Annotated in this window: 73 protein-coding genes and 1 pseudogene (2 of these 74 cut by a window edge); 13 read left to right on the top strand and 61 right to left on the bottom strand. The window is 54.3% G+C overall.

Annotated features, from left to right (window positions below):
- The 19 genes from QU667_RS01175 to QU667_RS01085 form a co-directional block, all read right to left on the bottom strand.
- On the bottom strand, positions 1–591 hold the 5' portion of the coding sequence (locus QU667_RS01175) for a helix-turn-helix transcriptional regulator (RefSeq protein ID WP_304987525.1). Its footprint begins 339 nt before the window's first position; the window shows 591 of its 930 coding nt (coding positions 1–591); it begins with the start codon at positions 589–591; the stop codon falls past the left edge of the window.
- Between the two features lie 9 nt (positions 592–600).
- The gene (locus tag QU667_RS01170) at positions 601–786 is read right to left on the bottom strand and encodes an esterase (RefSeq protein WP_304987524.1); all 186 of its coding nucleotides are present in this window, start codon (positions 784–786) and stop codon (positions 601–603) included.
- Between the two features lie 165 nt (positions 787–951).
- Positions 952–2,163, bottom strand: coding sequence for an RtcB family protein (locus QU667_RS01165; RefSeq protein ID WP_304987523.1), 1,212 nt, complete (start codon positions 2,161–2,163; stop codon positions 952–954).
- Between the two features lie 321 nt (positions 2,164–2,484).
- Positions 2,485–3,051, bottom strand: coding sequence for a glycoprotease (locus tag QU667_RS01160; RefSeq protein WP_304988371.1), 567 nt, complete (start codon positions 3,049–3,051; stop codon positions 2,485–2,487).
- A 66-nt stretch (positions 3,052–3,117) separates the two neighbouring features.
- Positions 3,118–3,405 (bottom strand): hypothetical protein, encoded by a 288-nt coding sequence (locus tag QU667_RS01155; protein WP_304987522.1) that lies wholly within the window; start codon positions 3,403–3,405, stop codon positions 3,118–3,120.
- 45 nt (positions 3,406–3,450) lie between these two features.
- A complete protein-coding gene (locus QU667_RS01150; RefSeq protein WP_369427538.1) occupies positions 3,451–3,966 on the bottom strand; it encodes an N-acetylmuramoyl-L-alanine amidase in 516 nt (171 codons plus the stop codon).
- Positions 3,947–4,483: a phage holin family protein gene (locus QU667_RS01145; protein WP_304987521.1), complete on the bottom strand. Its 537-nt coding sequence runs from the start codon at positions 4,481–4,483 to the stop codon at positions 3,947–3,949. The genes QU667_RS01150 and QU667_RS01145 overlap by 20 nt, the downstream gene beginning before the upstream one ends.
- A 66-nt stretch (positions 4,484–4,549) precedes the next feature.
- Positions 4,550–4,714: a CD1375 family protein gene (locus QU667_RS01140; RefSeq protein WP_304987520.1), complete on the bottom strand. Its 165-nt coding sequence runs from the start codon at positions 4,712–4,714 to the stop codon at positions 4,550–4,552.
- A 1-nt stretch (position 4,715) separates the two neighbouring features.
- Positions 4,716–5,069 carry a hypothetical protein gene (locus QU667_RS01135; RefSeq protein ID WP_304987519.1) on the bottom strand — a complete coding sequence of 118 codons (354 nt, stop codon included), beginning with the start codon at positions 5,067–5,069 and terminating at the stop codon, positions 4,716–4,718.
- A gap of 12 nt (positions 5,070–5,081) precedes the next feature.
- Positions 5,082–6,974, bottom strand: a complete 1,893-nt coding sequence (locus QU667_RS01130; RefSeq protein ID WP_304987518.1) for a hypothetical protein — start codon at positions 6,972–6,974, stop codon at positions 5,082–5,084.
- Between the two features lies 1 nt (position 6,975).
- Positions 6,976–7,611 carry a putative phage tail protein gene (locus QU667_RS01125; protein ID WP_304987517.1) on the bottom strand — a complete coding sequence of 212 codons (636 nt, stop codon included), beginning with the start codon at positions 7,609–7,611 and terminating at the stop codon, positions 6,976–6,978.
- A complete protein-coding gene (locus QU667_RS01120) occupies positions 7,589–8,623 on the bottom strand; it encodes a baseplate J/gp47 family protein (RefSeq protein ID WP_304987516.1) in 1,035 nt (344 codons plus the stop codon). The genes QU667_RS01125 and QU667_RS01120 overlap by 23 nt, the downstream gene beginning before the upstream one ends.
- Positions 8,616–8,990, bottom strand: a complete 375-nt coding sequence (locus QU667_RS01115; protein ID WP_304987515.1) for a DUF2634 domain-containing protein — start codon at positions 8,988–8,990, stop codon at positions 8,616–8,618. Before QU667_RS01115 ends, QU667_RS01120 begins: the two co-directional genes overlap by 8 nt.
- A 50-nt stretch (positions 8,991–9,040) precedes the next feature.
- Positions 9,041–9,433 (bottom strand): DUF2577 family protein, encoded by a 393-nt coding sequence (locus QU667_RS01110; protein ID WP_304987514.1) that lies wholly within the window; start codon positions 9,431–9,433, stop codon positions 9,041–9,043.
- A complete protein-coding gene (locus QU667_RS01105; protein ID WP_304987513.1) occupies positions 9,372–10,421 on the bottom strand; it encodes an XkdQ/YqbQ family protein in 1,050 nt (349 codons plus the stop codon). The genes QU667_RS01110 and QU667_RS01105 overlap by 62 nt, the downstream gene beginning before the upstream one ends.
- Positions 10,422–10,429: 8 nt before the next feature.
- The gene (locus QU667_RS01100; protein WP_304987512.1) at positions 10,430–10,771 is read right to left on the bottom strand and encodes a hypothetical protein; all 342 of its coding nucleotides are present in this window, start codon (positions 10,769–10,771) and stop codon (positions 10,430–10,432) included.
- 15 nt (positions 10,772–10,786) lie between these two features.
- On the bottom strand, positions 10,787–11,479 hold the full coding sequence (locus tag QU667_RS01095) for a DUF4355 domain-containing protein (RefSeq protein WP_304987511.1): 693 nt from the start codon (positions 11,477–11,479) through the stop codon (positions 10,787–10,789).
- Positions 11,480–11,491: 12 nt separating this feature from the next.
- The gene (locus QU667_RS01090) at positions 11,492–11,803 is read right to left on the bottom strand and encodes a hypothetical protein (protein ID WP_304987510.1); all 312 of its coding nucleotides are present in this window, start codon (positions 11,801–11,803) and stop codon (positions 11,492–11,494) included.
- Between the two features lie 70 nt (positions 11,804–11,873).
- A complete protein-coding gene (locus QU667_RS01085; RefSeq protein WP_304987509.1) occupies positions 11,874–12,755 on the bottom strand; it encodes a Rha family transcriptional regulator in 882 nt (293 codons plus the stop codon).
- Between the two features lie 735 nt (positions 12,756–13,490).
- Between QU667_RS01085 and QU667_RS01080 the strand changes: the two genes are divergently transcribed.
- Positions 13,491–13,859 (top strand): DUF2513 domain-containing protein, encoded by a 369-nt coding sequence (locus QU667_RS01080; RefSeq protein WP_304987508.1) that lies wholly within the window; start codon positions 13,491–13,493, stop codon positions 13,857–13,859.
- On the opposite strand, the gene QU667_RS01075 is transcribed toward QU667_RS01080, so the two are convergent.
- From QU667_RS01075 to QU667_RS01055, 5 genes are all read right to left on the bottom strand, one after another.
- Entirely contained in the window at positions 13,837–14,040 is a 204-nt protein-coding gene (locus QU667_RS01075) for a hypothetical protein (RefSeq protein ID WP_304987507.1), read from the bottom strand. The genes QU667_RS01080 and QU667_RS01075 overlap by 23 nt on opposite strands.
- Positions 14,041–14,103: 63 nt before the next feature.
- The gene (locus QU667_RS01070; RefSeq protein WP_304987506.1) at positions 14,104–14,424 is read right to left on the bottom strand and encodes a YjcQ family protein; all 321 of its coding nucleotides are present in this window, start codon (positions 14,422–14,424) and stop codon (positions 14,104–14,106) included.
- Positions 14,425–14,502: 78 nt separating this feature from the next.
- A complete protein-coding gene (locus tag QU667_RS01065) occupies positions 14,503–15,750 on the bottom strand; it encodes a minor capsid protein (RefSeq protein ID WP_304987505.1) in 1,248 nt (415 codons plus the stop codon).
- Positions 15,666–16,850 (bottom strand): PBSX family phage terminase large subunit, encoded by a 1,185-nt coding sequence (locus QU667_RS01060; protein ID WP_304987504.1) that lies wholly within the window; start codon positions 16,848–16,850, stop codon positions 15,666–15,668. Before QU667_RS01060 ends, QU667_RS01065 begins: the two co-directional genes overlap by 85 nt.
- On the bottom strand, positions 16,828–17,277 hold the full coding sequence (locus QU667_RS01055; protein ID WP_304987503.1) for a hypothetical protein: 450 nt from the start codon (positions 17,275–17,277) through the stop codon (positions 16,828–16,830). The genes QU667_RS01060 and QU667_RS01055 overlap by 23 nt, the downstream gene beginning before the upstream one ends.
- Before the next feature lie 105 nt (positions 17,278–17,382).
- Between QU667_RS01055 and QU667_RS01050 the strand changes: the two genes are divergently transcribed.
- On the top strand, positions 17,383–17,568 hold the full coding sequence (locus tag QU667_RS01050; RefSeq protein WP_304987502.1) for a type II toxin-antitoxin system HicA family toxin: 186 nt from the start codon (positions 17,383–17,385) through the stop codon (positions 17,566–17,568).
- A 28-nt stretch (positions 17,569–17,596) separates the two neighbouring features.
- Positions 17,597–18,016 (top strand): type II toxin-antitoxin system HicB family antitoxin, encoded by a 420-nt coding sequence (locus tag QU667_RS01045; protein ID WP_304987501.1) that lies wholly within the window; start codon positions 17,597–17,599, stop codon positions 18,014–18,016.
- A 330-nt stretch (positions 18,017–18,346) separates the two neighbouring features.
- Here QU667_RS01045 and QU667_RS01040 read toward each other — a convergent pair whose 3' ends face one another.
- From QU667_RS01040 to QU667_RS00965, 16 genes are all read right to left on the bottom strand, one after another.
- Positions 18,347–19,438, bottom strand: coding sequence for a HigA family addiction module antitoxin (locus QU667_RS01040; RefSeq protein ID WP_304987500.1), 1,092 nt, complete (start codon positions 19,436–19,438; stop codon positions 18,347–18,349).
- Positions 19,419–19,769, bottom strand: coding sequence for a type II toxin-antitoxin system RelE/ParE family toxin (locus tag QU667_RS01035; protein WP_304987499.1), 351 nt, complete (start codon positions 19,767–19,769; stop codon positions 19,419–19,421). The genes QU667_RS01040 and QU667_RS01035 overlap by 20 nt, the downstream gene beginning before the upstream one ends.
- Before the next feature lie 73 nt (positions 19,770–19,842).
- Complete coding sequence (locus QU667_RS01030; RefSeq protein WP_304987498.1) at positions 19,843–20,331, bottom strand: RNA polymerase sigma factor; 489 nt, start codon at positions 20,329–20,331, stop codon at positions 19,843–19,845.
- Between the two features lie 315 nt (positions 20,332–20,646).
- Positions 20,647–21,039 (bottom strand): single-stranded DNA-binding protein, encoded by a 393-nt coding sequence (locus QU667_RS01025; protein WP_304987497.1) that lies wholly within the window; start codon positions 21,037–21,039, stop codon positions 20,647–20,649.
- Positions 21,036–21,482, bottom strand: coding sequence for a DNA N-6-adenine-methyltransferase (locus QU667_RS01020; protein WP_304986351.1), 447 nt, complete (start codon positions 21,480–21,482; stop codon positions 21,036–21,038). The genes QU667_RS01025 and QU667_RS01020 overlap by 4 nt, the downstream gene beginning before the upstream one ends.
- Positions 21,483–21,564: 82 nt before the next feature.
- Positions 21,565–21,921, bottom strand: coding sequence for a hypothetical protein (locus tag QU667_RS01015; protein WP_304987495.1), 357 nt, complete (start codon positions 21,919–21,921; stop codon positions 21,565–21,567).
- Positions 21,918–22,157, bottom strand: coding sequence for a hypothetical protein (locus QU667_RS01010; RefSeq protein WP_304987494.1), 240 nt, complete (start codon positions 22,155–22,157; stop codon positions 21,918–21,920). Before QU667_RS01010 ends, QU667_RS01015 begins: the two co-directional genes overlap by 4 nt.
- Complete coding sequence (locus QU667_RS01005) at positions 22,157–22,468, bottom strand: DUF1064 domain-containing protein (protein WP_304987493.1); 312 nt, start codon at positions 22,466–22,468, stop codon at positions 22,157–22,159. Before QU667_RS01005 ends, QU667_RS01010 begins: the two co-directional genes overlap by 1 nt.
- The gene (locus QU667_RS01000; RefSeq protein ID WP_304987492.1) at positions 22,449–22,757 is read right to left on the bottom strand and encodes a hypothetical protein; all 309 of its coding nucleotides are present in this window, start codon (positions 22,755–22,757) and stop codon (positions 22,449–22,451) included. Before QU667_RS01000 ends, QU667_RS01005 begins: the two co-directional genes overlap by 20 nt.
- A complete protein-coding gene (locus QU667_RS00995) occupies positions 22,754–22,924 on the bottom strand; it encodes a hypothetical protein (protein WP_304987491.1) in 171 nt (56 codons plus the stop codon). Before QU667_RS00995 ends, QU667_RS01000 begins: the two co-directional genes overlap by 4 nt.
- Complete coding sequence (locus QU667_RS00990) at positions 22,921–23,178, bottom strand: hypothetical protein (protein ID WP_304987490.1); 258 nt, start codon at positions 23,176–23,178, stop codon at positions 22,921–22,923. Before QU667_RS00990 ends, QU667_RS00995 begins: the two co-directional genes overlap by 4 nt.
- Positions 23,175–23,492, bottom strand: coding sequence for a LysM peptidoglycan-binding domain-containing protein (locus QU667_RS00985; protein ID WP_304987489.1), 318 nt, complete (start codon positions 23,490–23,492; stop codon positions 23,175–23,177). Before QU667_RS00985 ends, QU667_RS00990 begins: the two co-directional genes overlap by 4 nt.
- A complete protein-coding gene (locus QU667_RS00980) occupies positions 23,485–23,880 on the bottom strand; it encodes a hypothetical protein (RefSeq protein WP_304987488.1) in 396 nt (131 codons plus the stop codon). Before QU667_RS00980 ends, QU667_RS00985 begins: the two co-directional genes overlap by 8 nt.
- 137 nt (positions 23,881–24,017) lie before the next feature.
- Complete coding sequence (locus tag QU667_RS00975; RefSeq protein WP_304987487.1) at positions 24,018–24,284, bottom strand: hypothetical protein; 267 nt, start codon at positions 24,282–24,284, stop codon at positions 24,018–24,020.
- An 11-nt stretch (positions 24,285–24,295) separates the two neighbouring features.
- Positions 24,296–24,682, bottom strand: coding sequence for a hypothetical protein (locus QU667_RS00970; protein ID WP_304987486.1), 387 nt, complete (start codon positions 24,680–24,682; stop codon positions 24,296–24,298).
- Positions 24,683–24,820: 138 nt separating this feature from the next.
- On the bottom strand, positions 24,821–25,015 hold the full coding sequence (locus QU667_RS00965) for a helix-turn-helix transcriptional regulator (RefSeq protein ID WP_304987485.1): 195 nt from the start codon (positions 25,013–25,015) through the stop codon (positions 24,821–24,823).
- Positions 25,016–25,161: 146 nt separating this feature from the next.
- On the opposite strand from QU667_RS00965, the gene QU667_RS00960 reads away from it, so the two are divergent.
- The 6 genes and pseudogenes from QU667_RS00960 (at position 25,162) to QU667_RS00930 (ending at position 31,080) form a co-directional block, all read left to right on the top strand.
- Positions 25,162–25,596 carry a helix-turn-helix domain-containing protein gene (locus tag QU667_RS00960; RefSeq protein ID WP_304987484.1) on the top strand — a complete coding sequence of 145 codons (435 nt, stop codon included), beginning with the start codon at positions 25,162–25,164 and terminating at the stop codon, positions 25,594–25,596.
- A 6-nt stretch (positions 25,597–25,602) separates the two neighbouring features.
- Positions 25,603–26,049 carry an ImmA/IrrE family metallo-endopeptidase gene (locus QU667_RS00955; protein WP_304987483.1) on the top strand — a complete coding sequence of 149 codons (447 nt, stop codon included), beginning with the start codon at positions 25,603–25,605 and terminating at the stop codon, positions 26,047–26,049.
- A gap of 81 nt (positions 26,050–26,130) precedes the next feature.
- Positions 26,131–27,351 (top strand): restriction endonuclease, encoded by a 1,221-nt coding sequence (locus tag QU667_RS00950; RefSeq protein WP_304987482.1) that lies wholly within the window; start codon positions 26,131–26,133, stop codon positions 27,349–27,351.
- 742 nt (positions 27,352–28,093) lie between these two features.
- Positions 28,094–29,265: pseudogene (locus QU667_RS11645) on the top strand (tyrosine-type recombinase/integrase).
- Positions 29,266–29,418: 153 nt separating this feature from the next.
- The gene (locus QU667_RS00935) at positions 29,419–29,946 is read left to right on the top strand and encodes a methylated-DNA--[protein]-cysteine S-methyltransferase (RefSeq protein WP_304987480.1); all 528 of its coding nucleotides are present in this window, start codon (positions 29,419–29,421) and stop codon (positions 29,944–29,946) included.
- A gap of 33 nt (positions 29,947–29,979) precedes the next feature.
- Positions 29,980–31,080 carry a tyrosine-type recombinase/integrase gene (locus QU667_RS00930; protein ID WP_304987479.1) on the top strand — a complete coding sequence of 367 codons (1,101 nt, stop codon included), beginning with the start codon at positions 29,980–29,982 and terminating at the stop codon, positions 31,078–31,080.
- A 61-nt stretch (positions 31,081–31,141) separates the two neighbouring features.
- Here QU667_RS00930 and QU667_RS00925 read toward each other — a convergent pair whose 3' ends face one another.
- The 15 genes from QU667_RS00925 to QU667_RS00855 all read right to left on the bottom strand — a co-directional run bounded on the left by QU667_RS00925 (position 31,142) and on the right by QU667_RS00855 (position 45,973).
- Complete coding sequence (locus QU667_RS00925) at positions 31,142–32,044, bottom strand: VirK/YbjX family protein (RefSeq protein WP_304987478.1); 903 nt, start codon at positions 32,042–32,044, stop codon at positions 31,142–31,144.
- An 11-nt stretch (positions 32,045–32,055) separates the two neighbouring features.
- Positions 32,056–33,177 carry a hypothetical protein gene (locus QU667_RS00920; protein ID WP_304987477.1) on the bottom strand — a complete coding sequence of 374 codons (1,122 nt, stop codon included), beginning with the start codon at positions 33,175–33,177 and terminating at the stop codon, positions 32,056–32,058.
- Positions 33,174–34,376: an O-antigen ligase family protein gene (locus QU667_RS00915; RefSeq protein ID WP_304987476.1), complete on the bottom strand. Its 1,203-nt coding sequence runs from the start codon at positions 34,374–34,376 to the stop codon at positions 33,174–33,176. The genes QU667_RS00920 and QU667_RS00915 overlap by 4 nt, the downstream gene beginning before the upstream one ends.
- A 42-nt stretch (positions 34,377–34,418) precedes the next feature.
- Positions 34,419–35,165: a glycosyltransferase family 2 protein gene (locus QU667_RS00910; RefSeq protein ID WP_304987475.1), complete on the bottom strand. Its 747-nt coding sequence runs from the start codon at positions 35,163–35,165 to the stop codon at positions 34,419–34,421.
- A gap of 15 nt (positions 35,166–35,180) precedes the next feature.
- Positions 35,181–35,843 (bottom strand): hypothetical protein, encoded by a 663-nt coding sequence (locus tag QU667_RS00905; protein ID WP_304987474.1) that lies wholly within the window; start codon positions 35,841–35,843, stop codon positions 35,181–35,183.
- Positions 35,844–35,848: 5 nt separating this feature from the next.
- Entirely contained in the window at positions 35,849–37,120 is a 1,272-nt protein-coding gene (locus QU667_RS00900) for an AAA family ATPase (protein WP_304987473.1), read from the bottom strand.
- Positions 37,065–37,643 carry a D-glycero-alpha-D-manno-heptose-1,7-bisphosphate 7-phosphatase gene (locus tag QU667_RS00895; protein ID WP_304987472.1) on the bottom strand — a complete coding sequence of 193 codons (579 nt, stop codon included), beginning with the start codon at positions 37,641–37,643 and terminating at the stop codon, positions 37,065–37,067. Before QU667_RS00895 ends, QU667_RS00900 begins: the two co-directional genes overlap by 56 nt.
- Entirely contained in the window at positions 37,633–38,604 is a 972-nt protein-coding gene (rfaD, locus tag QU667_RS00890) for an ADP-glyceromanno-heptose 6-epimerase (RefSeq protein WP_304987471.1), read from the bottom strand. Before rfaD ends, QU667_RS00895 begins: the two co-directional genes overlap by 11 nt.
- Positions 38,601–39,599: a D-glycero-beta-D-manno-heptose-7-phosphate kinase gene (gene rfaE1, locus QU667_RS00885; protein WP_304987470.1), complete on the bottom strand. Its 999-nt coding sequence runs from the start codon at positions 39,597–39,599 to the stop codon at positions 38,601–38,603. Before rfaE1 ends, rfaD begins: the two co-directional genes overlap by 4 nt.
- A 39-nt stretch (positions 39,600–39,638) precedes the next feature.
- Positions 39,639–40,847, bottom strand: a complete 1,209-nt coding sequence (locus QU667_RS00880) for a glycosyltransferase family 9 protein (RefSeq protein WP_304987469.1) — start codon at positions 40,845–40,847, stop codon at positions 39,639–39,641.
- 3 nt (positions 40,848–40,850) lie between these two features.
- Complete coding sequence (locus tag QU667_RS00875) at positions 40,851–41,870, bottom strand: glycosyltransferase family 9 protein (protein WP_304987468.1); 1,020 nt, start codon at positions 41,868–41,870, stop codon at positions 40,851–40,853.
- A 17-nt stretch (positions 41,871–41,887) separates the two neighbouring features.
- Positions 41,888–42,919, bottom strand: coding sequence for a lipopolysaccharide heptosyltransferase II (gene waaF / locus QU667_RS00870; RefSeq protein WP_304987467.1), 1,032 nt, complete (start codon positions 42,917–42,919; stop codon positions 41,888–41,890).
- A gap of 78 nt (positions 42,920–42,997) precedes the next feature.
- Positions 42,998–43,462 carry a D-glycero-beta-D-manno-heptose 1-phosphate adenylyltransferase gene (gene rfaE2, locus QU667_RS00865; RefSeq protein WP_304987466.1) on the bottom strand — a complete coding sequence of 155 codons (465 nt, stop codon included), beginning with the start codon at positions 43,460–43,462 and terminating at the stop codon, positions 42,998–43,000.
- Between the two features lies 1 nt (position 43,463).
- A complete protein-coding gene (locus tag QU667_RS00860) occupies positions 43,464–44,453 on the bottom strand; it encodes a bifunctional heptose 7-phosphate kinase/heptose 1-phosphate adenyltransferase (RefSeq protein WP_304988368.1) in 990 nt (329 codons plus the stop codon).
- Positions 44,447–45,973: an LPS-assembly protein LptD gene (locus QU667_RS00855; protein WP_304987465.1), complete on the bottom strand. Its 1,527-nt coding sequence runs from the start codon at positions 45,971–45,973 to the stop codon at positions 44,447–44,449. Before QU667_RS00855 ends, QU667_RS00860 begins: the two co-directional genes overlap by 7 nt.
- A gap of 500 nt (positions 45,974–46,473) precedes the next feature.
- On the opposite strand from QU667_RS00855, the gene QU667_RS00850 reads away from it, so the two are divergent.
- The 4 genes from QU667_RS00850 to QU667_RS00835 all read left to right on the top strand — a co-directional run bounded on the left by QU667_RS00850 (position 46,474) and on the right by QU667_RS00835 (position 49,496).
- Positions 46,474–47,142, top strand: coding sequence for a Fic family protein (locus QU667_RS00850; protein ID WP_304987464.1), 669 nt, complete (start codon positions 46,474–46,476; stop codon positions 47,140–47,142).
- A gap of 279 nt (positions 47,143–47,421) precedes the next feature.
- Positions 47,422–47,829: a hypothetical protein gene (locus QU667_RS00845; protein ID WP_304987463.1), complete on the top strand. Its 408-nt coding sequence runs from the start codon at positions 47,422–47,424 to the stop codon at positions 47,827–47,829.
- A 13-nt stretch (positions 47,830–47,842) separates the two neighbouring features.
- The gene (locus QU667_RS00840; RefSeq protein ID WP_304987462.1) at positions 47,843–48,850 is read left to right on the top strand and encodes a hypothetical protein; all 1,008 of its coding nucleotides are present in this window, start codon (positions 47,843–47,845) and stop codon (positions 48,848–48,850) included.
- Positions 48,851–48,950: 100 nt separating this feature from the next.
- A complete protein-coding gene (locus QU667_RS00835; RefSeq protein ID WP_304987461.1) occupies positions 48,951–49,496 on the top strand; it encodes a YcxB family protein in 546 nt (181 codons plus the stop codon).
- A gap of 114 nt (positions 49,497–49,610) precedes the next feature.
- Here the strand turns inward: QU667_RS00835 and QU667_RS00830 are convergent, their stop codons facing one another.
- The 6 genes from QU667_RS00830 to QU667_RS00805 form a co-directional block, all read right to left on the bottom strand.
- Complete coding sequence (locus tag QU667_RS00830) at positions 49,611–50,753, bottom strand: SGNH/GDSL hydrolase family protein (protein ID WP_304987460.1); 1,143 nt, start codon at positions 50,751–50,753, stop codon at positions 49,611–49,613.
- A 42-nt stretch (positions 50,754–50,795) separates the two neighbouring features.
- Positions 50,796–52,139, bottom strand: a complete 1,344-nt coding sequence (locus tag QU667_RS00825; protein ID WP_304987459.1) for an MBOAT family O-acyltransferase — start codon at positions 52,137–52,139, stop codon at positions 50,796–50,798.
- 111 nt (positions 52,140–52,250) lie between these two features.
- Positions 52,251–52,499 (bottom strand): acyl carrier protein, encoded by a 249-nt coding sequence (locus QU667_RS00820; RefSeq protein WP_304987458.1) that lies wholly within the window; start codon positions 52,497–52,499, stop codon positions 52,251–52,253.
- A 28-nt stretch (positions 52,500–52,527) separates the two neighbouring features.
- The gene (locus QU667_RS00815) at positions 52,528–53,262 is read right to left on the bottom strand and encodes an SDR family NAD(P)-dependent oxidoreductase (RefSeq protein ID WP_304987457.1); all 735 of its coding nucleotides are present in this window, start codon (positions 53,260–53,262) and stop codon (positions 52,528–52,530) included.
- Complete coding sequence (locus tag QU667_RS00810) at positions 53,262–53,675, bottom strand: MaoC family dehydratase (protein WP_304987456.1); 414 nt, start codon at positions 53,673–53,675, stop codon at positions 53,262–53,264. The genes QU667_RS00815 and QU667_RS00810 overlap by 1 nt, the downstream gene beginning before the upstream one ends.
- Before the next feature lie 167 nt (positions 53,676–53,842).
- Positions 53,843–54,781 carry the 3' portion of an HAD-IIIC family phosphatase gene (locus QU667_RS00805; RefSeq protein ID WP_304987455.1) on the bottom strand. 861 nt of this gene lie beyond the right edge of the window, so the window shows 939 of its 1,800 coding nt (coding positions 862–1,800); the start codon falls outside the window, past its right edge — the gene reads right to left on this strand; it ends in the stop codon at positions 53,843–53,845.

Below are 54,781 nucleotides of genomic sequence, written 5' to 3'. Positions count from 1 at the left end.
CAGATAGGCGATGAGGTAGAAATAATACTCGGAGAACATGATGGCGACGGGGTTCACCTCATGCATGCGCTCCGTACCATCCTGACGGCAATAGGAAATGCGTATGGTGTGCTGTGCCGTCATGTGCTGCGAAAGTTCCCAGATCGCGGAGAGCAGTTTCTTCCCGTGGCGCAGCGGGACATAGTAATGCTGCTCACTGCGGATCAGCCTCCCGACCTGTGCGCGATCCTGCGGCGCAGTCTGCCGCAGCAGCTTCTTTAGGAGGTCGTCGAGTTCCTCCTTGCAGAACGCGCGGCTCTCCAGCAGGATCTTGCAGACGGCGAGCACGTCCTCGTTCGTCAGCCACTCGCTCGCCGCGCGCGTGAGCAGATAGCCGCCTCGTGCACGATCATAGACGATAGCAGCCTCCCCCTCATCGGTACGCGTCTCCGCGAGATAGGCACGCAGCTCCTCGATGTCGCGCTGGATGGTCTTGTCCGTCACGACAAATTTCTGCGCCAGATCCGCCTTGCGGACGACCTCGCCCCGACTCAGCCGCTCGTACAGATGCAGCAGACGAAAGCCCTTGTTCTCCTTGTAGTCAAGTTCCACGGTGGTCCCTCATTTCACTTTTTTCTTATATTGCTCCGCCGCCTCATCGCTCTTCATCTCCAGAAAAGCAATGAGCCAAAGGAAAAAGACAATCATCGCAAGGAATATCAACACACCGATGAAACCAAATGATTTATAAACTTCGCCGAGCAAGCAAAGAAGCGGAGGAACAACAAAAACAAATACGAAGGGCATCACCATCGCTCCATTCCATCAAGTAAGGTGCTGTACGAATACGGTCTGATCAATCACCATCATACTCTTTCACATGGACAAATAGAGGGTGCGTCATCCAAAAATGTTTCCTCATTTCGTTGCTTTGTCGGGATGTGCTCGCGTGGGGTATGCCCTCCACGCTGTTCACCCCGCTTTGAAGTTATAGATGGGCTTCAGCACCTCAACCACGTCCACGGAATCCCCGATCACGTCGATGATGTCCGAGAGTGCCTTGTACGCCATCGGTGCCTCGTCGAGCGTATTCTCGTTGACGGCTGTTGTATAGACACCTGCCATTGTTTTGCAAAACTCATCCATGGAGAGGTTTTCCTTTGCAGCCTTGCGTGACATGAGCCGCCCCGCCCCATGCGGAGCCGACCAGTTCCAGTCCGGATCGCCGCGCCCGACGGCGAGGATGCTGCCGTCGCGCATATTGATCGGGATGAGGACACGCTCGCCTGCGTGCGCCGCGATTGCGCCCTTGCGGAGAATCCGCTCCTCCACGTCGATGTAGTTGTGAATGGTGTGGAATGCGTCGCCCGCCGTGAGCCCCGTCCGTTCGAGGAGGACACGCGCGATGACCTCACGGCTCTTCCGCGCGAAGTTCTGGCAGATCTCGATGTCGTGCAGATAGTCTTCGAGGTAGCTGCCGTAGAGGAACGTGAGATCCGGGGGGATCTCCGCCGCCTTTGCCTGAAATGTGCGATTCAGCTCCTTGAGCGCCTCCTGCAGTTCGCTGCGCCTCCCCTCCGCCTTATAGCGTCGGATGAGTTCGTCGCGTGCGCGGAAGAGCTCGTCCTTGCCGTGCGAGAGGTCGATGGCAATGTTCTGGTAGTACTCCGCGACCTGCTTGCCGAGGTTGCGGCTGCCCGTGTGGATGACGAGGTAGTTCGTACCGTCCGCGCTGCGGTCGATCTCGATGAAGTGATTGCCGCCGCCGAGTGTGCCAAGGCTGCGTGCGATGCGCTTTGTATCCTTGAGGGCGCGGTAGCAGCGCAGCCCGAGGAGGTCAAATTGCTCCTGCCGCCCATCCCAGATATTTCGCCCCGACGGGATGAAGTGCGCCGCCTCATCAAAGCGTACGAGGTCGATCTCGCCCTTGCCGAGGCCGACGGTATACATGCCGCAGCCGATGTCCACGCCGACGAGGTTCGGGACGACCTTGTCCCGCACGGTCATCGTCGTACCGATCGTACAGCCCTTGCCCCAGTGTACATCGGGCATGATGCGGATGCTCGCGCCCTCCGTGAACTCGTAGTCGCACATACGGCGGATCTGCTCGACCGCCTCATCCTCAATCACCTTTGCGTATACAATCGCCGTACCGCAGCGTCCGCGTATCTCCATGCGATCCATGTTTTCCCTCCTATGCGCCGGAATCAGCATTTCTGTCAACGTCCTCTTGCCCGAACCGTTTGGTATCTTGCTTTCACTATATCATATTTTGACCGAAAACATCAAAATATGCAAGGAGGCGATACAGCAATTCAGAAAGTAAACCCATAACCCCAACAGCGACAAGGCTTCACGGAAATAACACCGTGGTTTTTACACAACGACGAAATAGCAATATAGAGGGCGAATCATGGTATTTTGTAGGCAATCTGTAGACAAGTGTAGACAAGAAAAATAGAGGGGACGGCGCACGAAACGCTGTCCCCTCTGTTCGTTTATTTGTCACCACTCCGCGATGTTATACATCACCGTCGCGCCCTTATATCGCCCGCCGTCGAAATGACCAAGTGCCTCAAATCGTCCTTGCTCGTAGCCGACGGTCATCAGAGCCTTGCCGTCAATGACGGACGCACCCGCCTTGATTCGGTGATCTTTTCGTAGGTTGATCTTATACACGTCAACTTTCTGCTGATCGGATGGCAACTGCTTGCCATCCTTATCTTGCGTGATTGGTGTCACAACAGTGCGGTCACTCTTCTCCCGCGCCGCCCGCGGCAGTGTCGGACTGTCCTCTCTGATCTGACGCTCAACGACCTGCGCCGCTTGTTCGACGGTCGGTGCGCTGACGTGGTATGTCACTGTAGGCGCACGCTGTCCCATCTGCACGTCCGCAAGCCGCCGCTGCAGAGCCTCAGCGTTGCTCTTGGAGATGTCGAGCTGCGCCCGTAGCCGCTCCGCATCCTGCGTCTGCTCCTGCGTCATGACGGCGGGTTTTTCCGTCGTCGTCTGCTCCGAGGCGGAACTCCGTCCGAGCGCATACGCAGCACCGAGGAGCACCACACACAGCATCACCAACAACGCCGCCCTGTATCTTATAACGACAGCCCGCGCCCGATATAGCATGACACCCACCCCCTACACATACACGCGCTCCACACCGTACGCGACCGCCGCCTCATGCTCGATACGACAACCGCGTGCCTCTGCATACCCCTGCACGAACACAGCAACATCCGCATCCGCGAGCAACATAAGACTCTTTCCAAGATATGCCAGCGCAACATTCTTAAAACCCGCCGTATGGAACTCATTGGGAAGAAAACTCTTGATCTCCTCTACACCCTCCCCATAAAAGTGCTCCGTAATCTGCGCCAAAATTGCATCACGTTCCGCACGAATCTCTTCATGCTTACGCCCACGCATCGGTTGCGAAATAAAAACCCTCTTCATAATTTTACCTCCAATCAATTACTGCGCCGCATAAAACGCCGCTTTCCCGACAATCGTATCCATCATCTCATAGAGATTCTTCCCCGGACACGCCGTCGCCATCAACTCCCTGCGTCCGACGATGCTGTCACGGTCGATCGTCAGCCCATAGTCGGTGCAGAGATTCGAGAGGAGCATTGCGAGCGATTCGATCTGTGCATCCGTCGGCTCTGCCTCCTCGAAGTTCCCGCACACATGAATCCCGATGGTGTGACTGTTGTGTCCGTAGGCGTGCGCTCCCACTGTCCAGTGCGGACGAGCGACCTCCACAGTTCCATCCTTGCGGATGACGTAGTGGTAGCCGATGCACGTCCACCCCCGCCCTTTGTGACTTGCGTCAATCTCTGCCGCCGAGAGGTCGTCATCCACCGCGTTGCCTGTGTGGTGGATGACGATCTGGTCGGTCACGCGCCGCGCGGTGAGCCGGTTTTGGTCGATCTCCAGATAGGTCTCTACGATTGGAATGCGCTCCATGTCATTTTTCTCCTTTCTCATTGGGGCTCTCGCCCCTACTCTTTCCAATGCCGCCTTTGCGGCGTGCCATTTCAACGAGTGCCCCCGCCTCGTCAATCCCCGCGTTCTGCATATTCTCAAGGATTGAAATGAACTCGGTGAGTGAGAGATACCCGATGACAAGTGTCGCGGCAAATGCGGGCGCGTGTGCCTTCACCAGAATAAAATCCAACGTCAACGCCGCCGCGACGACACCGATATAGGTGAGGATCTTCGGCACAAAACGTTTACGCATGATGTCGCTCTTGATATAGCCCGCGCGACGGGCTTTCTTTACGTTCCAAAACGCCTGCCAGAGAGAGGGCTGATCCGCTCCCGTATCAACGAGGTGCTTGCGCGAGAGCGAGAGCCACTTTGTCGCAAGGTCAAGACAGACCAGTGCAACGAATGCCGCGAAGATCTGAGCGTGATCCTCGTAAGCGATGGTGATGGCGATGGACAGCCCCACCTTTGCCCCCCATCCCTCGATGAGACGCTGAATCACCGACATAAAATCCATAGATTATCTCCTTTCCATGCACAGAAAAAGCCGCCATGCATTATGACGGCTTTTCTGCGCTCACATTCATCCTGCTGTGTGCGTGACAACCCATTCCGCGACTTTCTCGCGGTAGAGTTCGGGAACAACGAGCAGGTTCTTCGGGTTGTCCTCCGGCGCGAGAGCGTACTTCCCGCCATTCACGAGGATGCCGTATGCGACGACCATCCAGCTGTAGATCACTGCTGCCATGTTACTCACCTCCCTTCATTTTTGCTTCAAGTGCGGCGAGGCGTGTCTGCATATCGACCATGCCCTCCATAACGGCAAGCTCCGTTTCGGGGATGCGCTGCACGTCCTGCTCCTGCGGCTCGGTGTCCTCGGGCGGCGTTGGTTCCGGTTCGGGCTTCGGACGCGCGACCTGCTCCCATTTTCCGCCACGCCAGTAGAGGTCATAGCCCTCCTTTGCGGCGGGCGGCTGTGTCTCCGTCATGTTGCCGGGGATTTGCCACGCGCCGCTGATCGGGCTGTGGTCGGTGTCGTCAAGGGTGCGCTCGCCAATGTATGCACCATCAGCGTCGTATGCGTAGACGGTTTTTGTCTCCATGCTGCTCCTCCTCTAGTATTTGATGATCGGTATGAGCCGTATTGCGGCGGGCTGAACGCTGCTACTGCGTCCGTAGATGGGGTTGGATTTGGATGCATCAAGGACTGCATATCCTGAATCAATAGGTCTATATCCTCCTGCCGCGTTTTTTGCTGGTGAGTTTTCAGCTGAACCGCGAAAAGCCCCTGTGCAAAAGGCAGAATTAAACATAGAATCCGTACCTTGTCCAACTTGCCCCGTTATATTCGGCAATCCTGCTGCTAACGTACTGCCACCTTGCGCGGCGAACTGCATCATTCTATCTATCCAATTGGGTAAAACAAACGTACTGCTGCCGTTTCCGCGTCCGAACATACCTAAGTTATTCGCTGCGTCATTTGTCCATAGGTTGTGCTTGTCCGCAAGTGCAACAAGGCGCGGATAATCGGCACGCTGTACGGTTGCGCCGTTGGCTTTGATGTAGCCGTCAGGGAGATACAATGAGCCTGTAATAGAGCCGACGCGGTTACCGTCGCGCACATCGTCAATAATCCATTGAACGCCGCCGTCTTGGATGTACTGCCCTGCTTTTACGTTTTTTGAAAAGACGTTTGCATTGTTCCCCGTTGTTCCTGCTGTGACGCACTCCAAACGTGCCCATGAAGGCAAATTCTTATGATAGGTAATATCGCCGACGGTATATGCTTTATTTGAGTGCCAAACATTCAAAAATTCGTCAAGAATTTGTTGCAAACTCCAATTTTGTAATTTGTTGGCGTTTGTCACAGTTCCTTCAAAACCTGCATCTGCTCTTATTTTGCCTATTGTGCGCCAATCGCCAGAACGCAAATCCATGGTACCTGTGTATTTTTTTGTACAAGTGTTATAAAAACCAATCCCCCACCATGAAGCGATATTTACATTTGCACCGCCGTTGTTAGTGATAGCATCGCCTGTATCACGCTGATAATTGCCAAAGTATCCATGTTCTGTTTCAAATGCTGGCGCTATAAGATTACCCGTCATGGTATCGCCGCTTTTGCTTACTTTGACGTTTACACGACCGTCTACTTCGCCTTTGTTGTAACTTTCGCTTTTGTGATATGCGCCGATGTTGTTCGGCGTAATCGTCTGATACGTTCCGTCATTCCGCAGGAATCTGGTGTTGTCTGCGGGTTCGGGCGCGGGCAGTGTGTAGATGTTATCCGCGAGGTGCTTGCGTCTGACGGATTTATCGGGGTGATCGAGCTCGGCGGCGGTGCGGTGGGCGGCGATTTTCTCGTCCGTCTCTCCCTTTGAGTACGCGCCTACATCCTCCGCCGAAATCCCCCCTTTTTTGAGGTGTTTCTTTTCGATGGATGCCTGTGCGATTTTTGCCCCCGTCACAGCTTCGTCTCGGATCTTCGGCGTCGTCACGCTACCATCCGGATGGTCGAGTACCTCCTGTGTTTTATGCCCATCCATATCCAATTTTGTGACATACGCGCTGTTTTCAGCAACAATTGTCAGATTCGCCGCATTCCCAACGATGATATGTAGATTGATGATCTTGCTTGAGATCGGGCTTTCCTTGCCTGGAATATAATCTGCAAGATTGCCTGCGTTGGTATACGCAAAGAGCCGTTCCGTACCATCTCCGACCTTGGCAAACACACCGATCTCGCGGTTAAAGAATCCCTTAGACAGGTTGTTATTGTCAAGGACAAAGCGCAGTCGCGCCGTCCCGTCGCCGTTATTCACAAAGTTCTGTAACGGGAGGCTCATCACACTGTGTACAAGTGCTGTCATGTCGTCAACAGATTGTCCCTCGTCCAGAAGTCCATCACCGAGTTCGACCTTTGTAAAAACGACACTCTGCTTGTTTTGACCCGCGAGGATAATATTTTTACCCTGTTGAGTTGTTTGGATTTTTGCAAAATGTGCCATGCTATGAACTCCTTATATCAACAATTTCAAAATCATCCACGCGTCCGCCTACATACAAGGGCAGTCTATCGACCTGATAGGAGACTTCGGTGCTACAGGGTATGTCAACAATCTCATATTCTGTAACATATCCTGCGGCGTACACCATCGCCTCGCGCTCCATCAAATAGTCAAGGGTAAAGGTCAGATGCGCGGGCTTGTACTCCTCGATTGCCGCAAGTAGCCCCGCGTAATCCGCGCTAAGCGCATCGCAAATCACACGAAACGCATTTTGCTCGTTCCGCTCCTCAATTTCCACTTTAGTTCCATCGGGGAAGAAATACGATGCCAGCCGTTCCATAAAAACAACGGTCGAGGTCTGCCGGCTCTGTATCTTCAGCAGGATATTTTTGCGCCGATCCTCATAGCTCGCATCGAGACGAGGGGTAAGTCCGAGTTCGCACTCCCACGAGGTAAGCCCCCATGTCGCCTTCTCTACAAAAAATTGACGGGCGGTATCCTGTAACACAAGCCGAAGCAGTTCATGCTCGGTGCTACAGTTTTCGAGCGCATCCCGAAATGTGGGGTCTGTTTGAAGGAATTGCGGAAGGTATCGTGCAAGGTGCACCGGATTCTCACGGAGAAACTGGAAGTTCATGCAGTGTCACCTCTCCGATGGATAGAATTTCATCATTGCTTACGAGCACTTTACTCGCCCCATTGAGCAGCAAGTCCTCATAATCTGTTACCCCCTGCTGGTTCATCAGAATGTCGCCAACCTGCGCAACAGAGAGTGATTTTATAGCTAATTCACGCTTCATCAAATAGTCGTTCAGATCAGCAATAAATCGGGGCGCGTCACAGTGTCCGACTATGCTACCCGTAATCCGCACATTTTTCGGCGCAGGGCTTGTGACCGTCACTGTTGCGCCGATCGGACGTACGTCCTCGATATATGTACGCACCTTTTCGATCAGTTCTGACGGCGCAGTCTTTCGCTGCGCATCCAGAATGAGCACCTTTACCGTCCCTGCGCCCTGCCAGAGCGGGACAACCATACATGCGCCAACCCCGGGGACGCTCATTGCCCAGTTGTAATAGTGGTGCTTGTTTCCACTCGTAGACGGCGTACGGACGTAGAGGAGGTATCTCATCTTGAGTTCGTCGTCGCTTTCCTCGTCGTAGCCGCCGCGCATCTCTTCCTCGTTACTGACACCGGAGATGCCTGGAATACTCATGGGAATCTTGTTGATCGCTCGCTTCCCGACATTGCCCGCACTCCCTGTAGTAAGCGCTTCAACCTCAACAGTAGCGGATTTTACAACCTCAGTTGATTTGAGTGCCTGATAGCGGGCACCCGTCTCTGACTGGAAAATGCTGCCCGCGGGCACACGTCCGCTTCCTGTCACCGTCACAACACCGCGTGCCTTGGTTGCTGTTTTCCGAAGGACGCCATGCTCAGCAGCACGCATCGTGAGATATTCGCCCCAGCTACTTTCAGCAAAGACGGCTCGATACGCCTCCTCAAGCTCTACCTCCACCTTGCCAAACTCAATTGAATTGGATGCCAGCACATCATATTCGAACGTCCCCTCGATCTTGCTTGCAGGTGTCTTGCTGCGTTTCTGCAAATCACGCAGAATGTCCGCCTGTCCCCTTGCCTTATACATTGATCTCCACCTCCCCGTAGACCGTTGTCAGCGAAATGTATACCCGCACCAGCTCCCCGCTGTTTTCGGGCACAATCGCAAAGCGGTCAATGCTCTTGATGTACGGATTCACCATCAGACACTCCGTAATGACACGCCGCAGTTCTGAATAGCGTTCCTGTACGCCCATGACCTTGCCGATAAAAGGCTTCAGCTCGATGCCGTACCGCCATGAATACGCGAGATATTCAAAACGCTCCGTCTTGAGTGCCTTGTAAATCCACACCTCAAGCGCGGGATTCCCAGATAAAAGAATGTGCCGCCCATTCACGTCATAGAGAAAGCGGTCACGTGCAAAGTCCCATGCGTATTCCTGAAAAATAGGCATGTCAGCCGTCGCAGCATTACGCATCGCCCCGATAAAAGGAAATTCACTGCTCATAATTTCACCAACTTACTCTCGATGATAAAGAGCTGCCCGCCCTTCTGCGGATAGACACTCACGATGTCGCCGGGCTTCAGCGTATCCGTCCACGTCTCATCGTTGTCGATGGGATGATTGTGCGATTCGTACATGGCAAGACCGCCACCGCCCCCGCGAAAGCTCGTCTCGCCGACAATATGACGCGTATGCCCCGGCAGCCAATACTCATTTAGATAGAGCTTGTCGGGCGTGAGTATAATACCGTTCCATTCGACGGAAAGTGCGGGCGGCGGCGTCAGCACCCTGCCCGTGCTTGGGAGGAGAGGTATATGCTCCTCTGCAATATCATGCTGTATCGCCAGCATCTTGCTCACGGAGTTCTCCGCGCTTGGAATTACCTCTGCCACGGCGTTTCTTTCCTCCTTCCTGTTCTTTCTTTTCCTTCTCCTTTTCGGTCTCTTCTTCATTCATGACGTTTTCAAACTCAAGTTCAAGCTTCATCTCGTGTTTGCCGTCCACAAACGTATGCGTATCGGACTTTACCCAGAACTGCCCCTTGAAAAGACTGTCCCTCACGATGATGGAGTAGGACGACTTTACGCGGTAGTCGCCGAGCGCCGTGATATATCCTGACCGCTCCGGCTTTGTGAGCAGGGCTTTCGCCTCGGTCTGCGTGTCCTTGTTCGGGTCTGTTTTGTAGACCTCCTGAAACATGGAGTATTTCTTGATGTGCTCGTCATTCTTCACATAGTCGACACGGTTGCCCTCCTCATCCACCACAAGTACCTGATCGACGAGCTGTTCGATGCTCTCTTTGTAGGTACTCTCCTCCATATTACGCGCGGAATCTGCGGTGTAGCCCTCGATGAGCGTCCCCTTCTCCACGATGTCAAGTTTTGCGCCATTCATGACAGGGTGATACTTCTTGCCTGTCACCTTCGCCGCCTCGGTGTACGCGCCCATAATCGTCTGATAGCCCGTCTTGGCATTCGCGATAAATGACACTGGCACGCCCGTCTCCGCGATGTTACCAATGAGGACACCGAGTTCCGCGCAGAGCTGCCGTGTGATGTCCTCGGCGGTGATGTTCGTGAATTTGCGCGTGGTCTTACTCCGCGCATGGACGATGAGATGGTCAAATGCCGTGACACGCACCGTAGCCTTTGCACGGTCACGCTCAAGGGCGTAGATATTGCCCTCAAAAACGAGATTTCCCGTATCATCGTAACCATAGCAGGTGTAGCCGTTGTCCACGTCAATTATGGGGACATTCGGATCGCGGTCGTCCTGCACAAAGGAAAACTCAAGCTTACGCGCGACGTTCAGCCGGGATCCTGACCATGTGCACGAGGTAAGCAGATGGGTAATGTCCGTCTGCATGATCTTGACCTTCATACGCCCTCCTATTTCAGCTTGAGTTTACCGAGTGCACCGCGCAGCTCCTTCATCGCAAGATTCTTAATCCCGTTCGCGTTTGCCATACCGCGCCAGTGCTGATAATCGCCGTACGCCTTTTTGCTCGCATCGAGAAAGTCCTGCACGCGCTGAATGGCTTTCGGGCGCGGCGGCGTACGCTCCACGGGGCGATCTTTCAGTCCTGTCTTGTGCGTCTCCGACTTCATCTCACGCACCGTCGAGAGCCGCATGACCGACGAGCCGCGCACCACGTCTGCGATGATTTCCGATGCCGTCGGTGTCGGCACAAATCCCTGCAAATTCTCCTTCAGATAAAGCATATCTGCCATTTCTGTATCCTCCTCTTATCTCTTGACCTGATTCTTATAGATGGCGTCGAAGAACCCATTGCTGACGCCCGCACCGTCCGTATTCGTACGCGTACCGCCCGATGCGGGAGCTTTGCCCTTCAGGCGCTCATTCACGCCGTCCTCGACCGCCTTCTTGAACTCCTTCTCGAACGTCGTGATGCGAGCGAGCGTACTCTCACTGTCCGCGTCGATGAGGTAGTCCATGAACTGCACGGGAATTTTGCGATCCGCAAGCACCTTGACCATTTCGAGCTTAAGCTCCTTCTTCTTGAGCTCGGCTTCCTTCGCCTCAAGCTCCTTGCGGCTGTTTTCCAGCTCTGCTGCCTTGCGCTCATCATCGGAGAGCTTCGCCAGGCGCTCCGCCTCCTTCTTCTCCGCTGCGGCTTTCTTCTGGTATTCCTTTTCCCACTTCGCCTTAGCCTCAGCAAGGTGCGCGGCGACCGCCGCGTCAATCTTCGCCTGTGTGTCCTCAGGCTTACTCTCGGGCGGGTCACTCTTCGGCTTGTTGTCACCGCCCGCAGCGCCTTCTGCGCCCGCAGCGTCATTCCCTGCACTGCCATCACCGCCGTCGGCGAAACGCTGAAGGTCAAAAACAAACTTGTTTTCGTCCATATTGTTCATCCTCACTTTCAAAAATATTTGTTTCTCATTGGCACAGAGACGCGCCGGTGCGCGAATCCCATTCATATCCATTCCCCCTTATTTCTGCAAAAACGCAATCAGCGGCGGATTCGCCCGCACAAGATTCACAAATCCTGCCGCAAGCTCCGTGACAAGCTCCTCGTCTGCTGCCGCCTCAGTCATGCCCCGCTCAAAGAGAAGTGCGTGGACAATCTCGTGCATGAGCAGCTTTGCCGCGTTTCCCTCTCCGATGTTCCCGTCCTCAAGCATCTTGATCTGTGCCGTGTTGTACTCCACAACGGCGTTACATACACGCCCTTCAAGAATCAGTGGCGCTTTGACGCGCAGAATGGCATAGCGTACTGCGTCAATCATTACAGTCTCAGGCATAGCCCCACCTCCTAAAAATGGGTATCAAAAAACCCGCCCCATAGTTGAGCGGGTTCGATGTGAAATTGTTTTATACTGTCACGAGGTCGTATTTCTGACAGGTAAGGCGAACAACGTCCTCCCAGATGTCCTTGCCAACACTGCGCATAACCTCTTTCAGAGCTTCCTGCGTTTTGATAGGGTTCTTCTGCTCGTACTTATGCAAAAGCCCGTCGAGCACGTCCATGTAGCCGCGAATGTCCTTCACCCATGCGCCAATTTCCTTGTTGCTCTCGGGAGCGGCATAGGTGTTCAGAGGATTCGTCACCTGCACAGGCAACACATCCACAACGGGCGGATCGCCGAACACGGCGGGCATCGCACGCCGCAGGTAGGCACATATCTTGCGAAGCCCACTCTCAGCGATGAGGAGCACACTGCTCGCAAGAGATGAGATGCTCGGATTGTCATGTTTGAGTGCTACGAGGTCATCGCCCTGCACGAGAAAGTAGTCCCGTCCGTGCTTGCACCTTGCAAGCGGCTGTTGGAGTGCCTGCCTGACACTCTCGCTTGCCATGCCGAGGAGCGCGGCAACATCCGCCGAGGTGAGCACGGGACGCTTCTTGTAGTGCTTCATAGTGAGCACGTAGGGCGTGCCGCCGCGCCGCAGTTCCTCCTCCATCGCATTGAACGCCTGAATGTACTTGATCTTCCATTCAAGGGCTTTCTTGCCCGTGAACCCCATCACGAGGAGAGAAAAGCCGCCGCGGTTCATCAGGTATTCGGGATAGGTTTTGTTGTTCCCCTCTACTTTGTAGCTGTGTTCACAGAACATATTTCTGAGAGCCGAATTTTCGGCTTTCAGATTTTCAATAACACTCAGCACATGTTTATGCTGTTTGTCAAAATGCTCTGCAATCTGTCGAGTTGATACAACGATCTGACCATCTGCTACCTGAACTAGATTCCCCATCGGTATCATCCTTTCAAATTCCCCGAAAGAATGATATAATAGATTTATCAATCCTTCGGGGTTGTACTGCGGGTTTCGCAATTCCTTGTCCAGAGGGGAGCGAAACCCTATTTCTTTATGTTGGCATGAACCATTTGAATCCCCATAATTACTATATCGGTCTTTGTTTTCTGTAAGACTTCCGCGCACTCCTTGAGCGTATCAGCTTCATCTTGCGTCATTCGTATGCGCATCTGTATAGTTTTAGGGTTATCAATCTTCGGTCTGCCGGTGCGTGCCATATATTTCACCTCACTTTCAGGCTACACAATAATTATATACAGTGTATCCAGAAAGTCAAGAGTTTTTTTGAAAAATTTCTGCAAACAAAAAGACAGCATCACGCTGTCTTGTGTGGTATAATGCTTGTAGCGTTGCCGTACGGTAGGCGGTCAATCTGAGCCCCTAGATCGGGGTGATTGGCTATGAACGAAACAAATGTGACCTTGCTCCTTTTGATCGTTCTAGTGTTGCTTTTGACAAAAAAGTAATCCGCCTGCAGCTACCAACTTAGGCGGAAAACTTTTCCAACTATGAGGGGCTGACCGTGTATCACGGCAACGCCTTTTCTATGCCTATTATACATCTCTCCTCCTCAAATGGCAAGTAGGAGGTGAGGATATTGACACCACCTACAAGAAAAGCACTCTGCATTTCGCAAAGTGCTATAATATTCGGCATGGAAGGATGAATGTTATGAAACGCGACCTCGACCTTATCCGTTCCATCCTGCTCCGTATTGAAGAAGCAGACACTTACCAACGAAATTTGACAAACGAATCTTTTTATGACCTGTGCGATGACGAAAACCTGTTATCGCTTCACCTTGAACTATTGTCTGAAACCGGCTACATCGAAGTCACCGATGTAATGTATATCGGTGTTATCAAGGACTTTATGATTCGTCGCCTGACCGTAAACGGATATGATTATCTGGACTCCGTGCGCTCTGATAGAGTCTGGACAAACACAAAGAAGCATTTAGCCGATGTCGGCGGCGGTGCATCCTTAGAGATTGTCAAAGAACTTGCCATACACATAGCTAAAGGGCTGCTAGGGTTGTAGCCTCCACCTGAATCAGATCGTTAAACAAATCATACAATGCCTGATACCGTTCCATCAGGGGCGCATTCTCCTCCCACGAAAGCGCAGGGCGTACCTCCTCCATAAGCGCGGCTTTCCCTTTCACAAGGACGGCGATGCGCTTCTGCGCCGCCTCCCTGCGCATCTGCTTGACACGGGTCATAATATCAACTCCTTCCACATAAAAAGCACTGTGCGCATTTTCCACAGTGCTTTTCTGTTGCCATTACAGCCTCGGCGCAATCTCCTTGACGCCCTTCAAGAGCCGATAGGCTTTCTTCATCATCGTATTCTCCTCAAGGTATTCCAATCCTCGGAGAGTGATGTGCGGGCTTGTCAGCTTGAAATCATAGTCATTGCCACCTAGGTGAATCGGGGCAATGCCTTCGATGTAGCCCGCCTCATAGAGCATGAGCATGATGTGTGTGAACCGCTTCTCCGACACCTTGAAATGCTCTGCCGAGAGCTTCGAGAAATCCGGCTCCTCATCGTCAAGGTTCTTATCCAAGAGCGAGAGTATCTGATAGATCAGCTTGAAGTTTGCCATAGCACATCTCCTAAACTGTTGTATTTTCAGCAACAAAGGTATATAATAAATAAAAAGAAGAGGTTGAACCTCCGCCCTCTATTGGCGGGGGGGCTTCCTCTTATTTTTTATGTCATAGTGCAAAGCAGTGATGAACTTCCCCTTCGAAACAACGATGATATCAACCGAACTCTTTGCGCTACGCCTCAAACGTTGGCTAATTACCGAGGTCAGTGCCTTTAGGTCAAGATGCTCGCCGACAAAGTCCAAAAGCAGCCCGCCGGGATTTGCTTCTATCTGCTTTAATCCATGTCGGATAGCAGTATCTGCGGCTTTTTCCGTTGAAAGCGTTTTCAAATCCCAGAAGGCTTCGCCCCATAAAAGGTCAGGAGTCTTTTTCTTATCCTCGTTTACCTCCTGCAAAAGCATAATATCACCACCGAAAGTCTTATGTAACCATTCGGCAGCGTCTATTTCTGCTTTATGCTCAGTGCGTGAATAACCGTCCTCATAAGTGATTTCACCTTCTCTTGGTTTTGTCTGTTTGAGGTAGTCCTTTGTCACATTCACTGTCAACGATGCCAAACCATCGACATTTTTTTCTTTCCACTCCTCAAGCGTCAGCTTCTTGTCCACGTAGACGGCACGCCAGTCGTCGTATTTCATATAGGACGGCACAAAAACATTCTTCCCGTTCTCGTCTCGCGCGATACGCGTACCGCTCTGCGGCTTGTGCTCATCTCTCAGACACCCCGAAATAACAGAGCGGCAGTGCGGATGCAGGGGCGGCATGTTCTTCCCCGGCATCGCCTCCTCCACGGGGAACACGTCACCGTCATGGGACTGGCAGAGCGTTGAAGTGCGCTTGTCGAGCGTTGCGATAAAGCGGTAGTATTTCATCCCCGCGTCCTTGATGGAGTGGAGTGCCGCCTGATTCTGCACGTAGTTGAGTTCGGTGCGGACAAGGCGCACCACCTCTTTCGTGCCGACGCCCATTTTCTGACGAACGACGCGCGTCATTTCCTGCACGGATACGCCACGATGCGCGGCGGCGATGATGTTTTGTTGAATGACCTTCGCGAGCTTCGCGCCGTTTGTCCAAATCCGCTTGGAGTAGTTTTTGCCGCTCCACGGGACGCGCAGGATGCGCTCAAGCTTTTCTCCGTCCACGAGGGACACAGCCCCCTCAAGACCGCGCTTCTTGCCGATCTCGTAGAGCCCGTGATAGTAGAAGTCCTCATAGCCCGATTTCAGGAACTCTTTCATTGCCTTCTCGGACTTCTCAGAGAGAAGTGCCATTTCTGTACCTGCCCGCAGCGCGTCAAGGCGTGTGATCCGGCTGCGCATGGCGATGGTATAATGCGCCGAAAACGCTTCATCTTGCGCGTATTGTCGAGGCGCGAATGGCGGCTGCCGCCATTGTTCTTGCGCGTCGCGACCATATTGAACCCGCGTTTCTGGTAGTAGCGGATCGCTTTTGGTTCGGCTGAATCCGCCTTGATGCACTCGCGCGTCTCTACAAACTCCTCCAATGCGTCCGCCGTCTCATCGTCCGTCATGTTACGGCGGTAGTACTCCCAGTAGAGATAAAGCCACTTGTTTTCATGGTCGATTGCCATGCGAACGACGGCGTTGTATGAGGACTCAAAGCCGAAGTCCATGCCAACACGCAGATACTTGCGCGGGATTTCTGCAACAGCTTCCATAACCTCATCATGCGGCATCACCTCAAATTGCGGCAGGACAAGTCTGCCATTGACGCCGAACTGCCCGAGACGAGCAATACGGTAAAGATCAACGTCGTATTCCTGCATTTCATCCAGCTGCGCGATGTATTCTGCCGGCAGAAAGAAATTGTCGTCGGCAACCGAGTGATGATAGTACGTATTCCCCTCACGCATGACGCGCCGCGCGTAGAACTCCTTGTCATCCAGTCCCCGACTCTCAAAGAAGTGTCGGTACGTCCAATTCGATCGCGCTACGGGATTGGTCGTCAGGATGATATGCAGCGGCAAGGTTGGATGGCGCAGACGTCCGAGCAGCTCCTTGAAGCCCGCATACTTGAGTTCGCTGCACTCCTCCACCCAGATGAGGCTGATGTTGTTGATGGATTTCAGCTTTGCGGGCTTGTCCATCCCCTTGAACACGATCTTGCTCCCGTTGGGGAATCGCATCTGCATCGGTGAGGCATTGAAAGCGATCATGTCATCCAGCCCCATATCCTCCACGATCTCCCGAAACAGTGAAAAGCAGCTGTCGCGTATGGTGTCGTACACCTCGCGTACAACGAGTGCTGTCCTGCGCTCGCTGAGGAGCTTCAGAATGACTTTCAGTGCGACGTGATATGACTTCGACGATCCATATCCGCCGACGAGGAAGTAAATCTTGCTGTCCCAGTCGAGCAAAAACGGCTTGAAATGTGGGTTAATCTCCTTCGCCGTGTTCACCGTCCCGCGTCTCCTTCTCTATGATTGTCACGTTCAAGTCACTATCCACCTGCCCGCCGCCAATTGTTTTTTCCTTAAGCCGCACTTCACGCTCCCTCATACGCGCCTCCATGCTCTCGCCGATCGTGTCAAGAAGAAGCCGCACCATGGGCGCACTGCCTCCGCACGCAGAGAGAATTATCCCACCGATGACCGCATCCGCGACCGTTTTCGCATCGTCCGTGATGCCGACTGCCGACATGATTGCGGTGCGCATATCCTCCGGCAGCTCATTCAACCGCATGGAGACGGCTTCTTTCAGCGCAAGCCGCAGTGCCTTCTTACGGCGGCGGGATTTGCCGCTCGCGATGCCGCCTTTTTGGGTGATTTCTCGGAGTTCACTCGGAGTTCGTTCATGATTCGGTATCAGATTCTCCTCATTTGCCATGCTACACACTCACCACCTGCCTTTAATTTACAAAGAAAACATTTCCAAAAACCATTGTTTTTCATGCGTATAGTGTGTATGATACAATCAGAAGGAGGGCACGCGATGAGATTCAAGGAACTTGACAGACTGCTCAAAAAGAACGGATGGCAGCCCGTCCGCTCAAAGGGTTCACATCAACACTATCAAAAAGACGGTATTGCCAAAACCTTGACAGCTCCGAATCATCCCGGCGACATTAACCCCTTCATTGTGAAAAGTGTCTTGAAAGAGGCAGGAATCAAACTGTGATACCTGCCTCCGAAAGGAGGAATATCGAATGAACCTCGTATACCCTGCCGTGTTTTACCCTGACCCCGATTCCTTGGCTTTTGCCGTGACCGTGCCCGACCTCCCCGGCTGCGTTTCCGGCGGCGATTCTCTCGCAAGCGCCATCGCAATGGGCGAAGACGCCGCATCGGGGTGGATTCTCGGCGAACTTGAGGACGGTAACGAAATCCCGCCCGCAAGCAGCATCAAGGACATTCACCCTGACCCCGAAATCGGCGAGGGATTCGTTTCCCTGCTCTCGCTCGACATGGACGCATACGCCGCAAAGTACGGCAGCAAATCCGTTCGTAAGAATCTCACGATCCCCGCATGGCTCAACACCTTCGCCGAAGCCGAACAACTCAACATTTCCAAAGTCCTACAGGACGCACTTACCGCTCTTTACGAGAAAAAAACAGCTCTTGCATAAGACGCACTACCCGCCACACGGCGGGTTTTTCCATTTACAATCAAAAAGGACACCGCCACAGCTGTGTCCTAAAAAACCTATGCCCCTTCTCTTACTCCACGAGAAAAGCCGCCTCGAAGGGCGGCTGTCCGTGGAGCTATGGATGAAGGAGGTATGCGGGCGGCTCGTCCAAAACCGCCACACTAACAGTATAGCACGTTTTCCCGCGAAAAAAAGGAAGTAAAAGGGAACAAAAAGTCGGTTAAAAATACCGTTCGGAGAAAGCTCAAGTTATCCACAACTGTATACAAAAAGGAGCTGAGTTCATCAGTTTCCTATAATACATCTATTTTAGCTGCTCCATTGAAGTTTTCTTTTCAACGTATTCAAGCGGCTATATGGGATTTTTTTCTCATGCTGCAATCTCCCTACTACAATCCCCGGGGCTATATTTTGAGAGTCCGCAAATTCGCTCACTGCACTCTCTGTATAGTATGTCCCACAGACCTGAACAAAGTACGCATATGCGGCATTAGGAATGAGCTGCTCTGATGCAAACCGATCCGCTTCATCCTCCCGGTCCGCATCCTCTCCCTCATAGGCAAAATCATGCTTGCCATGCAAGAAAACATGTCCCGCCTCATGAAAGAAGCTGAACCAGAACTGATCGTCCGTACGATACCGCAAACTCAACTGGATAATCGCACGATCCGAACTTACCCATCTTGTAATTCCATGAACAGGAACTTTCGGCAGCTCCTTCGTGAAAACTACTGCGACACCGTTATTTGCACAGATTTCAACAATCTCATCAAGAACATCCTGTATGGGGGTTGTTGTCATCTCACGAATTTTTTTGACCCCAGCCAAAAAACCGTCACGATCGAAGGAAGCGATGTTCATCCCAGCCGCCGCAATCTCTCCCCGCCTCAGCCATACCGCTAGTGCCGGGAGGTCAACCGCATAGGTCTTCGATTTACGAAATGCGATTCTGCCTACAGGAAGACACCCCCACTTATTTTCCCATGCGGCAATTGAAGCAACCCCAAAGAACGATAAAAGTTGATGGACCTTCATTGCTACATCTTTACAGTCCATAATCCATCCATACTTTCTCATACGGGTAAGAGGAAATTTCTTCAACCACTCTTTTCCCGCAACAAGCTCTTCGGCGGCAGAGATACGTGCTAAATCGGCACGGTAATTCATCTCAAGATTATTCCAAAAGTGTGCCGGCACGTTCAATACACGTTCGAGCTGAATTGCCGTATCCGGTGTAATAGCACTCTTCCCCTTGATAATCTCGTTGATCGTCTTTTTTGGGCGTCCCATACGTTTAGCAAGCTCTGCCTGCGTCATCCCGATGTCCTCAAGAATCTCTAGCAGGGTATCTCCCGGAGGAATGGCAATATCCGGGCAGTATTTATCGTTTTTGTTTCCCATGATAATCCTCCACCTCCAAAATCATAATACTTGTTACCATGGAACGATCTACTCCTCCGTCTGTAAGCACAGGAAGCGGAGATTGATCCACTTTGAATATGAGGCGCGCCGGATGAACCAAATCGACCGCATATTCATCGTTTCTTTTTCCGATCAGCTCATAGAGACGCGGCGGCGGCAAATGACTAATGACCGATAAATCGTTCGCTGCACGAAGTTCATTCAGCCGTTGAACAATCTTTTTCGCCATTGGTTCGCCCCACATTTTCACTGCATCCTGATAACTATTGCAGTGTTTGGCTAATTTATTCGTTTTGAAGGAAATCTCCATGCAACAGCCCTCAACAAATTCACCCATAGTGTTAATTTATTATACACTATGGAAGACAGTTTGAAAACCCTTTTTACAAAATCAATTTCTCTTGCACAGGTCTCACCAACACCCCGAACAACATTAACGCCACATCCCGCAGCACCTTCCCGCCCTTCTCCTTCGCCCACTTCTCCGTATAGTTCAGCTGTTCCGCAACCTCCGCCCATGACCGCTCCTGCATATACCGCCCCCGTATCAGCTCTGCATCCCCATCATCCAGAGACGCAAGCGCACGGTCGATTTTCCGCACCATCCGCTCCATCTCATCCCTGCGCTCCCGCATCTCCGTGATCCGCCCCCGCATCCGTATCCTGCGTGCCGCTGCCGCCTCCGTCGCCGTCAGTTCCCCCGCGCCCCGTCCCACCTCGTCCCCATATCGCACGGTGGCGATGCCCTCATCCTGCAAAAGCCGCTCGATTGCCTCGATTTCCTCCGTGAGATTCATGACGGCGACCTTCATCTTGTTGTAGCTGCCGAGGATCCGCTTTGTCTCCCTGATATAGTCGCCATACGCCCTCACGCCGCCACCTCCCATCTCATCATTTTGTTGCCGCCGCCAATATGACCATACGCACCAAAAGAGCGGTGATTATTCCGCTCTTTTTCTTATCCCCCTATTCTGAACCGCACATTTAGTGCCCTGTCGACGATACGCAACTCCACTCCGATCCTCCAACAATGTCTTGCGTATTCTTCTAACGCCTCAAGGTCGTCACTCATAGCAATCTGATGCCAACGAAATTGATCCAGTGTAAAGGCTTTCAAGGTACTGCCGTTCTGATAATCCGTAGGAAGTTTTTGCTCTAAGGTGTATTCTTGCAAGTCGTTCCCCTCCTCAAAACGGAATATCCTCATCCGGCACAACCGCCCCGGGGTACTCATCCGCACGTCCCGCACTGCCGCCCGCCGCGTCCCTCTTGCTGTCGCAGAACTCCATGCTCTGAACGACGACCTCTGTCACATAATTCTTTCTCCCGTCCTTCTCGTAGCTGCGCGTCTGGATGCGCCCCTCCACGGCGATCTTCTGTCCCTTTGAAACATACTGACTGATGACCTCCGCCGTCTTTTCCCATGCCACGCACGAGATAAAATCCGCCTGATGATTCCCGTCCGCGCTTCTACGCCTATCAATCGCCAGCGTAAACGAGGCGTAAGCCTTCCCCCCGCTCTGCGTATACTTTACATTCGGGTCTCGCGTCAGCCGCCCGATTCCTACAAAGTGGTTCATTTGGATTCCTCCTGAATTGTCTTCCGTGAGAACACCACAACAGCACTCGGAAACGGCGCACTGTTTTTTGCGCCGCCAAATTTCAAGCGCCCTCGGATAAATCGAAGGTCATTTGATTTCAGACAATAGTCCTGAAACCATCGTGTGTCCGTTCGTGCCGGCAGGAGGCATACAACCGTCGCCCTTCCTGTACGCCCCGCATGATAGGCTTTCTCCACCCATCGTCCGATCTGTCGTCCATACGGCGGATTCATGAAGCAGACACCCTCCCACCTCATAGAAAGACCGTCGTCTTTCGGCGTATAGTACCGCTCGCATTTGGCGTTCTCAGGCAATGCACAAACATCCAGATCGAACCCAAATTCCATATTCAGCTCATCGAAAAAATCCTGCGGGGTTTCCCAAAGATCTGTGTTGCTCGACATCATTCCCGCATGTATCATTCCACACCTCCTGTTTCACAAATCCTCCGTGACGCAAAACACAATCACCGCCACAAGAAGAACCGCCGCCGGAAAATCCACGTCACACCCGCAGAAGCCCCCGCCGCAGCGCGCTGTACCGCCCGTAGCTCAGCCCCATTGCCCGCGCTTCACGTGCCATGTCCGCGATGTGCTGCGGATCGTGCGGCGGTTTCTGCTTCGGTACGGGAATATCTTCCTGTACCACTTTTTTCTCAACAACTCTTGCTCTTGGCGGTTTGTTTCTGTGGTAATCATCCTTTCTACAGGAAGAGCACAGGGTCGCTTGATGTTTCGCGGAAAACACCGCGCCGCAGCGGATGCAGCGCCACCGCTTCGCCGCACGGCACGCGGGACAGTTCTTTGCACGAGGGTCACGCGCCTCAAATTCCCCGCCGCACACAAAACATGCTTTCTTCATGTCCTTTTCTCCTTCCTCCGCATAAACTCCTCAATGCAGGAGAGCAGCCCCTCCCCGGTCACAGGAACGTCCCATTTGCCGTACATCACGTCGATCTCATCCTCAGAGGTGATGGCGAGTTCCGTCCCGCTACTCATTGGTACGTGCCTCACCCGCGCAAAATATTTGTGTCCTCCATGCTCAAAACGACACTCGAATCCACCCGTCGCATTGTTTCGCTCCACCTTGTACACCATCACCGCACCTCCCGAAAAACAATGTCCTTCTCTCGCATCATGTGCAGGAACAGCTTTTTCCGCAGCAGATAGTCCCGTGTACGTACGCCCTTCACCTCGATCACCTCTCTGCGTCCGTCGGCGTAGGTGACGAAAAAATCCGCCGTGTAGGTGATGGGACGCTGCTTCTTTCCCGTGTTGTCCACGAACCCCGCAAGGAGCGTATAGGACGGTTGGAAGCCGATGCGCACGATCTCCCCCGCCTGTTTCTGTGCGAGCAGTTCCAGATACACCTCCGCTTCCCGCTTGCTGTCAAAGGTGCGCCCGCACACCGTTGTTTTCCGCGCATGGTACTTGTTCGGCTTTTTCCGCTGCGTATGCAGGAGACGCATCCCACTTAGTGACCAAAAGAAGCATTGTGTAAAGCAAATAACGCACATACCGAGGGTTGTTACTGTTTCGCTTGGCGGCTTTTTCGATGATGTCTAATGCCGCGATAACGATGTCCTCGATCTCACCATGCGCCACCGTGCACATCCCTCCATCAACCTCCGCCGCATAGAGGAAAAACTTGCTCCCCTTAAATCCGACGGAGGCATTGATAAAATCCTCCTTCGTCATTTCATCTCCTCCATCTTCGCATTCCGCTCCCACGCCGCTTTAGCCGCATCGTCCCACGTATCGTAGAGCCGAATGTCCACCTCCTCCACGCCGTCCACTTCGCGGAACACACGCCACATCGGCAGATTCTTTGTCACCAGCTCGCGCCGCGTCTGCCACTTCTTCATTCCTGCGCCTCCTTTTTACGCTGCAATTCACTGAGCATCGCATTGTGCAACATACCGGATGCCAAAACGAGGTAGTCCATGGTATCGTCCGAGCGTTCTGCCTTATCAACAATGATCTGAATCGCTCCGGCAATAACGGTTTCTATCGGCCCTTTCACTGCTATGGCAAGCACGCCATCCACATGAGCCGCACAAAGAAACGCCTCCGTATCGTCAAACGCACTGATGGTTTTTTCAAAGCCTTCCCGCGTCATTCCTCTTCCCCCTTCACCCAGTACGTCACCTTGATCTCATCGCCGGGGTAAATCTCCCCGCGCCGCTCCACGAGCCACGGATTGTTTTCCTCCATCCCCGCCTTGTATTCGAGGATGTAACGCCGCGTCCCCGTGTTCTTCGCACAGAACTCCTCCGCGATGCCCCAGATCGTATCCCCGGGGCGCACCGTGTAGACCTCCTCGACGAGGACAGCGTTTCGCCCGTCGTCCCACGAATTCATCGCCCCTGCACAAAATACCGCCGCCGCGATGAATGCGCCGCTGATAACAAAGGGCTTTACAAGCTCACGCATGACCCTTCACCTCCTTTTTCTCCTTCACTTTGCCCACATAACGCGGGAGGCTGTGCATATACTCCACCACCCACGAATATAGGACTTTCCGCTGATTGCTGCTCGGATCGAGGAGCACATAAACCAGATCGCCCTTATCCATCCGTGTCTGTACCGTACGCGCGGAACATCCGAGCAGATCGGCGACCTCGCCGACACTGAGCAGCCGTTCAAGCGGATTCTCCGCAGGTTTCGGCGGCAGTGCCACCACCTTTGGAAGACGCTCGACAATCCGCTGCTCCAACGCATCAACCTTCTCCGTCAGCTTCTCATCCGCGATGCGGTCAAAGCCCACCATGAGCCCTGCGACGAAAGCATCCGCCGCCGCATCCGTCGCCGTCTTTCCCATGACCTCACCTCCCATCTATGAGGAAACGTCCCGCCATTCTTGCTATCTACCATGATTCGCCTCGTATCGGCGGGACGCGACCTGCCATCATCAGCGCAAGAGGATCTCCTGCGGACACCCCGTAGGGCATTTCGGTGTTAGAGATCATCGGGACGGCAAAGAATCGGCGGCTCTATCCGCTGCGTCTCCTTGCTCGTAATAACGAACGTGTGAACCACCTTGTCCGTCTGAGCATCCTGAATCTCAATCAGGATGCTCATATTCTTTTCCACATCCAGTATGCGCCTCATATTGAGACCTACACCGAGCGAAAAGACCTCCTCGATTGCACCATCCACAAGGATTGCAGCCGAACCTTTCATCTCGTTCCCCCCGTGGCTCTCCGATTGGAAAATCGTTTTCATGTTCTCACCTCCTATATATGCACTTCCAGTAAAATGACCCCGCAAATATACGCAAGCACAATGCAGAAAACAGTTCCGACAAATCCCCCTGCGCCACAGACAAGAAGTAACACCTTCCAATCCAACCGCCGATTCGCTTGCATCGTGTAGATTGTCCGTCGCAGAAATCGATCCTCATCCGTCCGCTCTGTTCTGTACACTTCGAGCAGATAACGGATCGCCCGCAAATCCTGTTCCGTGGACTGGGGATTTTCCTCTGCTTTTGGAGAAAAAAACTTCATGCGCAGAAAATCCTTCTCCTTGAAAATTCGTGTACCACACAGATCTTCTATCTCCAACCGATGCAGACGAATGCCGGGGCACTCATCTCTCCCGCAGTTGTAGGCTTTCTTCTTCACCCAACAATCACAGACCTCAACCAACTTACCGCTGCACCGTGAGCAGAAATTTCCACGTCGTACCACCGCTCCGCAATGTGGGCAGGTAACACTCTCCATCCCCTCACCTCCTCTCGCGGTCGTTGTTAAACTTAAAGTTTATACTGTAGGCAAAAAAATACAGTCTTTGTCAATCTTGTAGAGCTGGCACAATGCTGTGAAGTTACCCACATCAATGACCGTTTTCCCGTTCTCCCAGTTGACAATAGTCTGTTTGTTTTTACGTAAGAGTTTCGCAACCTCTTCCTGTGTCAGATTGGCATTTACACGGGCGGCTTTCAAGCTAATTTTCACTCCCCGTTCCTCCCTTCATTTTTTCTGCCCTTATTACAAATCAACTAAAAGTTTATGTCAACACTTTTAGTTGATTTATTTTTATTTTCGTATTGTGCTATTTTACTTTTAGTTATATAATGATTCATATAAACGAGGTGAGAAATATGCCCAACGAAAATACAATGAAAAAGACGTTTACTGATAACTTGAATCGTTTGTTACGAGTACGCGGCATCACGCAAGCAGAATTAGCGACTTATATGGAAGTAAGCAATACTACGGTAAATAATTGGGTAAAGGGCTACAAAGTTCCGCGCATGGATAAGGTGGATAAGTTATGCTCTTTTTTCAAGATAAAACGCAGTGAGCTATTGGAGCAATCCCCCGCCTCCGACGATCTGCCCACACTCACGCAGCGCGATTCCACCGCCCACTCCAAACGCGACCTGAACGACCTCGCAAAATTCCTCAACAAAACAGAAGTCATGTTTGATGGTGATACATACAACCTCAGTGAAGAAGATCAACAAAAGCTGCGTAATGCTCTTGAGTTCGTCTTTTGGGATGCGAAAAGGCAAAATAAGCGGAAAAAGGACTGATGCGTCATGTTCAACATCAAAGTCCGCGTCAAGAATCTCGTCAACAAATACCGCACGGGAAACCCATTTCAGCTCGCGAGTGACCTCGGCATAACGATTGTACGCCTTCCCCTGCCCGATGATATGCGTGGTTTTCTCGTTCACGTCCTGCGGCGCAAATACATCATTCTGAATGAAGATCTCTGCTATGCAGGGCAAAAGGTGACGGTCTGCCACGAACTCGGACACGCGCGCCTGCACGCAGGATACGGTTATTATCTTCACCCTGACCGCGCCTATTACGTTCGTAGCCGTCTGGAAGCGGAGGCAAACGAATACGCTGCGCATCTGCTCACCTACTCCACCGACATTGACAGCGACGAGGTAACACGTATCATCAATCAACGCCACCCCGACCCGCGCGAAGTCCATTTTTTACTTGGAAGATTTATTGATACACAGGTAGATTGGTAGATGGAGCTGTGTGCTCCTTGGTTTAAGTCATAGAACTGCGTAGAACACTATAATCCGTTATGAGTGTAGGGAGATCATTATATGGCAGAAATTTTCTTCATCCTATGTGTAGTGTTATTCATTATATTGGTTCAGGTTGTACGGCATTACAGAAAAGCGACAAGGTATATAACGGATGCCGACGACTATATGAATCGCACCAAAATGGCTGCCAACATATATTATAGCGATAAAGTAACCGCCGCAGAGGCAAAGGAAAAAACTGTAGCAGAAAAAGAATCTTTCGTCAATGACTTTTTATCTGCCAAAATAGATGAATTTCCTGTTGTTGCAACGGTTATTGCGGATTATGAAACAGCACGAAACGCTTACATTGCGGACATACTGGAATTAAAAAAACGACCATCGTTCAAAGGAGCAGACGAAGTACGAGCCATACGTGCGGAAAAGAACGCCCTCATACGGGAAAACAAAGCCTATAAATGGGAACTCGAATATATAAAGAGCTTGTTGCCGTGGCTTTCTGATCTGGAAGATGACCCGATAGAACCAACGAACTCCTACAAGAACCCAAACTATAAAGATTCAGATGTTGCGGGATATTGGTTGACTCCTGAAGAGTATCACCTGCTCTCTCCAACGGAACGGAATCAACTCGCATTAGATCGTTACAAAAAGCGCCACAAAACAAACGCCGAGATTGGGCGAGAGTATGAACGCTATATTGGCTATTTATACGAAGAGAAAGGTTATAGCGTCACATACTACGGAATCGAGCGAGGTCTAGAAGATTTCGGACGTGATTTGATCTGTAAAAAAGGCGGTAGAACTCTCGTCATTCAATGTAAATGTTGGTCAAATAAAAAGAAAAAAATCATACACGAAAAACATATCAACCAGCTCTACGGCACGACAATTGCTTATAAGATTTCTTTAGCTCTTGGAATAGACGCCGATAAGATTGATGATGCTCCTATCGAATACATCGATCATTTGGATATAGATTTCAATTCATACAACGTGCAACCAATCTTTTTCTCTACAGTTCCCTATTCAACCTCTGCTGTGCTATTCGCCGATTTATTGAAAATTAAACTTGTTACAAAACCGCTCGGGGATTATCCCATGATAAAATGTAACATAAGTTCACGCACAGGAGAAAGAATATATCACTTGCCATTCGATCAGCAATACGACAAATGCGTTATTACACCATCCGAAGGAGAGTTCTATGCGTCGACCGTACAAGAAGCGGAAAAGGCAGGTTTTCGACGGGCGATCCGTTGGCTCGGAAACAACTAACCTCCTAGCCTGCTGATTGTAGTAAGGGCATAAAAAGCCGCCATCGTAGGCGGAAACATATCACTTGCATATCATCGGGGACTTGTGCTATACTAGCTATGGCAAATGCGATAGCACTTAAGCACACGAAAAGCCCCCAAGTCGGTATCTTGGGGGCTTTTCTGTTCCCATATTGCAGGCAGGGACTAGCGCCTAGGCTCGTCGCCGTCGTCTCTCTCATCGAGCCATTTGCTGATGCAGTTGGCGATTACACCAGCCATGATGGAGAGAAGAAACGCGATAACACTCATATGCACACCCCCTCCCATTGCCATGTGTAGGGGCGGCAACGCAACCAGTATACCATAGTTCAGAGCATTCCGCTATACGTTCCAACCGCCTCGAATCTGACACGGTTAACCCCCTCGATTTCGACGGGTTTAGAAATGCAATTTGCAATGTGAGTTTTTTTCACGGTGGTACAACGTGTTTTACTTTCAAACATGGTGTTGAAAGTAAATTGACAGTTTCGCCAAAAAAATGAAAGTAAACGAACGATTTTCTCGAAAATTCGCAAGCAGCGTTTTAAACAGATACAAAAATCAACAAAAAATCAAGGCATCCGACGAACACCGTTATCCGATCACATAAAAAAACCGCCCTCCCTGCGCGAACAGAGAGAGCGGCAGACATGACGCGAATCATGCCCTATTGCACTTACATACTACCATGATTCGCCTCCTATTTCAAGGAGGTTTTATTTATGTCCAAGATACGCATACGAAAGCGCGGCAACAGCTATTCCTATAGCTTCGAGACCTCAAAAAATCCGCGCCGCATGAAGGAGAAAGGGGGCTTTGCCACCGAGGATGAAGCATTCGAGGCAGGTGTGAAAGCATACGCCGACTGGAAAAACGGCAACATCGGCATCACCTCGGAGCGCGTGAAGCTGCGGGACTATCTCACCGCACGGCTAGAGAATGTCGTGCGCCCAAACGTGAAGTGGATGACATTCAAAAACTATCACAATGCGGTCGTTTCGCGCATCGTCCCCCATCTCGGCGAAATCTATTTGCAGGAACTGCGCCCGCGTGATATTGATCTGTGGGTCAAGAATCTTGCACGAGCAGGGCTTTCGCAGGGGACAATACGGCAAACCAAGACAGTGCTGGCCACCGCGCTGAAGTACGCCATCTATCCCGCCGAACTCATCACCACGAATCCGACGGCAGGAATCAACATCCCGCGCAGTGCGCCGCGCAAAGTGGTTAAACGTACGGTCATCACGACAGAGCAGTTTGCCGCCATCGACGTAAACCATAAATACATCCGCTGCTCAAAATACTCTATCACACAGGGCTGAGAATCAGCGAGGCACTCGGGCTTACATGGGATGATGTTGACCTTGAGGCGGGGACGTTCTCCATCTCCCGCCAGAGAATACCGGCGGGCTATTTTGATACACCCAAAACGACAACAAGCACGCGGACATTTTATGCGGATGCGTTTTTCCTCTCCTATCTGCGTGCGCTCAAAAAAGAGCAGATGAAAGACGAGCTGCGCTTGGGACAGGCGTATCAAATCGCCTATGAGAGTAAGGACGCGGGTCGTGCGCTCATTCTCCTGCCAAAACGGCTGTCCCCCGCAGTCGAAGCGGAACGCCGCCCGCTGCTCTGCATTCATCCCACGGGTATCCCCTACAGACATGAGCGCGTGTGCGATATGCTCCATCGCCTGGGGCTGAACTCTCACAGCTTCCGGCATACCCACGCGACACGGCTCATCGAAGCCGGCGCGAAGCCCGTGGATGTCGCCGCCCGCCTCGGTCATGCGGACGCAACCATCACGCAAAACCTGTATGCACACGATACGGAGGATATGCAGCAGGAGACCGTACGCATCTTCGAGCGTTTTGTAGACAAGGGGTGTTTGTAGACAAGTTGTAGACAAAACCGCTTTCAACACGTCGAACCCTCTTGAAAATACAAGGGGTTCGGGGATAGTGCTATATTTGACCGAAACACACGGGGACTATCGCAGCGCAATGATTTCCTCTATAATAGAACTACACTGACAGGAGGGATACCGATGCTCTGCAAACAGCACTATACATCCCCGCTCGGCGGGATCACGCTCACGAGCGAGGGAGCGGCACTGACGGGGCTGTACTTCGATGGGGAGAGGGACTTCCCCGATCTTTCGACGGCGTACGAAAAGGATCTCCCCGTGTTCGGGGACGCCGTGCTGTGGCTTGATCTGTATTTCGACGGAAGCATCCCGAACTTCATCCCCGCACTCGCTCCTGCGGGCACAGCGTTCCAGCAGACGGTATGGGCGATCCTGCGGACGATCCCATACGGCGCGACGACGACCTACGGCGCGATTGCACGGCGCATCGAACAACAGGAGAAAAAGCGGATGTCGGCGCAGGCGGTCGGCGGTGCGGTCGGGCGCAATCCGATCTCCATCCTCATCCCGTGCCACCGTGTGATCGGTGCGGACGGCAGCCTCACGGGCTACGCGGGCGGTCTTGCACGCAAGGAGCGGCTGCTGCAGATCGAGCGGGGACAGCACGCCGCGTTCCCTGTTGCGAATGCCGCCCCCCGCGTGCTATAATCACCTCATCACAAGACGAAAGCGGGTGCTGTGTTGGCGACAAACGAAAACGACCGCAGCGGCGGCAGTGCTGCGATAGGCGTTCCTGCGCGGCGTACGGAAACGATACCGGGTACGGTGCGGCGCATGAACGCGCCCGCCATGAACGTGCGGCAGGATGCCATTACCCCCGAATACTTTATCGCACATTTCCACGAATACCTCCCGCGCTACATCGCAGGCGGCGCACCCACGGCGGATACACGCGACACGTACGAGCTCGCGATCCGCCTGTTCCTCCACTGGTGCGCGGAGCAGGGGCTGCATCCGCTGCGCGATGTGCATGACTACCAGATCCGCATCTACATGGAGGATATGCGCACGCGCGGCTACAGCGCGGCGACGCTGATGATCAAGGGGGCGGCGATCCGCGCGTTCTACAAGGTCGCGCAGCGGCTCTCCTTCATCGACGAGAACCCCTGCGCGGATTTGCAACTGCGCAACCCGCAGCATCTTGACGAGGACTATAAATACCTCACCGTCGATCAGATCCGAGAGATCTGCGAGGGGCTTGCAACGGACAAGAACACACTGCGTCGTCTGCGCAACCTCCTCATCGTCTACCTCATGGGGGTGGAGGGGCTGCGCGTCGTCGAGGTCATGCGCCTCTCAGACGAGGACATCGACTGGCAGCGCGGACGCATCGAGATCCGAGGAAAGGGACACGCAGGGATCATCTACCCGTGCGAGGAGACGTTTCAGCTGCTCAAGGCATACTTGGAGGTACGCGGGGCAATCCCGCCCGTCAGCCGCCTGACCCCCACCATCATCTCCTGCGCACCGAACAACGTGAAGGGACGCATCACGCGCGTCGGCATCCGCTACGTCATCAACAGGGCACTGACAGACGCAGGACTCAAGCAGCCCGGCTATGCGTGCCATCTCTTCCGCCACAGCTGCGGCACGAACCTCTATCAGGAGACGAAGGATCTGCGCGTCGTACAGGAGACCCTGCGTCAGCGCAGCCCGAAGGTCACCGCAAAATACGCCCACGTCCACGAGCGCATGGAACAACGCCTCACGCGCGGCATCACCCCGGGCCTAAAGGTGGAGTCGGTGCAGTATCAGCCGCCCTCCCCGTCGAAGAAAAAATAACGCGAAATACGAACGCCCGCTGTGGGAACAATCCTCCCACGGCGGGCGTTTTTCCGTTTCTTCATCGTAAAACGGCGCGGACGGACGCACTGACCTCCGCGTCGATCGCGTCCAACAGGGCGAACCTGCGCCGATAGACCGCTCTCTTGCGCGTCGGCACCTCCTCCATCGTCTTGCGCGGCTCGATGAGCGGCAGTTCCATGAACCGTGCGTCTGCGGTATCCGTTCCTCCCGCCTCGCGCCAGAACGCGCTGAAGTCCGTCTTGAGCTTTCGATCAACGCGCACGTGATTGTTCGCGTAGTAGCCCTCGTTCGTCACGGCGTAGATCCGCCCGATCCTCAGACTGCGTGCAACTGCCTGCGCGATGTAGAGTACGAGATTTTTCGTCCGATAGGTATGACACGCCTTGGTCGCCGCCTTGACCACGTCGCGTGCATTCTCCATGTTCGGTCCCTGCATCGCTCCGATCCACATGGCATCTGCGCCGTCCTCTGCCGGCGCAATCCAGAAGATGATCTGATAGAGGGATGCCGCGCCGAGCCGCAGAATGACGGACAGCAGTCCCTCCTTGCGCTGCCCGTAGTCAAAGAACAGCGCCGCCGTCATCTGCTCGTCCATGCACATGATCCCCTGCCACAGAGGTACGGAGACCCGCTGATAGAGCGGAAGGAGCACATCTGCACGCAGCTTCCCGCACAGAAAGAGCATATGCTGCTCAACGATGCGTGCGCGCTCATCGAATGTGGATTTGTTGTAGAAAAAAGCACGTGTCGGCTGCTCGTAGACAAAGGGATAGAGCTCCGCCAGCTGTGCCAAGATCGGGTCTTTTTGAAAGAATGCGTCGAGTTTCTGCATTTCCCCGCGATGCAGCCATGCACGCGCACAAAAGATCACGGCACGCCGCACCTCACGCGGATTGTTCATATCATAGATCTGTTTCGCCAGTTGATAAAAGGATTGCACCCATCCACCCCCTAGTTCAGCAGATGCCGAACAAAGTTCGCCCTGCTGTATCGCGCCGCCGCCGCCGCAAGCTGCTCCCGATAGAGCCCCTGCCGCGCGGCAAAATGATTGACAAAGTCCTCCATCCCCGCGCAAAAGTCCTCATAGCGTTCCATGTCCACCACACTGCCGATGTCAAACGCCGCCATGATCTCGGGATTCAGCACGGCAGTCGTCAAGACGGGTTTTTGAAAGCCGATCGCGGTAAAGTAGAGTGCGCTCCAGTTGTAGCGGTAACGCTCCGCCGTATAGGGCAGAAACAGCGCGTCCACGGAGGCAATCGCCGCGTACCACGAAGCCCCGATCAGCTTTTCCGTCAGCACGGTGATCTGCGGATGCTCCCGATACCGCGCCACGAGCGCCTCCACCTCCGCGCGATCCGCCGCCGTCGTCGGTGCTGCCTGCAAGACGAAATGCACGGGGCGCGAAAACCGCCCTTCCTCCGCCGCACGCAGATACCACGCGAGCTTTTTCTCCCCCCTGCGATAGTGTCCGAAGAACCCGATGCGCAGCACCGCGTCCGTCCGCCGTTCGCACGCGACGGGCAGCGACATCACGGGCGGGGCGATGAGGCGCACGTTGGCGGGGCGTGCTGCGCCGAAGTCGTCCCGCAGCGTTGTCACGCACAGCCGGATGTTCCGATATGGCAGACACGACCGCGCCGCTTTTTGGAATTTCGGCATTTCCTGCAGGTTCACGCCGAGGAAGATGAAATATACGGGCACGGGGCTGTCGCGCAGCGCACTTTTTTTCAGTGCCCGCAGATAGCGATAGGTCGCCGTCGTGAGCAGCACGGCATCGATCCGCTCCCGCCGTACCGCCTCCGCCATCGCGTCGAACCATCGGACGCGCCGGTATTCCCGCTGCACGGAGAGCCAGATCTTTTTGAGCCGCCCCGCACCATCGTAGCTGACGATGCGCCCGCCCGCCAGATAGCACACAGGCACGCCGAAGTCCCGTCCGAGATCCGTATCCCGCGGCAAAAAGAGGATGGGCTCATGCCCCTCCTCCTTCAGCGTCTCTATGATGATGTGGTCGAACTCAAGTTCAAACCCGCCATCCGCTTTCACCGTTTCCAGAATCGCAACTCTCACCGTATCCTCCGCCCGTCCAAATCCAGCCGCAGCCACTGGAGACACAGCCCCATGAGCAGCCAGTGCAGCTTCATCACAGAGGAGTTCCCCATGTTGTACTCGGTCAGTCCTTGGAGGATCAGACCGAGGAGGACGGCAGGCAGGAGCAGCCCCGCGATGTGCTGCGCCGTCCGCCATGCGCGGATGCCGTACGACAGGCACGCGCCCCACCAGAAGAGCAGTGCCGCGAGCCCCACCGCGCCGCACTCGCCGAGCATCTGCATGACATTGCTGTGTGCGTGCCCAAGCTCACGCTCCTTTGCCTCCGGCAAAATGTACTGTTCGTGATATGCCGCGTTAAAGCCCGCATAGCCGATGCCGAGCACGGGATGATCCGTGAACATATGCGCCGCGCTCGTCCAGAGCAGAAACCGTTCGGAGCTGCTCTGCATCTTCGTATCGCCAATCGAGGCAAAGCGCGAGGAGAGTGCCGGCGAGAGGGCGAACACCGTGCCAAATACGACCACCGCCGCCAATATGCCCGCGAGCAGTCTTTTCTTGTCACGCACCAAGAACACCGCACAGACAAGCACGTCAATCGGCACGGCGACCCACGCGCCGCGCGTCCCGTTAAAGAGGAGCGCCGCGCAGCCGACGAGGAGCGTCGCCGCCGCAGGGATGCGGTACCGTGCATCGAGCCGCCCGCTCATGAGGAGCACGGCAAGCGCGGGGAGCAGCATCGAGAGAAAGCCGCCCGATGTCATGGAAAACGAAAATCCGTCCGCCCGCATATTCCCATAGACAATCCCTTGAGCGATGATCGCGAGATCGTTGACGACGAACGAGGCGGCGACGCATATGCCGATCCGCGCGAGCTGCCGTTTCTCACGGATCATCAGCAGCACGGCATAGAACGCGATCATGCGGTAACCGTAGTAGTCGCCAAAGACGCGCAAACTGTGCGAGACATCGTTCGAAAAAAGGGAACAGAGGACGAGCACGCCCATCAGAATGAGCAGCGCCATCCCGACGCGCCCGTCCGGCAGCGCGTCCTGCCAGTCGTCGTGCCGCCGCCAAAGCCGAAACAGCACGAGCGCGGTCAGCGTCCCGAGAAAGATGTTGCCGACAGCAATGGAAACATTGCTGAACAGCGCAAATCCGCCAAGCAGATAAAACGCCCATGTATGAATCCGTTCGATACCGACCTCGTTCAGCCGCATGACAATCCTCCTAAATTTCTGCCCTACACCGCGTGTACGGAACTATTTCGACTGCGCCTCCATGTGATAGAGCTTGACATACTTCACCATCGTATAGAAACCGTGGAACATCGCGAGGATAAACCCGAGCCGCCCGTCGAGAAAACCTCGCAGCAGGATATAGTCGCGAAAAAAGGCAAACGGCGGATCGAGCAGGATCTTCAGAAACGAAGCCCGCTTGCCGTCCGCATAGCGTTTTTCCGCCATCAGCGTCGTATACTGGTTGAATTTCAGGAGATAGCGATCCCAGTCCGTGTAGGTGTAGTGCAGGAGACTGCCGCCCATGCGGCGGATGGGCAGATCGGACACCACGTGCTCATGGATGCGCCCGACCCAATGCACAGCCATACGCGGGTAAAGCCGCTGCGAGTAGTCCGGACGATGCCCACCGTAGTACATCCGCCGGCCGAAGGCGACATTGATCCGCTTGATCTCGTATACGGCACGCGCATCCTCCGCCATGATACGGGCGATCTCCGCCTCCGTCTCCGGCTGTACACGCTCGTCCGCGTCCACATAGAGCACCCAGTCCGCATCCGTCTGCGTCAGGGCAAAGTTCCGCTGCGCGGCGAAATCGCCCGCGAGCGCACGCGCAATGACACGCGCCCCCGCCGCTCGCGCAAGCTCCGCCGTGCGGTCAGTGCTGTGATCGTCGATCACGAGAATCTCATCGGCGAACGCCGCACGCTCAATGCACGCTGCAATGTGCCGCTCCTCGTTGTGTGTGAGAATAATGACGGCAAGTTTCACGCATCCGCCTCCTCTCTACGTAACCCCTTGTTCTGCTAGATATTTCTGAAACTCATCCTGATCCAACGTATACACTTGACGAAACAGATACCCCTTGAATCGGTCCAATCCGAAGAGAATCAGCGAACGATTCCCCAGTGCACGAAATATCTTATTGATTTTCGTTCGATGATTTGAGCTTTGAGGGCGCTTCCGTGCCGATGCTGTCACCACATCTCGATTGTCTTGGCGTTCCAAACCCTTTCTCGTTTGCGGAGTAGGATTTTTTTCATCATACTTTTCCCCGTTATAGACCAGTATATAGTCCATATGCTCCCGCGTATAGGAGATGTTCTGCCGAAAGTCTGAACAGTACCACGCGAGGTCGAATTTATCATCGAGAAGCACGAGCAGACTATCATATATCTTGAAGATAATCGTATTGTTTTCTGTTGGACCGATCTTCCCATTCTTGAACTCGATGAACACACTATGATCATCGTCTAACCATAGGACATCATTGGAGAACGGCACCTTCGTCAATTTAAGCGCACATTTTTCCACATACCACTCTTTCAGCCCATCAAAGTCAAAGACAGGAAATGTGCTGCCACACATATACTCCTGTTCATCGCTGTCATAAGAAGTCGCACGCAGAGACTTTCGGCAATTTTGGAAATTTACAGGCATTTGTTCCATAGCACTCAACGCCTCATGCGCAGTTCCGCACGGAGATTTTCCAATGTTTGCACAGGCGCGGACATCTTTTCGTAGATTTTATCGATTTCATCGGAAACGTCACGAAACGAGACTTGATTTCCGACAGCTTCGGAAAGATAATAACGCGCCTTATCCCCGATTCCATGCTTGCACGCATACAACTCGATTGCATCGAGGAAAAAGGGGCTATGTGTTGTCAAAAGTACCGTCAAATCAAATTTTTTCTGAAGCAGGACAAGGATCTCAGCATAGCACAGCTGCCACTCCGGGTGCAGATGAATCTCCGGCTCATCCAAAATAAGCACACCTTTTTCATGCAGAGTTCCATTTTCCAACAAACGCTTCAAAATAGCAAAGGATTTCATGCCGGCTGACCAGTTTTCTACGTTAAGAGGCTGGTCTTGACCTTCCATCTCCAAAACAAAACGCCGTCGCTCATGTGCTATATTGCCGGGCATGATCTGCTGAAATAGAGAAAAGACTTCGTTTAATCTCCTTTTAATCTCAAGTCCTTCAACCACATTTGGACGTCCATCTGTTTCTAAGTATTTAAGCAGCCCTTCTCTCAGAGGATTATCTTCTATCCCAACATCTGAAAGTCTCGTCTGAAAGCACTGATCAATCAAAAAAGGATCCTCAACGCAAATAGCATCCTCAATCAACTCTATGGCAGTCTCATAGTATGTGCACTCGTTTCGTTGAAAGACAATCTCCTTCTTTTTTCCCTGCACCTGCAAAAACACGTACGCATTTGCGTCATCATGGAGCGCGTTGATTTGTCCCGCAAACACATCCGAAAACGCATTTCCAACAAGTGTCTTCGTTATCTCATCATCGGAGGGGGCCAGCGCGTCTCGAACTTTAGTTCTAAGTTCCTTTTTTTCCTCCTCTGACAGCTCTATGTGCCATTCTTCCCTGATATTATGCAGCAAGACGTCATACCATGATTGTTCCGTCTCTGTCTGAGTATCAAGCCCGTGAAAGGGTTCCAATACCCCCCCTCTCATTCCTATAAATCGCCGTAAGCGGAGACGTTCTCTGTCACGTCCCCAAAAAACGGCGAAAAACTTTCTTATCGGTCGTTTTCTTTCCTCCAACACCTGCTGCGGCATATTTCTCAGCGAATGAAACAGCGTAAACAGAACTTTGCCAATCGTGCTTTTCCCCGTATTGTTGTCTCCGGCAATGACAGTCAGCCCATCAAAATGGATCTCCGCCTCTTTGATTTTTGCAAAATTCTTCAGTATCAGCTTCATGTTCGTTTCCATTCGTTATAGAAGACTCCACCGCACCCCGCACGCAGTCCAAAAGACTTCCCCCTGTATAGCGCACGCCCCGCACGCCCGCCGCCTCGGCGGCAGCGACATCGCGCGCACCGTCGCCAAAGAGGAACGAGGCGGCGGGGTCGATCCCATGCGCTGCAATGGCTCTGAGGATCATGCCGGGCGCGGGCTTGCGGCAGTCGCAGCACTGCCTGTAGGCGGGGACTGCCGCCTCCGGATGGTGGGGACAGTAGTAGAATGCGTCGATGTGTGCGCCGTGCTTGGTCAGCTGTGCATTCATCCAGTCGTGCAGACGCAGCACGGCGGCCTCGTCGTAGTAGCCGCGTGCAACGCCGCTCTGGTTCGTGACGACGATAACGAGGTAGCCGTGTGCGTTCGCCCAGCGGATCGCCGCAACCGCCCCCTCCGTCCAGACGAATTTCTCCGGTGCGCAGAGGTAGTCCACATCGACGTTGAGCGTGCCGTCACGGTCGAAGAAGATCGCCCTAGTCGGCATACGAAAAATACCCGCCCGCACGGAGGAAGTCGCAGTACTCCCTGACCGCCTCCTCCATCGGGGTAAAGACGACATCGCAGCCCGCCGCGCGGAGTGCGGTGGTGTCCGCCTGCGTATAGTTCTGATATTTGCCGCGCAGCACCTCGGGGAAGTCGCGGTAGACGATCCGCCCCCTGCCGAGTGCGGCAATGACGGCACGAGCCGCCTCGTTGTAGGTGTGCGCCGCCCCCGTGCCGCAGTTGTAGACACCGCTCTCGCCGCCGTTTTCAAAGAAATGCAGGTTCACGCGCACCACGTCGCCGACGTACACAAAATCGCGCCGCTGCTCGCCGTCCGCAATGCCGTCCGTCCCGCGAAAGAGACGGGCCTCCCCCGTTTCCATGATCTGATGATAGAGTTGGTAGAAGATCGACGCCATCTTGCCCTTGTGGTGCTCCTGCGGTCCGTAGACGTTGAAGTACCGCAGTCCGACGATGGGACTGCGTGCCTCAGGGATCACCTGCCGTACATAGCGGTCGAACGCGAGCTTCGAGAACGCATACGGATTGAGCGCATCCTCACATTTCCCGCCCTCGGTAAAACCATACTTCCCGCCGCCGTACGTCGAGGCGGAGGATGCGTAGAAGAACGGGATGCGCGCCCCCATCGCGAAGTGCAGGAGCGCCTTGGAGTAGGCATAGTTCTCCTTCATCATGTAGTTGACATCGTACTCCATCGTGTCCGAGCACGCGCCTTCGTGGAAGATCGCGTCGATGTCCGTGCCGTCAAAGTCCCCCTCCTCGACGAGGTGGAGAAAGTCGTCCTTCTGCTGATAGTCGATGAAGTGCAGGCCGCGCAGGTTCTTGTAGTTCGCACCGTCCCCAAGGTCATCGACGATGAGAATATCCTTGTGCCCGCGTGCGTTGAGCGCGTGGACGAGATTGCTGCCGATAAAGCCGGCACCGCCTGTGACAATAATCATCCGTTTGCCCCTTCCTGATGGTCGAGCACCTGCAACAGTTCCTCTCTGCTGACCGCATACGTTCCGAGTTTCGACACGACGACGCTCGCCGCGACATTGGCGAGATACGCGCCGTCGGCCGGCTTCAGCCCGCCCGCGAGCGCCAGCCCGAACACGGCGATCACCGTATCGCCCGCACCTGAGACATCAAAGACCTCCTGTGCCTTCGTCGGGATGTGAACGACCTCCTCGCCGTGGATCAGCGACAGCCCCTTCGCCGAGCGCGTGAGAACGACGTTGCGGATGCCGAACTTGCGCATTGCATAACGCGCCGCCTTCTCGACATCGAAATCCTTGTTCGCAATCGGCTCAAGCATGATCTCGTTGATCTCCTTGATGTTCGGCGTGATATAGTCGGCGCCCTTGTACTTGAGCCACTGTGCGCCCTTCGGATCGACGATGACGGGCACGCCGTGATCGTGCGCCGCACGGATGATGTGCTGACACGCAAACTCCGTGCACGCGCCCTTGCCGTAGTCCGAGATGATGACGCAGTCCATGCTCTCATTCAGTTTCTTGTCGATATAGGAGAGATACTGCTGTGCATCGTCTCCGTCGATGGGGCTTGCATCCTCGAAGTCGAGGCGCAGCATCTGCTGATGTCCGCCGATGATGCGGATCTTCGTCGTGGTCGGGCGATCCGTCCGGACGAGCCCCGCATAGTCGATGCCGCGTGCGGCAAATTTCTCAAGAAGGCTCTTGCAGTGCGCATCCTCACCGACATAGCCCGCGATGCTGACATTCGTCCCGAGGAGCGCGAGGTTGTGCGCGACGTTTGCCGCGCCGCCGAGGGTTTCGTGTGTCCCCGTCACGTGCGTGATCGGCACAGGCGCTTCGGGGGAAATGCGCGTGACCTCGCCCGAGTAATACTTATCCAGCATCACATCGCCGACGACAAGGATGTTGCTGCGTACACTCTTCTCCGCGACCGTTTCGCGGATCTTTGCCATATCCATGAGAACGCTCCTATCTGTAATGGAACCTATCCAAAAATATCAATCAAATCCGTGCGCCTTGATCCCGTCGGGCAGAACAGGGCGGACAAACCGCCCCGCCGCGCCCTTCGGCGCAAGCACGAACGCCCCGTCCACCTGCTCCACGACGCGCGTCTCGAAGTCCGACGCGCGGGGCAGTTCATACGCGGGACGCGCACCGGTCTCGGTCAGCATCTGATCCGCATAGTTCAAAATCAGCGTGGGCGGCATACGCTTCATGCACTTCATGTGTTCCGCACCCGTCAGCGGACATTCGTGCAGGCGGCACGGATGGCACGGCACGGGGGCACGCACGGAAATACTCTTTGCGTCGTAGGGGTAGAACCCCGGGACGGGCGACGCGCCGAACATACAGAGCACGGGGACGTTCATCGCCACGCCGACGTGCATCGGCCCTGAGTCCGTCGTGATAAAGAGGCAGCAGCGGCGCAGAAGTCCCGCAAGTACGCCGAGGCTGATCTGCCCGGTAAAGATATGCAGATGCGGATGATCCTTCGCACGCATCTGCGCACGGCACGCCGCAACCATCTCCACGTCCATCGGACCGCCCATCACGGCGAGATGATAGCCGCGTGCGAGGTAGGTGTCGGCGACCTCCGCAAAGTAGGCATCCTCCCACCGTTTCGTGCGCCAGCTCGCACCGATGTTGAGCGCGATCACCCGATCCGTCGGGGCGAAATGCGCCGCTGAGAGCCGCGCCGCCTCCACCTCGGCAGCGGGCGGCAGCCACATCCGAAGCCCCGCATCATCGACCTCTCCGATGACCTGAGCCGCACGCAGCGCCGCATAGTGCGAGTGAACCTCGTGCATGATCGGGTGCTGATCGGGACTGACATGGTCGAACAGCAGCGAAAAGCCCGGCTTTGCATAGCCGACGATCTTCCTGCCGCCGCTCAGCGCCGCGAGCGCGGAGGAACGCTCGTTGCGATGCAGATTGACGACAAGATCATACCTGTTTTTTCGCAGACGGAGGGCAAAGCGCAGAATGCCGAGGAAACTCTTGTCCCGCCCCTTCTTGTCGATCAGGAGACATTCGTCGATGTGTTTATTTTCCTGCACGATGTCCGTGAGAATGCGATCTGCAAGGAGTGTGATACGCGCCTCGGGATAGTTGTGCCGCAGTGTCTGCAACACGGGGGTCACGAGCATGAGATCGCCGAGGTGCATGAGATTGATGACGAGGATATTTTGATAGACCTGCCGTGCCATTGCTCACCCCTTGTGTGTCTGCTGCAAAATGCCCTGCACCGCCGCACAGATACGCGCGGGCGCAATGCTGCGGATGCTGTCTGTTGCGGGCAATGCGCCCGTCACGGGATCGCGTTTCTCCGCAAGCACCACATCGTGTGCTCCCTGCGGCCCCCAGATCTGCGGATCGCCCGTGCTGAAGATCTCCACCGTCGGGCAGTGTACCGCCTGGGCGATGTGCGCGGGTCCCGTATCCACCGTCACAATCGCTGCCGCACCGCGCAGCAGCACCGCAATCTCCGCAAGGGAAAACGTCCCCGCAAGCACATGGCGCTCCTCCACCCCTGCCCGCTGCGCAATCTCCATGAGATGCGCCCGATCCTGACTGCCGCCGATCAGATAGACAGGCACCGCCTCGGGAATGCCCGAAAACGCCCGCAGAAATTCCGCCGCCGTCTCCACGGCGAGACTTCTGCGCGGGACTCTGCCGCAGGGACAGAGGACGAGATAGTGCGCCGAAGCAAGGCGGCGTGCCGCGCTTTTTTCGGCAAAGCTGCGTTCCACAGCGGCGGGAATCCGCAGGGCGAGAGCGGTGTCCTGCGTCGAAAAGCCCAGCGCACGCATAAAGTCAAGCTGATTGCGCGTTTCGTGCTGCGGTACCGCACGTACGGCGGGAGCCGTTCGCGTGAGGAACAGTCCGCCGTGCTGCGCATCGTAGCCGAATCGGTTCGGGATCCGCGCGAGCCACGCGACCACCGCCCCGCGCGGCGCAAAATTCATGCAGACGGCAAGATCGAAGCGATACCTGTGCAGCCGCCGCGCCATGTGGAGCATCCCGAGCAGCCCCTTTTCACGCCCCCGCTTGTCGTAGACCAGTACCTCATCGACGTAGGGATTCATGCGTGCGATGCTCTCCGTCAGCGGCACGGTCAGCATCGTGATGCGGGCATTCGGATGCGTTTCGCGCAGGGCGCGGACGGCAGGGGTCACGAGGATGAGATCGCCGATGAACGCGAGGTCGATGACCAGGATGTTCTGATACAAACTGCTCCCCTCTTTCCCTAACGACGCACGCTGCGGAGCACTGCGCCGATCTGCGCCGCGACCGCATCCACAGAAATTGCCGCAAGGCAGTCCAACCCCTTCGGACAGGCACGCTTCCAACAGCCCCGACAGGGACGATCGACCTCGATCGCATTTTGGAGCTGCCCATAGGGACCATTGCGGTTCGCGTCCGTCGGCCCCATCAGCATCACCGTCGGCACGCGCAGCCCTGCCGCCAGATGCACAGGTCCCGTATCGCCGCCAAGGACGAGTGCCGCACGCGTAAAGACGTGCGCGAGCTGCTTGAGATTCGTGCGCCCGACGAGATTCACGGGGGGGATCTCAGACGCGCGCAGGATGTCCTCTGCCAGCGTCGCATCGAGACGGCCGCCGCCGACGAGCACGGGTACATAGTGTGCATGGTGGAGACGATCTGCGAGCGCGGCAAAATACTCCACCGGCCAGCGTTTGTTCGGCCAGTTTGCCCCGACGGCAAAGGCGACAAACGGCCGCCCCTCCTGCACCCCCTCACGCGCGAGCAGCGTATCCGCCGCCATGCGGTCACGGTCGGAGACGCTGACGGGAAAGCGCACCTCGCCCACGCGGCAGCCAAGCGCACGCGCGACATCGAGGTAACGCTCGACAATGTGCCCCTCAGCGTGTGCGCCGCGCACAGGACGGCTCACGAGATGCGCCCCCTCGCGCATATTCGCCGTGCCGATGCGCAGCTTTGCCCCTGCGTTCCACGCGATCGCCGCCGATTTGAACAGCCCCTGCAGATCGAGGGACGCGTCATAGCGGCGCGTGCGCAGCCGTCTGCGAAACGGTCCGATCTCGCGCAGGAATCCGCCGATGCTGCGGAACTTCGCCTTCTCAAACAGGATGAGCTCGTCGATGCAGGGATTGTCCGCAAGGATCGCATACGCTGCCTGCTCGACCACCCACGTCAGATGCGCCTCGGGATACTGCTCCTTGATCGCATACGAAACGGGCAGGGCATGAATCACGTCGCCGATCGCACTCAGTTTCACGACCAAGATGTTCTCCATGCCCTGCCCTCCTTTGGTATTCACAAGTTTGCTGATATGCCGAAAAAATATATAGTGTAGAGATTGAGCAAACGAATACTACTTTCGTCCCATCCTTGCAATTATCCCCGTCGTCGACTTGCCCGCGACAAGCGGGATAAACGCCACCTCGCCGCCATAGCTCTCAACAATGCGTGCCTCGGGCAGCGTCTCAAGGGTATAGTCGCCCCCCTTTGCGTAGACTGCGGGGCGCACCTTTGCGATCAGCTCCTCCGCCGTATCCTCGCCGAAGATCACGACATAGTCCACGGATGTCAGGGCACCCACGACCTCCGCGCGATCCGCCTCGCCGTTCACGGGACGCGTCGCCCCCTTGAGCCGCCGCACAGAGGCATCGCTGTTCAGCCCGAGGATGAGCACATCGCCCAGCGCACGCGCCGCCGCGAGATAGCGCACATGACCCGCGTGGAGGATGTCAAAGCAGCCGTTCGTAAAGACCACACGCGCCCCGCCCGCACGCAGTGCAGCGGCAAAGTCCTCAATCCGTTCGTTCGGAATCAGCACATCAGACACCTCCTTCGAGCGCAGTCACGGCGGCATACAGCTCTGCGGCGGCGACCGTCGCCGTCCCGCGCTTGCGCACGGCAATCCCCGACGCAACGTTGCTCAGACGCGCCGCCGCGAGCGCATCCACCCCCGCCGCGAGCCCGAGAATCATGACCGCGACACAGGTATCGCCCGCCCCCGACACATCGAAGATCTCGCTGTGGTCGCTCACGGGAATATCCGTCGCCGAGCCGTCCGCAAGAAAGAGCGTCATGCCCTTGTCCCCGCGCGTAATCAGCACGCCGTCCGCAGAGAGCCGCTCCCGCAGCTCATGCCCCGCCGCACGGATCTCCTCCTCGGAGGAAAGCTCCCGCTCCAGTGCCGCCGCGAGCTCCGCATCGTTCTGCTTGACATAGCCGATCCCCTCATACGCGAGGATGTCATAGCGCGAGTCCACCATGCTCGGGATGCCCCGCTTGCGCGCCTCGGCAATGACGAGCCGGCGCACGCGCTCCGTCACCGTTCCCGAGCCGTAGTCCGAGAGCACCACGCCGCGCACCTGCGGCAGCAGCTCACGAATGCGTGCGAGCAGAGCCTCCTCCGTCTCCACGTCAAGCGGCGTGTGCCACTCGCGATCCACGCGCACGATCTGCTGACTGACCGTCGCGCGACCGCCCGCGATGATGCGCGTCTTGGTAATCGTCGGATGCGCGTCCGCACGGACGAACGCCGTCCGCACCCCATTTGCACGCAGCACGGCGAGAAGTGCGTCGCCGCTGCGCTCCGTCCCGCAGATCCCCACGGCATAGGACGCACCGCCGAGCGTCGCCGCATTGTTGGCGACATTTGCCGCGCCGCCTGCAACCACACGCTCCTCCCGCTGCTCCAGCACGAGCACGGGTGCCTCGCGCGAGATGCGTGCAATCGTCCCGTCGAGATAGACATCCGCCACCATATCCCCGATGATGAGGACAGGCACACCGCTCATCGCCTTGAGTGCATTTACCACGGCGTAAACTCCCATTTCACCTTCCACGAATCCTGCTCCGAACGATAGCGCAGGATGATCTGCGAACAGTGCAGATCGTGGAACCAGTAGTAGTCCACATCCGTCCACCGGCGGGGCTCGACCGCATACTTCGTCCCAACGCCGATGCGGTTGTGCTCGTCAATGCGGTAGCTCATCCCCGCCTGCACGACCTTGGAGTAATCCTCCTGATCGAAGTCAAAGAGCGAATTCTGCTTCGTACTCTTCGTATAGATGCCGCCGATGTACGCCGCAAAACGCTCCCCGAACGGCTTCGTGAGGAAGGCGCTCGCATTGAACCCCTGCACCCGCGAGCCGTCGTAACTCTCACGCGTCACGGAGTACCCCGTCCCGAGCTCCAGCCGGTAGTCGTGGAAACGGATCGTATCATGCGTAAACGAAACGCCGTATTTCCAGTGGTTGCTGTGAACGCCGCCCGCATACCAGCGGCCGTACTCCGAATACAGCTGATAGGTAACCGGCAGCCTGCCCATTCGATGTCCGTAGCCGAGGAGCAGCGCAGGCTCCTTCTTGATCGAACCGTCGTTGCCATCGTCAAAAATGCCGTAGGTCAGACGTGCGGATATGTCGGCATTCCCCCAGCCGAGATCGTAGTGACTGCGCCAGCCCTTGTTCGTCGTCACATAGAGCGTCGCGCCCGCCGTCACCCGCGGCGCGACATCGTACGTAAATCCCTGCTCCAACCAGAAGCCGTCGTCACTGTCGTACCCCGCCGTCGGGAAATTGCGCTGCATGGGGTTCCCCACATCCACCTCATAGTGCTTTTTGGTGAAAATGACCTTGTTCTTGATCCAGAACTTCACATTCGTCAGCACGAGCCGATCACCGGGATACAGCTCCGCCACATCCGCACTCAGATGGTAGTCCGGATTTTTCGCCGAGCACCTCGTCTGCGTACCGTCATAGATCACAATCTTGTCCGGGTAGAACTCGAAGCGTTTGCCCGTCATGTAGTAGCCGCCGACCTTGCCGTCCGCCGCCTCCATCGTCCCCGTATGTGTCTTGTAGTTGTAGTTGATGTGGTAGCCGTCGAGCGTCACACGCGTCTGCCCCTCCGTCATCTGGAGCATATGCGCACGGTCGGGAACAGAGACCGCCCCCGAGACCGTATTGCCCTCCACGTAGTCGCCCTGAAAGCGGCGCGCCGCAAGCTGTAGGATGTCCACATGACCCTTCGCCGTAAATTCGCCCGTCCGCTCATCGTAGGTGAGATCATCGCCCTCGAACGCAATCGGAGACGGCGCATCCTGCGCCAGCGGCTGACGCAGGTATTTCTCCATCGCCTGCGCATCCGTGAGCAGCTGCTCCTGCTCCGCCGTGAGACGGTTCGCACGCTCCTGCCGCCGCTCGTTCTCAACAAAGTCCAAATGCTGAAAGCCCGTATCCGCATCCCCGCGATAGGCGGCATCCGCCCCGCCCGGCAGCGCAGCGCAGACGGCCGTCAGTGCGAGCAGAATGCGCGTTTTGATAGCCTTGGTCATCGGCGCGTTCTCCTGTCTTTTACAAAGAATTGATTCGTTCTTATACTACAGTATAGCATAGTGAAAAAATTCATGCACCATTATACTATAAAAAAGCTTGAAAGTCCATATTTTACGGGCTTCGCGTGTTTTTCCCCACCATTGGAGAAAACGCCGCATACGTACCATTTGCGGGAATTTGCAGGCAACGTGCAGGCAAACAAAAAGCCCACGCTGCCTGTCCCGCGTTCATGTGTGCGAAGAGCCGGTACATAATGCGCTCTTCCCCCTCTTTGCTCTTCATTATGTTCCACTTTTTATTCGGATTTCCGATTTTTTAAAGCCGCTTGCTTTCAGTTGTGTTTTCCGAATTCCCGCTATATAATCGACGTGAGGAGGTTTTATTTATGGGCACGTTTTCAGAGCGTTTGAAGGCTTCTATGCGAGCGGAAAACATGAAAGCGGTTGAACTTCATGAGATACGCCCCCGCCATGCTGCCCATATATAAAAGGAGGTTTTCATGACCTATTCAGCGGATTATCTCGCCGATCTCATGGTACGCATGGCGCACCATTCCACCGCCATAGAAGGGAATACACTCACACAAGGAGAGACGAAAAGCGTACTCATTGACGGCTATATCCCGCGTGCGATGGATATGCGCGAACTGAACGAGATACTGAACTACAAGGCGTTCATGCCCTTTCTCATCGAGCGCACGCAGGAAGCTGCGCCGCTCTCACTCGCCCTCATCCGTGAGGTGCACGCGCTTCTTTGCAGGGACGCAATCGAGAGTGTGCCGGGGCAGTTCAAGACACGCCCGAATCTCATCATCGGCGCGGATTTTCCCCCTACACCGCCCTATCTCGTTCCCGCTGCGCTCACGGATTGGATCGCGAACATGGACGCGCAAATGGCGGCGGTATCTGATTCAGACAGGGTGCTCGCTCTTTGCCGTCAACACATCGCCTTTGAACACATTCACCCCTTCCCCGGTGGGAACGGGCGTGTAGGGCGTGCCCTCATGGTATACAGCTGCTTCCTCGCCGATTTAACGCCTATTGTTATCCCCGTAGAACGGCGCAAGGAATACATAAACTATCTCAACACTGAGGACTTGAACGGATTCGCCGCCTTTGCCGCCGATCTGCAAGCAGAGGAACGCGAACGCATGGTGGCGTTCTCATGAAATAAAAAGCCGCCCGCCATGCGCGAACATGACAGGTGATCGAGGGGCAAGCATCCCGATCTGGGAATACTCCACCACGCGCGGTATCATTCTGCAAGACCTACGCCCGCGCAACGTTGACGTTGGATGTCTCAGCTTGCCGGCAAGGACTTTTACGGAATTTTCGCAACCGAAAAGACCGCTCATGCGGCGCACGTTCCCTCATCGAATATAAATTTGACGCAAAAAAATTTTTCCACTATAATGAATCCGAATCAGAGAAAAGGAGGCGATCCACTCATGCAGCGACTTACGGTCGGCGGGTGCGTGCTTGCCGTCCTTATCGCTCTCGCGAGCTTCCACATCTGCGAAGCGGCAGAGGATATGCGCTTTGTCGATGCGGAGGACGATACGGGCTACTACGTCGATGCCGCGAGCATCGTCCGCGTTTCGGACGCGGAACGCGATGCGGTCATCGCCGTTGTCAAGGCGACAGAGAACCGCCGTTACGTCTATCGTACGCGCCTCTACCCGCAGACAGGAACGTATCAGTTCATCTCCGCACGGGTCGAGGTCTATGACACAAAGGAAGTGCTGCGCACAACGCAGGGCATGGATGCACCGCAAAAATACACCCCCGCTTCGCCGCTCAGAAGCATTGCGGACTTTATCGAAGAACTTCTAAATCAAAAGAAACAGGCAAGATAGGAGGAGAACATTCATGCAGAAAAAAATCTGTGCGCTCGTGCTGACCCTCGTGCTCGCACTCACATCCTTCGGCACGGCACTCGCCGCAGAGCCGCCCAACGCCGTCCAGTCGAAACTCGCCCTCATCGAGCAGGACACCTACGGACAGGAGCAGACGGGTGCGCTCATCGACCGCATCAACCGGCTCGAACGCGACTATGACGGCAAGCACCGCGCGGGCAGCCTGATGGCACGCATCGACGCGATCTACGACGAGGTCTATACGAACAGCACCAGCCCGTCCGTCCTCATGAACCTCAACGCGATTGAGTGGAACATCAACCACGAGACGAGCCTGCGCTCCGTACAGGAGCGCGTCAGCGAGATGGAGGTCGCACTTCTCGGCAAGACCTCCGAAGGTACGTTCCAAAAGCGTATCTCCGCCCTCTCTGAGGCATCCTTCGGCACGAAGGAGATCCCCGTCACCCCCGTTTCCGTTCCCGCGAACACCCTCGTCAAGGTCGCACTCGTGACCCCCGTCAACGCCAAGAATCTCAAGGTCGGCGATACCATCGAGTATCAAGTCGCAGACGACGTATTCGTCGGCGATGCCCTTGTCTTTACCAAGGGCTCACGCGGCGAGGGTACGGTCACGAAGGTAAAACAGTCGAAAAACTTCGGCCGCAACGCGCAGGTCGACATCGACTTTAAGAGCACCAAGGCACTCGACGGCACCTATGTCACCACCTTCATCGGCGAAGAGGCAAAGAAGGAAATGCAGCACCTCGCCATGGCAGCGGGCGCATCGCTCGCGGGCATCGCCGTCCTGGGACCGCTCGGCATCGTCGCAGGCGCATTCGTCCACGGCAAGAACATCGACCTGCCCGCCGGCACCGAACTCTACATCCAGACGCAGGGCGACACCACCGTCTACGGCGTACAGACCACCTACGACAGCGCCGCCCCGTTCCAAAGCACGGCGGCACAGACCACTGCGGGCGGTGATGGCTACGATAACAGCGTCTACGATGATAAGATATAGACATCACTGATAATTTCGACAGCGTTTCTGATAAGATCCGCATCTGTCCCCTCTGTGGGTGCGACAGATGCGGCATTTTTGTATCATCAGGAGGCACGCATTGTTCAGATTCACATTTGATTTTACAGAGCAGGATGCACTTCACTTCACACTCTTTTGTATTTTGAACGCCCCCTTGTTCAAATGGGCAAATCGAGTGGCGCTCGCTCTCCTGCTGACGATCCCGCTGCTCCCCATCCTGTTTTTTCTCCAAGATCTCCTGAGCGATGCCCCATGGGAGTTCGATGTGCTGCTCATACGAACCGTTCTGACCACCGTCCTCTGTATTGTACTCTACCGCATTTACACCCATCTCTCGGAACGTACCGCCACACGAGCCGTGCTGCGCCGCCTTGAAGCGATGCGTGCTGCGCATATGTTTGGCATCCGTATTGTCAGCTTCGAGGCGATGCACATTGTCGAACGCAGCGAGCATACAGAACGCACAATCGCCTATCGGAGCATTACAGATGTGAGTCTCTCCGACAAGGGCATCTATCTCTTCACTGCACCAACAGATGCAATCGTCCTCCCCCTATATATCTTTGCATCGGAGGAGGAGAAAAGGCAGATCCTTGCTCTGGTTCGGGCACAGGTGTCGCCGTAATACGATATAACAGTGTCTACAACGATAAAGTGTAAGGCATCACAGATAACAACGCAGCAAAAGAGCCTCCGTCATTTCACCGCGAAATGTCGGGGGCTCTTTTGCTGCAGCAGACTACATATCTGCAGGGATGATCTGATACGGGTGATCCGAGTTTACCATGCATTGCTCAATAAAATCCTTATTGATATATGGCGCAATCACCGGATCACTCTCAAATTGCAATACGATCCGCCCATAGGTTCTCTCGGAGGCATGAAAGCCATCATAGGCTTCCTCATCCGATGCCCCCAGCCATGCCATATTGCTGAAGTCATAAAAAGGCACATTTTGTTCCGCACAGAGATCACGTACACTCCCCTCAAATTGTAGGATAAAGTCACGATGTCCTTTCGACTCCATAAGGGCTTGATAGATTTCATTCGGAAATGGCGGCAGCAAAACAATCACATGAGCCCCGCGCTCCCGCATCTTGGCGATCAGGGATGCCAGTTTCAAGAGTTCCCTTTCATCAACCTGATCCGCCCACTCAAACATATCTCCGCCCTCACGAATGGTTCGATGCGTATCCGCGAATCTTTCCACCGTACTTTTGTGATGTAAAATATGTTCTCCGATTTGAAAACTGCCATCCAGACGAAAGCCATCACTTTTAGCACCCGCCATGAGTCCGATCGTCGGACGATTGCCGATCAAATCCCGCGCCACAATCTCCGGGTGAACCAGCTGCGCCCGCACGTTTTCGTTTTTCAAGAGCCCGCGGTAAAGACTGCCATACAGGTAGGCTCTATTGGAAAGCGGATGATCTTCTTCAAATATAGAAGGAACTTTGGCAGGCGAGTGATTTGGGTTGAACCAAAACCAATCAACGGCAAAAATAACAATCTTCGGTACATAGGTACTGCTGATACGATCAAAAATCTCCTCCATCACATCGACAGAGCGCCCCAATCCACCGGTTGTATAAAATGTGGCATCTTTGAAAAAAGGGGCGCGAAACTGCATTACTCTTGACGTACCGAGTGCGATAATCTCCGGCTGCGTTCTGGATATAATCCCGTATTTAAGAAAGCCGGTATCGTTCGTCAGAGCACTCCCATAGAGTGCATTTTCATGGAGCTGAAGTTCAATGGCAGCGACATCCCCCACATACGTTTCGTTCAGCCGATGCACCATCCACTCAGCCGCTGCAGCATAGACCACCAGTCCGGCAAAAAATCCCCCCAGGAGCATTGTACAATATTTTTTCCACGCCATATAGAACGATCCCCCAAAAATATTTACGCAGGAATCTACGTCTCAAAATTGAAAATACAGGAACTCCGTGACTTGGGACAGCGAAACCGCGCCACACACAAACAGTATGGCAAGAGCAAGAGCCCACTTACGTTTTGGCTGCAATCGTTGAATCAACACATTGGAATTCGGACAGAATGCAACAAGCAAAAGTGCCACGACCAGCATTTTCTTCGGCAACTCACCAAGCCTCACGTACGCCATGTCCACCCCCCAATGATTGTGGAGGAACAATGCGACAGGATAAGGAAATGCAATACCGTTCCCTCCTGCCATTGCACAGAGGATCTGCAGCGCATCCGCGACCGACGCGGCACGGAAAAAGACAAATGCCGCCAACACCAGCAAAAGTGTAAGAACATAGCCAAGCGGCTTCCACATCCAAAGATGATATTTTTTCCATATATGATTCAGGACAAGCCCGCCCCCATGCAGCGAGCCGAAGATGATATAGTTCCATCCGGCGCCATGCCAAATACCTGCGATAAACATCGACGCGAATGTGGCTGCCATCGCCTTGCCAAACGTAATTTTCCTGCACGCCATCACCATCGGCGTATAGAGATAATTTGTGATCGTCGTTGTCAGGGACATATGCCAACGCTGCCAGAAATCAATAATGCCGTAAGCACGATACGGGGAATTGAAGTTCACCGGAATGTTGATATTCATCATACGGGCAATGCCGAGCGCCATATCGCTGTACCCGGAAAAGTCAAAGTACAGCTGCATCATATAGCAAACAGCAACCACCCAACTGTCCACCAAAGTGAGTTGTTCGGGGTGTGCAAATCCCTGCGCGACAAAAGAAACAAAGCTGTCTGCAATTAAGACTTTTTTGGCAAAGCCGACAATAAAAAGACTCAGGCCGCGCCCCATATTATCCCAATTCACACGACGCAAGGCGGTGTCCTTGAACTGCTTCATCATGGGACGATGGTAGAGGATCGGTCCTGCCAAAAGATGCGGAAAGAACGATACAAACAGTGCATAGTGAAGGAGGCTGCGTTCTTTTGCAATACCTTCGTAACAATCTACAAGAAAGACCATCTGTGTAATGGTAAAAAAACTGATGCCGAGCGGGAGGACGATATGTAAGAGGGGAAACTGCGCCCCCAGATCATTCAGGTTCTCAAGGAAAAAATCCGTATACTTAAAGAAGCCAAGCAGTCCTGCATTACAAAGGATCCCCAGCAGGAACACCATCTTGGCATTGTTCTGTTGTTTTTCCTTGCGGTAACGGATAATATAGCCGCTGACCACATAGTTGACCCCGATGCTCAGCAAAAGCAGCGGCAGATACGTAATATCCCAATAGGAATAAAAGAACATACTAAGTCCGACCAACCAGACATTTGCCCATTCCGAGTTTTTCTCCCGGCTGCCGAGGAGGAAATATCCTCCAACGGCAATCGGGAGAAACAGGAACAGGAACTCATACGAGTTAAAAAGCAAGGCTTAATTCTCCTCCATCTTTTCCTGAATGAGGTCAATCATTTCACCGACATTCTTCAGATCCTGCAGCTCGCCAAAGGCAAATTTGACATCAAACTGCTTCTCAATGGCAACAACGAGCCGGATATGCGACAGCGAGTCCCAATCCTCGATTTGCGCTGCGTTGCTCTCATTTGTGACGACAATATCCTCATCATCAAAAACATCCTGAAAAATCGGCTGAAGGTCGTTTAAGATTTCCTCTTTGGTCATGATCAACTGCTCCTTTGTTATAAAACGCTTAGAATCCATCGCCGCCCGTCACAGGGATATTCGCACCTGTGACGAAGGTATTCGCGTCCGAAAACAGATACTCTATCACACCGACGACATCCTCCGGGGTGACATTGCGTTTTGCCGGATTTCCGGCGGCACTCTGCTGAACGATCTGTTCATGCATATTCTGCAAAAATTTTGTTTCCATCATCGAAGGCGACACCATATTGACTTGAATGTTCTTCGGTGCATATTCGGCGGCGAGAGCCTTGCCAAGCCCCATCAGAGCGTATTTCGCCATGACATAGCTCGACAGGTATTTGGGCGGTATATTGATCGTGCACGAGGAAAGACCGATCACAATCTTCCCCTGCTTCGCCTTCGCCATCTGTTTGATAAACGCCTGCAAAACAACAATCAGGGATCTGCATTGGACGGTCATTTGCCTCTCTGCATCATCCCAAGTGACCTCCGTAAACCGCTGATCTTCAATCGGAACAGCGGGAACGTGGAGAACATGGGTCGGTATGAATCCGTCTGTTTTCAGTTCGTTTGCAAAGTTTTCCGTACACGCCGTATCGTAAAAGTCGACTTGACACAACCGCATCTGCGCAGGAATTTCATCGGCGATTCGTTTCAATTCTTCCGCATTGCGAAAATACTGGGCGACAATCTCATCATCACTCTGCCATATATATCTGCGCAGAAAAGCACAGCAAAGATCAGACGAAGCCCCCAACAGCAAATATCGTTTTCCCATCAGAGCACCCCCGCTTCGATTCTTGCCTTGGACACTTTCTTCCCGTCCTGATTGCGAATAACAGCCTTGACAACAATCTGTCGCACACTGTCATTTTTCTCTGCAATCGACCCCTCCACCCGCAGGGTGTCGCCAACGTATACAGGACGCAGAAAGTCACTGTAAACGCTTTGCAGCAGACAGCGCTCTCCCGGAATATGCATCCCTGCAAGACAGCTGTAGAGCGCGGCTGTCAGCATCCCATAGACGACGCGATCCGAAAAGCCATGTGCCCGAGCAAATTCTGAACTCACATGAAGCGGGTTATTGTCACCGGAAACCACACGGAACTGTTCCATCATCTCCGCCGTGACTTCACGGGTAAACGCCGTACGCTGTCCTACAAAAAGATCCTCATAGGTAAAATGATTCACACAGTGACCTCCTTTAAGGAATCTCTGATAAAATGAAGTCTGCCGGATTGGCGTAGATTTTTTCGTCCGAACAAGGCGGAAAACCGGACGCAGAGTGGTGCTCTGTGGAGGATTTTCCGCCGAAGTGCGGGCAAAAAAGATGCGCCAAGATGGTAGTGCTGAATTGATCAGTGCTTCCTTAAGGAAATGAACCGCCCCCGCTTCTGATATTCTGCGAGATTCAGTCGCCAGACGGTATCGTCCCCATCCTGTGCGATCTTCTCGAAGCCAAACGTTCCGTAGAGATCTGCCACCATCTTATTTTTCGCAGTTTTATAGTAGTAGCCGATCAGTTCCTTACAGCCGTCAGCCGCAGCACGTGCAGCAAGCTCATCGAGCATCATCTGTTCCATCCCGCGCTTCAAAACACGGCAGCTCATCAGCCACAGACAGATATGCAGACTGCACTCTCGTTTTTCCCCGACGACAACCGAGATCACCCCATTGTCTCCAAATTTGTCCGTCAGTCTCCCATACAGCGTGATATAGCGCGGCTCATTCGCCATCCGCTCAATATCCGCCCGTGTATAGCGACGCGTGGTCAGGTTAAACTGATTGGACTTGTTCGTGAGCTGGGCGATCCGGTCAAAGTACAAAGGACGGAACGCCGCAATCTCCGCCTCCATCCGGAGAGACCGTAAAAAATCATCATAGCTCTCCATCGTCCCTGCCAGCTCTTGGCGGCGCTTATTCTCCATATAGGTAGCATTACGTTTGCAGTCATCCTCAGAGATCGTCACCGGATCAAAATAGCCCGCTCCCTCAATCGCCCGGATATAGGAAAATACATCCACGGAATCGACTTCCGGTACTGCCACCTCGGGCATTGTATCACGCACAAGCTGCCGTTCCGCAGGGTTATCATCAATGAAAACGAGACTGTCCGTTCCGATGTTGATTTCTTCCGCAATCGCTCTCATATTGCGGTTTTTAGGTTCCCAATTTGCATGGAAAGAAACGAAATCATCCACCTGAAGCACACTGTCCGGATGGTCAAAGCCGCTCTTTGCGACATCCTCTTCGTTCTTGGAACAAACCGCCAAAATAACGCCCCGCTTTTTCAGCTC

Origin of the sequence: Selenomonas dianae (assembly GCF_030644225.1) — a bacterium.
Lineage (GTDB): Bacteria > Bacillota > Negativicutes > Selenomonadales > Selenomonadaceae > Centipeda > Centipeda dianae.
This window is presented reverse-complemented; position numbering and strand designations above follow the sequence as displayed.

Bases quoted from the DNA above. Each gene is read 5' to 3' on its own strand.
- QU667_RS01170 (WP_304987524.1), bottom strand. From the start codon at position 786: ATGCCCTTCGTATTTGTTTTTGTTGTTCCTCCGCTTCTTTGCTTGCTC.
- QU667_RS01165 (WP_304987523.1), bottom strand. From the start codon at position 2,163: ATGGATCGCATGGAGATACGCGGACGCTGCGGTACGGCGATTGTATAC.
- QU667_RS01160 (WP_304988371.1), bottom strand. From the start codon at position 3,051: ATGCTGTGTGTGGTGCTCCTCGGTGCTGCGTATGCGCTCGGACGGAGT.
- QU667_RS01155 (WP_304987522.1), bottom strand. From the start codon at position 3,405: ATGCGTGGGCGTAAGCATGAAGAGATTCGTGCGGAACGTGATGCAATT.
- QU667_RS01150 (WP_369427538.1), bottom strand. From the start codon at position 3,966: ATGAGAAAGGAGAAAAATGACATGGAGCGCATTCCAATCGTAGAGACC.
- QU667_RS01145 (WP_304987521.1), bottom strand. From the start codon at position 4,483: ATGGATTTTATGTCGGTGATTCAGCGTCTCATCGAGGGATGGGGGGCA.
- QU667_RS01140 (WP_304987520.1), bottom strand. From the start codon at position 4,714: ATGGCAGCAGTGATCTACAGCTGGATGGTCGTCGCATACGGCATCCTC.
- QU667_RS01135 (WP_304987519.1), bottom strand. From the start codon at position 5,069: ATGGAGACAAAAACCGTCTACGCATACGACGCTGATGGTGCATACATT.
- QU667_RS01130 (WP_304987518.1), bottom strand. From the start codon at position 6,974: ATGGCACATTTTGCAAAAATCCAAACAACTCAACAGGGTAAAAATATT.
- QU667_RS01125 (WP_304987517.1), bottom strand. From the start codon at position 7,611: ATGAACTTCCAGTTTCTCCGTGAGAATCCGGTGCACCTTGCACGATAC.
- QU667_RS01120 (WP_304987516.1), bottom strand. From the start codon at position 8,623: ATGTATAAGGCAAGGGGACAGGCGGACATTCTGCGTGATTTGCAGAAA.
- QU667_RS01115 (WP_304987515.1), bottom strand. From the start codon at position 8,990: ATGCCTATTTTTCAGGAATACGCATGGGACTTTGCACGTGACCGCTTT.
- QU667_RS01105 (WP_304987513.1), bottom strand. From the start codon at position 10,421: ATGAAGGTCAAGATCATGCAGACGGACATTACCCATCTGCTTACCTCG.
- QU667_RS01100 (WP_304987512.1), bottom strand. From the start codon at position 10,771: ATGGCAGATATGCTTTATCTGAAGGAGAATTTGCAGGGATTTGTGCCG.
- QU667_RS01095 (WP_304987511.1), bottom strand. From the start codon at position 11,479: ATGAATGGGATTCGCGCACCGGCGCGTCTCTGTGCCAATGAGAAACAA.
- QU667_RS01090 (WP_304987510.1), bottom strand. From the start codon at position 11,803: ATGCCTGAGACTGTAATGATTGACGCAGTACGCTATGCCATTCTGCGC.
- QU667_RS01085 (WP_304987509.1), bottom strand. From the start codon at position 12,755: ATGGGGAATCTAGTTCAGGTAGCAGATGGTCAGATCGTTGTATCAACT.
- QU667_RS01080 (WP_304987508.1), top strand. From the start codon at position 13,491: ATGAAACGCGACCTCGACCTTATCCGTTCCATCCTGCTCCGTATTGAA.
- QU667_RS01075 (WP_304987507.1), bottom strand. From the start codon at position 14,040: ATGACCCGTGTCAAGCAGATGCGCAGGGAGGCGGCGCAGAAGCGCATC.
- QU667_RS01070 (WP_304987506.1), bottom strand. From the start codon at position 14,424: ATGGCAAACTTCAAGCTGATCTATCAGATACTCTCGCTCTTGGATAAG.
- QU667_RS01065 (WP_304987505.1), bottom strand. From the start codon at position 15,750: ATGCGCAGCCGGATCACACGCCTTGACGCGCTGCGGGCAGGTACAGAA.
- QU667_RS01055 (WP_304987503.1), bottom strand. From the start codon at position 17,277: ATGGCAAATGAGGAGAATCTGATACCGAATCATGAACGAACTCCGAGT.
- QU667_RS01050 (WP_304987502.1), top strand. From the start codon at position 17,383: ATGAGATTCAAGGAACTTGACAGACTGCTCAAAAAGAACGGATGGCAG.
- QU667_RS01045 (WP_304987501.1), top strand. From the start codon at position 17,597: ATGAACCTCGTATACCCTGCCGTGTTTTACCCTGACCCCGATTCCTTG.
- QU667_RS01040 (WP_304987500.1), bottom strand. From the start codon at position 19,438: ATGGGAAACAAAAACGATAAATACTGCCCGGATATTGCCATTCCTCCG.
- QU667_RS01035 (WP_304987499.1), bottom strand. From the start codon at position 19,769: ATGGAGATTTCCTTCAAAACGAATAAATTAGCCAAACACTGCAATAGT.
- QU667_RS01025 (WP_304987497.1), bottom strand. From the start codon at position 21,039: ATGAACCACTTTGTAGGAATCGGGCGGCTGACGCGAGACCCGAATGTA.
- QU667_RS01020 (WP_304986351.1), bottom strand. From the start codon at position 21,482: ATGATACATGCGGGAATGATGTCGAGCAACACAGATCTTTGGGAAACC.
- QU667_RS01015 (WP_304987495.1), bottom strand. From the start codon at position 21,921: ATGAAGAAAGCATGTTTTGTGTGCGGCGGGGAATTTGAGGCGCGTGAC.
- QU667_RS01010 (WP_304987494.1), bottom strand. From the start codon at position 22,157: ATGGTGTACAAGGTGGAGCGAAACAATGCGACGGGTGGATTCGAGTGT.
- QU667_RS01000 (WP_304987492.1), bottom strand. From the start codon at position 22,757: ATGACGAAGGAGGATTTTATCAATGCCTCCGTCGGATTTAAGGGGAGC.
- QU667_RS00995 (WP_304987491.1), bottom strand. From the start codon at position 22,924: ATGAAGAAGTGGCAGACGCGGCGCGAGCTGGTGACAAAGAATCTGCCG.
- QU667_RS00990 (WP_304987490.1), bottom strand. From the start codon at position 23,178: ATGACGCGGGAAGGCTTTGAAAAAACCATCAGTGCGTTTGACGATACG.
- QU667_RS00985 (WP_304987489.1), bottom strand. From the start codon at position 23,492: ATGCGTGAGCTTGTAAAGCCCTTTGTTATCAGCGGCGCATTCATCGCG.
- QU667_RS00980 (WP_304987488.1), bottom strand. From the start codon at position 23,880: ATGGGAAAGACGGCGACGGATGCGGCGGCGGATGCTTTCGTCGCAGGG.
- QU667_RS00975 (WP_304987487.1), bottom strand. From the start codon at position 24,284: ATGAAAACGATTTTCCAATCGGAGAGCCACGGGGGGAACGAGATGAAA.
- QU667_RS00960 (WP_304987484.1), top strand. From the start codon at position 25,162: ATGCCCAACGAAAATACAATGAAAAAGACGTTTACTGATAACTTGAAT.
- QU667_RS00955 (WP_304987483.1), top strand. From the start codon at position 25,603: ATGTTCAACATCAAAGTCCGCGTCAAGAATCTCGTCAACAAATACCGC.
- QU667_RS00950 (WP_304987482.1), top strand. From the start codon at position 26,131: ATGGCAGAAATTTTCTTCATCCTATGTGTAGTGTTATTCATTATATTG.
- QU667_RS00935 (WP_304987480.1), top strand. From the start codon at position 29,419: ATGCTCTGCAAACAGCACTATACATCCCCGCTCGGCGGGATCACGCTC.
- QU667_RS00915 (WP_304987476.1), bottom strand. From the start codon at position 34,376: ATGCGGCTGAACGAGGTCGGTATCGAACGGATTCATACATGGGCGTTT.
- QU667_RS00905 (WP_304987474.1), bottom strand. From the start codon at position 35,843: ATGGAACAAATGCCTGTAAATTTCCAAAATTGCCGAAAGTCTCTGCGT.
- QU667_RS00900 (WP_304987473.1), bottom strand. From the start codon at position 37,120: ATGAAGCTGATACTGAAGAATTTTGCAAAAATCAAAGAGGCGGAGATC.
- QU667_RS00895 (WP_304987472.1), bottom strand. From the start codon at position 37,643: ATGCCGACTAGGGCGATCTTCTTCGACCGTGACGGCACGCTCAACGTC.
- rfaD (WP_304987471.1), bottom strand. From the start codon at position 38,604: ATGATTATTGTCACAGGCGGTGCCGGCTTTATCGGCAGCAATCTCGTC.
- rfaE1 (WP_304987470.1), bottom strand. From the start codon at position 39,599: ATGGATATGGCAAAGATCCGCGAAACGGTCGCGGAGAAGAGTGTACGC.
- QU667_RS00880 (WP_304987469.1), bottom strand. From the start codon at position 40,847: ATGGCACGGCAGGTCTATCAAAATATCCTCGTCATCAATCTCATGCAC.
- waaF (WP_304987467.1), bottom strand. From the start codon at position 42,919: ATGGAGAACATCTTGGTCGTGAAACTGAGTGCGATCGGCGACGTGATT.
- QU667_RS00855 (WP_304987465.1), bottom strand. From the start codon at position 45,973: ATGACCAAGGCTATCAAAACGCGCATTCTGCTCGCACTGACGGCCGTC.
- QU667_RS00850 (WP_304987464.1), top strand. From the start codon at position 46,474: ATGACCTATTCAGCGGATTATCTCGCCGATCTCATGGTACGCATGGCG.
- QU667_RS00845 (WP_304987463.1), top strand. From the start codon at position 47,422: ATGCAGCGACTTACGGTCGGCGGGTGCGTGCTTGCCGTCCTTATCGCT.
- QU667_RS00840 (WP_304987462.1), top strand. From the start codon at position 47,843: ATGCAGAAAAAAATCTGTGCGCTCGTGCTGACCCTCGTGCTCGCACTC.
- QU667_RS00830 (WP_304987460.1), bottom strand. From the start codon at position 50,753: ATGGCGTGGAAAAAATATTGTACAATGCTCCTGGGGGGATTTTTTGCC.
- QU667_RS00820 (WP_304987458.1), bottom strand. From the start codon at position 52,499: ATGACCAAAGAGGAAATCTTAAACGACCTTCAGCCGATTTTTCAGGAT.
- QU667_RS00815 (WP_304987457.1), bottom strand. From the start codon at position 53,262: ATGGGAAAACGATATTTGCTGTTGGGGGCTTCGTCTGATCTTTGCTGT.